Genomic DNA, 57671 nt, shown 5'->3' on the forward strand with positions numbered 1-57671 from the left:
CTTTTCCACATCAACGATCCGAACAACCGGGACGATGGCGAAAACATTGCCGCCTTGCTGAAGATCGCCGTACCGCAGGGCCTCGTCTCGATGGTCTACCAGCCGTTGCAGGACGTGGCGACGGGCAAGACCTGTGGCTATGAAGCCTTGATGCGTCTGAAAATGTCAGACGGAGCTTTCATCTCGCCGTCCCTGTTCATCCCCGCAGCGGAGCGTTCGGGTGCGATCGTCGGCCTGGGCCAGTGGGCCCTGCGGCGCGTGTGCGAGGAATTGCTCGTTACCAATCTTGCGCCTGTCGCGAGCGTCAATGTGTCACCGCTCCAGTTGAAGACACCTGGATTTGTCGCCTTCGTGGCGAAGACGCTGGACGAGTTCGGGATCACCGGGGATCGCCTGGCATTCGAGATCACCGAAGGGCAGGATATGGAGATCCATTCCAGCCTCCTGCGCTGCATCAGCGACCTGCGCGCGCTCGGCATCAAGATCTGGCTCGACGATTTCGGCACCGGGTTTGCAGGTCTGTCCTGGCTGCGTCTGATCGATTTCGACTGCATCAAGATCGACAAGTCTTTCCTGCACGATTGCGATACCCGGCGTGGCTGCGCCATGCTCGATGACATTCTGCGGCTTGCGCGCAATCGCGGGGCAACGATCCTTGTCGAGGGGGTCGAGACCGAAGAGCATTTCGATCTCATGCACCGGCTGAAGATCGACCTCATGCAGGGCTATTATGTCGGCCGCCCGGCACCGGCTACGAGCCTTCGTCCGATCAGGCCGGCGCGCAAGCTGGCCGTCGTTTCGGGCTAGGTCGCGCGGTCCGGCGCGACCGGTGTCTCTGTCTCCATCTCTGTCGCCAAGATGAGGTGCACCACGCCTCAGAGCGCGTTCGACAGCGCTCCAACGCGCTCTCGAGGCCGGGACATGCCGCCTCTCCGCGCATGTCATCCGCCGGCCATTTCCCCTCGGAACCAACCACCCTCCGGCTGATTGTTCTGTCTGAGAAATGTGCTTCCCGCGGATCGGAACACATCGTGTTGAGGCCCGGTCGTGGGCCAAGGAGTAGGTGTTGCGCGTCACGGATTACACAGAAACCGCCATTCCCGTTTCACCCGATATCTCGCGCCTCTTGCCAAAGCCCCCGGCATCCCTGATCGCGGTCAAGCTGATGGAGCAGATTGAGGCCCTGCAGGGGCCGCTTGCCTATATCGCCCGAAGCGAAACGGCGGCTTCCAGTATCGTCGAGGCCGTCCGGAGCCTTGATCCGGATTTCGATGTTGTCTTCCTGCCGCCATGGGACTGCCTCCCCTACGATCGCATCTCCCCATCGCGCCAGTGCATGGGGAGGCGGATGGACGCGATGCGGGTCTGGTGCCAGTTCTCCCGGCCCGCACTTTTCGTCACGTCGCTTGATGCCGCGCTCCAGAAGATCCCGCCGCTGAACGTCGTGACGTCCAGCTTCTTCGAACTGACGACCGGGGCGCGGTTCCCGCTGGACGCTTTCCGAAATTTTGTCGAGACGACCGGCTATGTCGAGGACAGCCTCGTCGATGAGCCCGGCGAGGTGGCCTTTCGGGCCGACGTCATCGACATCTTTCCAGCCGGGCAGTCGCTCCCGATGCGGATCCACCTCGATGGCGAGGACGGCATTGCCGAGCTGCGAACCTACGATCCGCTGACCCAGCGCACCGTCGTGACACGGGAAAGCATGGTCTTCGGCCCGGCGAGCGAGGCGATCCCGTCCGGCAAGACGACGGGGATCGAGGGCACCTCGTCCTTTTCCGTGACGGAGCGTGGGCTGTTCCAGCTCTATGGCGAGCTGCAGACTGTGTTTGATCTGCTGGACGGCGTGCCGGCGATCCTTGCACCCGATCTCGATGCCCGCCTTGAAACCTATCTCGAGATCATCCGCGATGCACGGCAGGCAGAGGAGGATCTGCGCGGCCAGCGGCGCGCGACCGAGGCTTCCCTCTATCTGGACGCGGTGGAATGGGTCGATCTTCTCCGGGCGCAGCCGTCAACTGATCTGTCCTTTGCGGCCGACGACGTCCTGCCCGCCTTTCTGTCGGAGCCCAATCCGCGGCGGTCCGTTCTCACCTTTCTCACCGACATGCGCTCTTCCCACACGATCGTCCTCGCGGGCACGGGAAAACGCTTCGACGGATTTTGTCGGCGCGTCGAGCGTGCGCTCGGTTCGGATCTCGGCGGGATCGCGTCTTGGCGCGACGTCGTCGTGACCAAGCCGGGTGCCGTCTTGAAGCTGGAAACGGTGCTCGACCAAGGGTTTCTCGACGCGTCGGCGAAACGTATCGTCATCGCTGCCGCTGACATCCTCGGTCAAACCGCAGACTCCATGATGACGCGCGGGCTGGAAGAGCCGGACCTCACGCTCGGCGATGTCGTCGTGCATGAAGATCACGGCATCGGCATCCTCGAAAGTCTGGAAACGGTGGAGATCGACGGCGAGCAGCGCGATGCGGCACGGCTCGCCTATCACAACGGCGCTTCGCTTCTCGTGCCGATGGAAGAGTTCGGCAAGCTCTGGCGTTACGGTTCGACGCCGGAAGTGGTCAAGCTCGACCGGCTGCACACGGACGCCTGGGCAAAGAAGCGGGCCGCGATCGCAAGGGATGTGCGCACGGCGGCGAAACAGTTGAAGACCCTTGCGCGCGACCATCAGGCAAAGGTTGGAGCCATACTCGTGCCCCCGCCCGGAGCCTATGGAAAGCTGTGCGCCGCCTTCCCTTATTCGCTCACTGGTGACCAGGCGGCCGCGGTCGATGCCGTTCTGGCCGACTTGGCGTCGGGATCGGTAATGAACCGGCTGATCTGCGGCGATGTCGGCTTTGGCAAGACTGAAATTGCCCTTCGTGCCGCCGCCGCAGCGGCTCTTTCGGGCCATCAGGTGGTCCTGGTTGCACCGACCACGGTGCTCGCCCGTCAGCACTTCGGTGCATTCCAGCGGCGTTTCGCCGGATCGGGCCTGAAGATCGCCATGCTCTCGCGCGTTGTCGACGCCAAGGAGGCAAAGGCGGCGAAGGCCGGGCTGGCGGCTGGGGAGATCGACATCGTCGTTGCGACCCATGCGGTGCTGGCCAGCGACGTCGCCTTCGCGCGCCTCGGTCTGCTGATCGTCGACGAGGAGCATCGCTTCGGAACGCGCGACAAGCAGGCGCTGAAGACGCTCGCGCCGCAGCTCCATACACTGACGATGTCGGCAACGCCGATCCCCCGAACCCTGCAGGCAGCGCTGGTCGGCCTTCAGGAGGTGAGCCTGCTGACGACACCACCCATGCGGCGGCGTCCGGTAAGAACCGTTCTTGCGCCCGCCGATCGCGCGACGATGCGCGTCGCCCTGATGCGTGAGCACCGACGTGGCGGACAGAGCTTCGTCGTGGCACCGCAGATCGAGGATCTCGAGGGTCTGCAGGAGATGCTGGCGGATATCGTGCCCGAACTCAGCCTTCGCGTTGCCCATGGCAAACGTCCGGCAGCCGAGATGGACGAGATCATGGTGGCGTTCGCCGAAGGCGACGGGGACGTGCTGTTGTCCACCAACATCATCGAAAGCGGGCTGGACGTGCCCAACGCCAACACGATCTTCGTCTGGCGGGCAGACCGGTTCGGGCTCGCCCAGTTGCACCAGCTGCGCGGCCGGGTCGGGCGCGGCAAGATCCAGGGCGCCGCCTATCTGCTGACCGTGCCGGAGCAGGAGGTGACCGAGGAAACCCGGCGACGTCTCGCCACCCTGGTTGAAAACGACCGGCTCGGCTCGGGTCTGGCGATCAGCTTCGGGGATCTCGATCAGCGCGGAGGCGGCGATATTGCCGGCGAGGACCAGGCGGGGCACATGCGCGCGATCGGTGTCAGCCTCTACCAGATGCTTCTGGCTTGGGCCGTCGGGGGCAGCAAGGCGAGGGGACATCGCGATCTCGCTCTCAATCTCGGACTATCCGGCTCGATCCCCGAGACCTCTGTTTCGGACGCGACTGTTCGTCTCAACCTGCACGCCAAACTCGCTCGTGCCGCGACGATCGCGGAAATCGACGATCTTGCGGACGAGTATGAGGATCGCTTTGGCGACGTGCCCGCAGAGGTCACGCTTCTCCTGCGTCTTGCTCGGCTGAAGCGCAGGGCGGGCCGTCTCGGTATCACCAGGATCGATGCCGGCCCCCGCGCGATCGCGCTTGCGTTCGGAAAGCCGCCGTCAAAGAAGCTCGTTGCCGCATTGTCCAAGCGCCAGACGCCATCTTTGCGCGAGGACAGACTAATTTTCGAATGCCCGACGGAAACCGCCCTAGAGCGGCTGAAGATCTGCGAGACCCTCCTTGCCAAGGTCGTCGCCGTGCGATCCTCCAAGCGTGCCGGCAAGGCGAAGACGGCCTGACGCACCGTCCGCCCGGTCCGTAACAGTCCGGGCGGCGGGTCCTACCGATAGGGTGTCGGTAGACATGGCAGCAGCCTCGCCATCTGATCGGGCCCGGCTCCAGCTTAGCTTGTATCACGCCAAACGCGTGCGACCGCCTCCCGGCAGGCGATCGCTGGATTGTCCGCAGTTTCCTCCACAGTTTCCGCGGTCAGATCGGCCAGAACAGGAGAAGCATGGGCACGCTGACGAGGACGACGATGATCGACAGGGGAAGGCCAAGCCGGGCATAGTCGCCGAACCGATATCCACCCGGCCCCATCACCAGCGTGTTGCACTGATGGCCGATCGGGGTGAGAAAATCGCAGCCCGCACCGATCGCCACGGCCATCAGGAAGGCGTCCGGCTGGAAGCCGAGCTTACTGGCGAAGGTCGCCGCGATGGGTGCCATCACGAGAACGGTCGCTGCATTGTTCAGAAACGGCGTGACGGCCATGGCTGCGACAAGGATCAGGGCGAGCGCGCCGTAAGGCGGTAGCAGTTCGGCGGTCCGGGACAGGACGTCGGCGATCACATCCGTTGTCCCCGTGGTCTTCAACGCGTCGCTGATCGGAATGAGCGCGGCCAGCATGATCAGGATCGGCGCATCCAGATGCGTATAAACATCGCGCAGGGGCAGGGACCGTGTCGCCACCATGAGGAAGGCCGCAGCGAAGAAGGCCGTGGCCACAGGAACACCGCCGAACGCCGTCGCCGCCATCGTCGCTGCCAGAATGAGAACGGGGATCAGGCCGTTGCGCACGCTGCCGAGGCGCATGTTGCGCTGCACGAGCGGCAGGCAGCCCCATTCCCGGAGGAGGTCCGGCAGTTTCTGCAGGTCGCCCTGGAGAACGATGACATCGCCGTTGCGGATCTTGATCTCACCGAGGCGTTCCGTGATCCTCTTGTCCCGGCGGCTGACGGCAAGCAGGTTCAGCCCCGTACTCTCGAACAGGGACAGATCCTTTGCGCTCAGGCCGATCAGCCGCGAGTGCTCACCGACGATGGCCTCGACGGCGCTGACCTCGGTCTGCGTGTCTTCGACGGTCTTGCGATCGGAGAGTTGCAGCTTCGCCTCGCTGACGATGCGATCGAGCGCGCTCTGCTCTCCCTCGATGATCAGGAGGTCGCCCTCGCGCACGACCGAGTCTGGCAGGGGGGTTCTCTTTTGCCCGGCGGTGTTGATGATTGCGGTGATCATCGCATCGCCGCCGGCGGGTTTCTGAAGCCGGCTGACCGACATGCCGATCGCGGAGGAGGGGGAAACGGCCCTGGCTTCCGTCGTGTAATTGCTGATCTTCAGCGCCTCGTCCATCGTGGCTTCCTCGCGGCGACGCTCCGGAAGCAGCTTGTAGGACACGGCCAGGAACACGGTTCCGGCGACCGCCAAGGACAAGCCGACGGGGGTGTAGTCGAACATCGTGAAAGGCTGCCCGGTAATCTCCTCGCGCACGCGGGACACGATGATGTTCGGCGACGTGCCGATCTGCGTCATCAACCCGCCGAGCAGCGAGGCGAAGGACATCGGCATGAGGAACATGGAGGGCGAAACGCTGGAGGCGCGCGCCATCTGAACGGCCACCGGTATCATGATGGCGAGGGCGCCGATGTTCTTGATGAAGGCCGAGAGAACCGCGACGATAACGACGAGCATGATGAGCTGCGCCCGTGGGCCGCGCCGTTCGGGGGAGAACCGGCGCAATGCCATGTCCATGACCCCGGACCGGGAAATGGCGGCGCTGACGATGAGCGCGCTGGCAACGATGATGACGATATCGTCGGCAAATCCCGTGAAGGCGGATTTCGGCGGAACGATGCCGACGACGATCGCGACCAGCAGGGCACCGACGGCGACCAGATCGTAGCGGTAACGACCCCATAGAAACGCGCCCATCATCAGGATGATGACGAGAAGAGAAAGCCATTGATTTGTCTGCATGTTGGTACCCCGGTGATGTCAGCTAACGTTCTGCGGGGCGATATGATGCATGCGGCCAAAGTTTATTCCAAAAGCGCCGGGGAGGACGTGAACCGGCAGGCTGGCTGACCGGCGAGCGCGCGCCCGCCGGTCGTTTTTAAGGGTCGATCATGGACGCCGAAGTTACTGCGATGCCATCACGCCGGCGACGTGGTCGCGGATCATCGGCAGGGCTGCGTCGGCCGTCAGCTTGCCGCGCTGCAATTGGTCGAGGATGGGCGCGACCCCCTTCCAGACGCCATCGGCCGTGTTGTTGGGATAGGCAAACCAGGGTCGTGCGGCAGGCGTCGAGGCGAACACCGTTTGGAAGTTCGGATGGTCTGCGTAGAAGCCCTGCAGCGCACTGGCGCTCTGCACGTTGACCGGCATGTAGCCGCTCGCTTTGGAAACTTCGGCCTGCACCGCGACGCTGGTCATGTATTTGATGAATTCCCAAGCCGCAGCGCGCTTGGCAGGATCGTTCGCCAGCACCATCAACGCGTTGCCGCCGGCCGGCAGCCCGCCTTTCTCAGCGTCGATCAGCGGGAAGCGGACGGTGCGCATGGTGAAACGGTCGCCGATCGCCGTCTCGTAGGCGACCAGATCCGAAGGGGATTCCACCACAATGCCGATCTTTCCGGCGAAGAACTGCTGCTGGGCCGGCTTCGGATCGGCATAGACCGACATGCCGGTCTTGACCGCGATGTCCTGCGTGACGCGGAGCGCTTCCAGTCCGGCCTTGTTGTCATAGCCGATACCGGTGCTCTCGTCGTTGAGCATCCTGTCGCCGGCGCTCATCACCATCATCTGCCAGTACCAGTCATCGCTCAGTCCGCCGACCGAAAAGCCGATGCCCTGGACGCCATCGCCAAACTTGCTGATCTTCGCCGCAAGATCGATGACGCCGTCCCAGGTGCTCGGGAAATGGTCGATCGTGCCGCCAGCCTTTTCCACCAGTTCCTTGTTCACGTAGAGCAGCGGCAGCGACGCCGTGAACGGCATGGCATATTGCTCGCCGCCGACCTTTGCGAGATCAAGAATGGCCGGAGGATAGTTGGCTGCGGTCCAGGCCTTGCCCTCTTTCGCAAACAGCGGATCGAGCGATTGCGCATTGCCGCGATCCTTCATCACGTCGGCGATCGATGCGAGCGACGCGTAGGACGCTAGATAGACGTCGGGCGCCGTGCCGGTCATCATGCCGCGGATGACGGTCTGGTCGCCTGCGCTGTAGCTGGCCGCCGGCGCGAGATCATGAATGACGATGTCGGGATGCGCTTTCCTGAACCCCTCGATGAGGGACGGCAGGAATGGGAGCTGGCTGTGATAGAAGTCCAGCGTGACGGAGTCCGCGGCAAGGGCCGGCGCGGTAACGCCCAGAGCCAGGGCCGCGGCTGTGAGGATGGCTTTCACTGTCATCGGTGGTTCCTTTGGATGAGTAGGGGTTGACGGTCGTCCCTGTCCGGCGCCTGCCGGGCAGAGCCGCATTACTTGACGCCGGTCATCGTCACGCCCTGTACGAACCGCCGCTGTGCGGCGAGAAAGATCAGGATCAGGGGAGCGGTGACCAGGGTTGCGCAGGCCATCAAGGGGCCGAAACTGTCACCCCCCTCCTGGCCGCGGAAAAACAGGAGGCCAAGGGTTGGCGGCGCCAGATCGACGGATCGGATCACGATCATCGGCCAATAGAGATCGTTCCAGTGGAAGGTGATCGAGAAGATGGCGAATGCGGCGAGGGCCGGCATCATGGCCGGGAGGATGATGCGGATGACGATTTCGACCTCGCTCATGCCATCGAGCCGCGCCGCCAGAATGATCTCGTCGGGAAAGGACCGGATGAACTGGTGAAACAGGAAAATCGCGAAGCCGGAGGTGAGGTAGGGCAGCATGACGCCCGCATAGGTGTCGAGCATGTCGAACCTGGCGAGCACGATGAAGATGGGCAGGGCCGTTGCTTGCGCCGGCACGGACAGGCTGAGGAGGACGATGGCAAAGATCAGGCGCCGGCCGCGGAACTCGAATTTGGCAAGGGCGTAGGCACAGGTCACCGTTGTCACGATCTGTACCAGCAGGATACCTCCGGTCATGATCGCGCCGTTCAGCATGAAGCGGGGAAGGGGGCTGTCCAGGAGCGCGCGGGCATAGTTGTCGGCAATCGAGGCGAAGAGCGGCGGCGTTTCGTTCAGTCTGCCGAAAATCTCGCCGGGCGCCTGGGTGGACGCCCGCCACATCCAGACGAAGGGATAGATCATCACGAAGGCGACGCTGGTCAGGACGGCATGCGCGAGGATCGGGCGAACGGAAAAACGCGCCATCAGAAATGCGCCTTTCGATTGCCGAGCCAGACCTGCAGCAGAGAGAAGGTGCCGATGAGCACCAGATAGACAACGGTGAGCGCGCTGCCATAACCGGCTTTGAGCGCAGTGAAGGTGTCGGTGTTAATCTTGTGCAGAAGCATCTCTGTCGCGCCGTAAGGGCCGCCATTCGTGAGCACGGCGACGGTATCGAACACCTGGAACGCCTGAATGCAGCTCAGCACGAAGATCACGATCGTCGTCGGCGCGAGGAGAGGCCAGGTGAGATAGCGAAGCCGATCCCAGAAACCGTCCATTCCGTCCAGGGCGGACGCCTCTTTCAACTCGCTGGATATGACGGTGAGGCCCGCGAGGAAGAGGATCAGGTTGAAGCCGATCAAATGCCAGACGCCGATGATCGAAAGCCCGATCAGCGCCAGCGTGCCGTCCGCAAAGAAATCGACCGGCGGCAGGCCAAGGCCCGCCAAGAGGTGGGCCAGGGGTCCGATATGACCATTGAGGAGATAGCTCCAGACAATCGACATGGCTGTTAACGTGGAGGTGACGGGCAGGAAGAAGACGATCTCGTAGAAACGCCGGGATCGCCGCCGGGCGTCGAGCAGCACGGCAAGGTAGAGGGCGCCGAAGACCGAGATGGGCACGACGATCGCGGTGTAGATGGCGCTGTTGCGAAGCGCGCCCCAGAAGAAGGGATCGGAAAGCAGCCGCGTATAGTTCCCCAGACCGACGACGTTCAGGGTCATGCGGCCGAGACGGTAATCCGTGAAGCTGATCAGCACGACGGCGAAAACCGGCGCAACCACGGTGGCGACAAGAAGAAGGAACGCCGGTGCCGAAAATATCCGGGCAAGCGTCGCATAGTTCACGGCGGCGCTGCGCAGCGCATCGTTGCCAGCCCGTGTATCAGACCGCGTGTTCACGACGGACCTCCTGCACCCGCCGCGACGGGAGAGGCAGTGCGCTGACTTGCCGTCCGGAAGCATCGAAGAAAAGGGCCGCACCCTCGGCGATCCCGAGCGGGATCCTCTCGCCCGCCGCTCGTCCCTGCCGCAACCGCGCAAAATTCTCCGGCCGAAGCTGGACGCGGATGGTTCCGGCGCCGATCTGCGCACCGTTACACCGGATGCCGACTTCGTTTCCGGTAAATTCGATCTGGTCTACAGGCAGCGAAAAGTCATGCCTTCCGTCATCGACCACGTGCAGGCGCTCCGGCCGAACGGCAAGCCGGTATTCCCCGTCCGGAAGACCCGCCAGGTTCAGCTGCAGCGGAACGCCATTGACCGACACGGCGCCCAGCCTGACCGTTGCCGGCATTTCGTTGATCGCAGTCGCGCCGACAAATCGGGCGACGGACAGATGATCCGGTCGGTCGTAGATCTCGTGCGGTGTCGCACACTGCCGGATTTCACCGTCCTCCATGACGGCAACCCGGTCCGACATTGCCAGCGCTTCGCTTTGGTCGTGTGTGACGTAGACGAAGGTGATCCCGCTGCGGCGATGCAGATCGATGATTTCAGCACGCAAGTCCTGACGCAATTTTGCATCGAGATTGGACAGGGGCTCGTCCATCAGAAACACGGATGGATGACGGGCCATGGCCCGGCCAACAGCGACGCGCTGCCTTTGGCCGCCGGACAGTTGCGCCGGCTTTCGGTCGAGAAGCGCCGTCAGGCCGAGCGGTTCGGCCATGTCCGCGACACGTCCGGCAATGTCCTTGCGGATGCAGCGCACCCTTGGCGATAACAGCGACGCGCCCGGCAGTCGTTGAAGGAAGGTGAGGCGCGACATCTCCAGCGGCACCGCCAGATTGCTGCGGACCGTCATGTGTGGATAGAGCGCGTAGGACTGAAAGACCATCGCGATGTCGCGGGCTTTCGGTGGCAGGGGCAGGATATCGCGACCGTCCATCAGGATGCGGCCGGCAGTGCAGGGTTCGAAACCGACCAGGAGCCGCAACAGCGTCGACTTTCCGCACCCGGAAGGCCCCAGCAGCGTCAGAAACTCTCCTTCCCGAATGTGAAGGTTGATACGCTTGAGGACCTGGGTGCGGTCGAACCGCTTTTCGAGATCTCGGATGTCGATGGAATGACCTGCCATATGCGTTTTGCTCTGTCTGGAAGCCTCCTTGCGGAGGACGTGGCCGTTCCGTCTGCATCGGGTGCAGCAGACACCTCGGGATCAGCAAAGCGCGACCGCACGATGATCTGCAGGCATTGCCGGCATGGCATTCTCTAGGGTCGTTTGTTGACGCCCGGATGACAGCGGGATTTCTGGCGCCGAAAAATTCGCAGTTCCTGCAGGGTGATAGCATGCACAAATAACGAAGCGTTTACTTACGTTCTGCAGCAAGCCGTTGACTCAAGGGTGGAAAACCGCTCTATCTCACCCATGTGCGACGGGCTCGACACGGGGACGTCCTCATGTCCTGTGCGGGATCTCGGGGACGCACAATCATCGACGAGATAACGCCTTGACGGAAGAAAAGCCTGAGGAAGCGGCTGAGCAGCCTCGACGACGACACCCGCGAAGGCCCGATCTTTCCCAGACGCGCATCCTCGAGGCCGCCACGGCGGAATTTGCCGCGAACGGGTTGGCGGGCGCACGTATCGACGCCATCGCCGACCGGGCCGAGATCAACAAGCGGATGATCTATCAGTATTTCGGCAGCAAGGAGATGCTCTATCAGGCCGTTCTGGAGAAGGTCTACCGGGACGTCTGGGATGCCGAAGCCGCCCTGCACCTCGATGCGCTTCCTCCACGAGAGGCGTTGGTCGCACTGATCACCTTCGTGTGGACCTATTATCTGGAGCATCCGGAATTCATCACGATCCTCAACTCCGAAAATCAGCTGAAAGCAGCCTATTTCCGAAAGTCCCGGATCCTGCGGGACGGGGCTGCGACGTCCCAGCCGCTCGTCGATGATATTCTGCGTCGCGGTGAGCTCGAGGGCATCTTCCGGGCGGGTATCGATCCGGTGCAGTTGAGCCTGACCATCACCTCGATCTGCTACTATTACTTCACGAACCAGGCGACGAGTTCGCTGGTCTACGGCCAACGCATGATGACACGCGCGGCGCTGGAAAAGCGCCTGTCGTTCAATGTCGAAACGATCCTCGCCCTCGTCGCGCCCCCTGCGCCGTCTGCGGCCTGACAAGGCGCGAATGCACGCATGACGGCTGCGTGCGAGCGTCTGCTGCAGTTTTGGAGCCACGCAATCCCGATGGCGACCAAAAGCTTAACCTGTCGACGCTACAACCTCCGGTCATTGAGCCGAATTCAGAAGGGGCGTGGGGACACGATGGGGGCAAGCAATCTCGTGGTCTACGTGCCGCCGCTGTTGTTCAACATCGTTGCCGTGACATTCTTCTGTCTGTGGCGCGCCGGGTTGACGCCATCCTGGCACTGGGCAGCGGGATTTGCCCAGACCGCGCTTGGCTTCGTGCTGTCGACGTTCTCCCTGCACGCCCTGTTCGACGCGTTCAGTTCGGGCATGGTTTTCATCGGTGCTGCCTATTGCTACGGCAGCGGGCTGATGATCCATTTCGGCGCACGGCGGCACCGTGTTGCACGGCGGGGCCTCGTCGTCGTCTACACACCGATCCTGGCCTATCTCGTCTTCATCGAGCAAAGCCTTGTCTGGCAGCTGTTCCTGACAGACGCAGCTTTCGCCGTCCTCCTCGGGATCGCCGTCGTGACTGTCGTACCACGTGCGTCCCGCCGCATCGACATCGGGCTTGTGGCGGCGAGCACGGTCGTCGTGTTCGACTCGGTGCTTCGGACCACCTTCTTTACGTTCTTTACCGAGTCGAGCGACCAACTCGGCGATTTTGCCAATTCTGCCTACAATCTGGCGGTTCATATCTCCACCATCACCGTTTGCATGATCTTTCCGTTCACGGCCCTCGGCGCGATCGTCTCGAAGGCCATCGAACGACATCGCGACGACGCGGAGAAGGACCATCTGACCGGTCTTGCCAACCATCGCGGCTTTGAGAAGGCGATCGAGCGAACCTTTGGAAACAGCACGCCAAGCGGAACGGCACTGGTCTTCGACATCGATCATTTCAAGCAGGTCAACGACACGTTCGGACACGCCACCGGCGACCGCACCATTGTCCTGCTGGCCGAAGTCCTGCGCCAGACCGTCGGAGCGTCGGGACATATCGCAAGGACAGGAGGAGAGGAGTTCGTCGCTTATCTGCCGGGCGCCTCGCCGAGCGATGGCCTGGCGGTCGGCAATCTCGTCCGGGTGTCGTTCGAGCATGCGGACTGGGCGCGTCTTGGCATGGATCGCGCCGTTACCGTCAGCGCCGGAGCCGCACCCGTGACCGAGGGACCGCAAGCCCTCGACACCGCCTTCGGCCTTGCCGATCGAGCCCTCTATGCGGCAAAATCAACCGGGCGCAACAAGGTCGTCTCCAGCGAGCACAGCGCCCTTGCAGACGCGGCCACACGGAACATCATCAGCGCCATCCCGGCGCCCCGTCTGGCGGCGTCGTCCTAGTCATATCCCAGCGACGGGCCCTCGGGCCTGGCTCATCAAGCGGATGGTTTGCTTCCTCGATCGGCATCGGCCGCCAGGGCGTCCTGCAGGGCCTGGACGAATACCCGCACCTTGGGCAAAACCAGCCGCGTGGTCGGGTAGACGGCCCAGATCGGCATGTTCTCGGGCGCGCCGTCGGCGAGCGTGACAGCGACAAGCCGGCCCGCCTGCAGGTCATCGCGGACGGCCCAGTGCGACAACAGCGCGATGCCTGCGCCCGCCAGGCAGGCGGCATGGCAGATGGCGATACTGCTCGACGAAAACCGCGAATGCACGCGGAGATGTTTTTCCCGCGCACCGTCCGGCGCCGTCTCGTCACGCATCGTCCAATGACTGGTGCCGTTGAGCGGAAGGCAATCGTGCAGGGCCAGATCGCCCACAAAGGCCGGCTGGCCACGCCGTTGAAGATAATCGGGTGCCGCGACCAGAAGCCGCGGATTGTCCGCCAGCTTTTGCGCGATCAAGCTGTTGTCGCGCAGATGGGCAATGCGGATGGCGAGATCGATACCCGTCGCGACGAGATCGGGAAGCGTGTCGGTCACGTCGAGCGAGATGCGCAGCTCGGGATGATCAGTCAGCAGACGGGGCACAAGCGGCGCCACGAATGCAAGGCCGAAGGCAGCGGATACCGAAACGCGCAGCAATCCGGCCGCGCCCCGGCCATCGGAGCGCAACCGCGATGTGGCCTCCTGCTCATTGTCGATGATCGACCGGGCATAGGGCAGAAACGTTTCGCCTTCCGGTGTCAGCGACAACGCGCGGGTGGTGCGGTGCATCAGCCGTATGCCGAGCGACGTTTCGAGCGCAGCCAGCCGACGGCTTGCAGCCATGGCCGGGATGCCAAGCCAGCGGGCTGCTTCGGCAAGGCTTCCAGCGTCGACGGCAATGGTGAAAACGCGCACGTCATCCGTGTTCATTATAACGATTCTCGATATTCAGGCCGATCATTTAGGCAGACTAAAACGGAATGAGATTAAATTGTAGAAGGGGGTCAACGAAAATATACGGAGAGACTTCGAGATGGAAACTTTGCAACATGCGAAGGCATCACCCTTACCCGGTGACGGAACCGCCAAGGGAACCGATAGGCTCGGCCTGCTGGCCATGGCGGCCGCCAGCGGCATCGCCGTCGCCAATATCTATTACAACCAGCCGATGCTGGGTATCATCGAGGCGGAGTTTCCCGGACAGTCCGCTGCGACGTTGATCCCGACCGCGACCCAACTCGGGTATGCGCTTGGCCTGTTTCTGCTGCTGCCGCTTGGCGATATCCTTCATCGCAAGCCGCTGATTGTCGGTCAGTTTGTCGTGCTGGCCGTCGCCTTGGCCCTGGCGGCTATGGCGCCGACGGCCTGGACGCTGGTCATGGCGTCGCTTGTGGTTGGCGCCAGCGCGACGGTGGCGCAGCAGATCGTTCCATTTGCGGCGTCACTGGCAACCCCCGAAAAGCGCGGTGCGACGATCGGCACGGTCATGGCGGGCGTGCTGTCAGGGGTCCTTTTCAGCCGCACCTTGTCCGGCTTTGTCGGAGAGCATGGCGGCTGGCGTGAAATGTTCTGGATTGGCGTACCGCTGGCTCTGGTCGCCGCAATCTTGATGTTCGTGACATTGCCCCATCACCGGGCAACCTCCAGCATGGCCTATGGCAAGGCGCTCCGCTCGCTGGCGCATCTCTGGGCACGCTTGCCGACGCTGCGCACGGCGACATTCGTTCAGGCTGCTCTATTTGCCTCGTTCACGGCGTTCTGGACGATCCTCGCCCTCTACCTGCAGGGACCGCGTTTCAACCTTGGCGCCGATGTGGCAGGTCTGTTCGGCGTGGTTGGCGCGGTGGGCATCTTTGCTGCGCCGCTCGCGGGTCGCGTCGCCGACAAGCATGGCCCGTCCTTCGTGGTATGGGGTGGTGCTATCCTGACGCTGGTCGCATGGGTTGTGTTTGGTCTTTGGGGCGCGATTGCCGGTCTCATCGTCGGCGTCATCGTGCTGGATTTCGGTATCCAAAGCGCGCTCGTATCGAACCAGCACCTCATCTATGCGCTCGACCAGCAAGCCCGTAGCCGTCTGAACACCATCTTCATGACCGGCATGTTCCTCGGCGGCGCATTGGGTTCGGCAGTCGCTACCCTCGCATGGAGCGAGGGAGAATGGACCGGCGTCAGCATCCTGGGTGGCACGCTCGCCATCATTGCGCTTGTGGTTCTGGTCCTCGGCCGCAATCGCTCGATCGCTTCCTCCGGCAAATAACAAAGGCGCCCATCATGAAAGCATTGCGTATTCGCGTGGTCGGCGGCTCGCTCGCGGGCCTGTTCACCGCAATCTTGTTGCAGAATGACGGCCATGACGTGGTTGTTTACGAGCGCTCCCACGCCGGCCTTGCCGGGCGCGGCGCGGGACTGGTGCCCCAGGAAGACGTCTTTCACATGCTGCGCAGGGTCGGCGCCGATCATGCAGCCAATGTCGGCGTGATGGCCCGCGAACGGATCTACTTCAATGCTGACGGCTCGGTCGCCCAGGCGCTGTCGATGCCCCAGATGCAGATTTCGTGGGATTTTCTTTACGCGGAGGTCTTGGCGCGCCTGGAACAAGGCCGGTACCAGACAGGACGGGCCGTTCAAGCCGTCATCGATGCCGACGATGGTGCTACCATCGTGTTCGCCGACGGCTCATCCGAGAAGGCCGACCTGGTCATCGGTGCGGACGGGCTTGGCTCGGTCGTGCGGGCGACCCTCAACGACGACCGGTATAACCGGTATGCGGGTTACGTTGCATGGCGCGGACTGCTGCCTGAAACGAACCTTCCTTCGAGTTCATCCATCCTGCTCGATCGTTTCGCCTTTTATATCCAGTCCGGCGTGCATATCCTCGGCTATCTGGTGCCTGGCCCTGACGGCGAAACAACGCCGGGACAACGGCGCTACAACTGGGTCTGGTATCGCCCCGTCAGTGAAGGCGGGCTCGCAAGCACCCTGACCGATCGTGATGGAACAGCCTACCCTTACTCCCTCCCGCGCGGCACGGTGGCCACAAGCCGGGTGGGAGCCTTGCATGCCGATGCGGTGGCGATGCTGCCGACCCCGTTCGCCCTCGCCGTCCAGGCAGAGGACACGCCGTCGATCCAGGCGATTTTTGACTACGCAGCTGAGCGCATGGTTGGACAATCCGTGGCGCTGGTCGGAGACGCAGCGTTCGTTGCCCGTCCCCATACGGCAATGGGTGTTTCCAAGGCTGCCGGGGATGCGATGTCCCTGCAACGACACCTGGCGCGCTCAAGCTCACTTCGAGACGGCTTGAAACGTTATCAGACTGAGCGGAAACCCATAGGAGAGCAAAGCGTTGCTTATGGGCGACGGTTGGGCGACTCGGCACTCTAGTTGCAGGAGCATGCTGCCTCGGGAGGATAAGTCCGTCCTTTCGGCCTTCCCCGGCAAAGGGATTATTTCAGTAATGGCAATAAACTCGAAAGTATTCCTGCAATTGTGATGGGGCACATCTGGCGGCAATATCAGGCGGTCAGACAAACACAGCATCGGCTGATGTTTCCAACACGAAATCGCAGGACGCGAGATGACCCAGCATATTTCTTCCATCACACGCAGAGGCGCGCTGGTTTCCGCCGGTGCTGCCGCAGCGGCTGCCGCACTTTTTCCTGCTTCCAGCTTCGCAGCCGAGACTGCATCCGCCCCCCATCCAATCGAAGGAAACAAGACCATGGCTTATGTAACCACCAAGGACGGTGTTGAGATTTTCTACAAGGACTGGGGTCCGAAGGATGCACAGCCGGTCGTGTTCCACCACGGCTGGCCGCTGTCCTCCGACGACTGGGACGCACAGATGCTGTTCTTCCTGTCGAAGGGCCATCGCGTCGTCGCGCATGACCGTCGCGGACACGGTCGTTCTGCGCAGGTGTCCGAGGGGCACGACATGGATCATTACGCAGCCGACGCATTTGCAGTGGCGGAAGCGCTCGACCTGAACAATGCCATCCATATCGGCCACTCCACCGGCGGCGGCGAAGTCGCTCGCTATGTCGCGAAGTTCGGCCAGCCCTCCGGCCGCGTCGCCAAGGCTGTTCTCGTCTCGGCCGTCCCGCCTCTGATGATGAAGACCGAAAGCAATCCGGAAGGGCTGCCAATCGAGGTGTTCGACGGCTTCCGCTCTGCTCTCGCCGCCAACCGGGCACAGTTCTTCCGCGACGTTCCTGCGGGCCCCTTCTACGGCTTCAACCGTGCGGGCGCCACGGTGCAGGAAGGTGTGATCCAGAATTGGTGGCGCCAGGGCATGATGGGCAGCGCCAAGGCCCATTATGATGGCATCAAGGCCTTCTCCGAAACCGACCAGAGGGAAGACCTGCGGGCCATCTCGGTTCCGACGCTGGTGCTGCATGGCGAAGACGACCAGATCGTGCCGATCGCTGACGCAGCCCACAAGGCAACCAAGCTTCTGAAAAACGGAACGCTGAAGACCTATCCCGGCTTTTCGCACGGCATGCTGACGGTCAATGCCGACGTGCTGAACGCCGATCTGCTGGCCTTCGTCCAGGCTTGATCGGCACTGGCGACGGGTGCGGCCTCCCACGCATCCGTCGCCGATCGAAACACACGATCATCTCATCTTATTCCCGTCGAAGCAGGTAACGCGATGCTCAAAAAACCGAAAGGCCAGACGCGTGTACCAGTTGCCATGCAGCTCACGACAGACCTTGTTGCGAGAAGCATCCGGGTGGTCGACGACGAAGGCCCAGAACCCAACTGGACCCCCATCTCAACGCGACAACTCGATCACCTCGTCCGCACGGTTGAGCAGGAGGCTGGGGACGAGGGAATATGGGTTTTCGCCTACGGATCCCTGATGTGGAACCCCGGTTTCGACGTGTCCGCCCGTATGGAAGCCGTGGCCCATGGATGGCACCGTGCGTTCTCGCTCAGGATCGAGCGCCTGCGGGCCACTTCGGATGCGCCGGGCCTTATGTTGGCGCTTCGGCCGGGAGGAAGTTGTACGGGCCTCATCCTCAAACTTCCGCGTGCGAGCAGGAGGCAGGATCTGCGCACTCTTCTGGCGCGGGAGATCCGGTATTCGGAGGTGTGCGATATGGTTCGGTGGGTCACGGTCAGGACTGCTACGGGCACACGTCGCGCCCTGACGTTCTGGGCAAGCACGAAACAGTCTCAGCTCACGGAGAAAATCTCACTCGACGATGCTGCGGTGCTGATCGCACAGGCGTGCGGACCTGCCGGTTCATGCGCGGAATATCTGCATCGGACTGTGTCGGATCTGGTGGACCGCAACATCCACGATCGAAACCTGTGGCAGCTTCAGGAAAAGGTTGCGAGAAAGCTTCGCGCGATGCCGGAAGACTGAGCCCAGTTGTCAGACGCGCGTCAGTCCAGCATCACCATGTGGGCCGCAACCTGTTCCTCAAAGAACTTCGAGAACGAGGCAATACGGGGCGGAAGCGCTTGGTAGGGCGGATAAAAAAGCGTCAACCACAGGTCGGTCGGCGCCCAGCCCTTAAAGACGTGGATGAGGCGGCGACTTCTCAGGTGATCGGCAATATTGAAGCCCGGCAACAAGGCAACGCCTGCACCATCCGCGGCCATGTCCGCCAAGACTTCGCCGCTGTTGGCGCTGAAGGCCCGGCCCGCTGAAATGGAAAGACTCGATCCCCCGTCCGACAGCACCCAATTCTCACGACGGCTTTCCCCGCTATAGGCAAGGCAGTCATCCGGCTTCAGCTCGCTGGGATGCTCCATCGCGGCGAACCGGCTGCCCGGTGCGGCGACGAGGATGCGTGGTACCACCCGAACCTTCCGCCAGATCGTGAACTTGTCCGAAGGCTGCGACGAAATGCGGATGGCGAGGTCATAATCGTCGTCAACGATGTTTACCAATCCATCAGACAGCGAGATCTCGAAACTCATCTTCGGATATCGCTCCTTGAAGCCTGAGAGGATCGGCGGCAGAACAGTCTTGCCGAACCACGTCGGCGCGCTGATCCGCAAGCGCCCTTCGTCAGCCTTGTGCGCGTTCATCACCTCCCGGCGTGCATCCTCCAGAGCTTTGACCGCAGGCTGTATCTGTGCGGCGAAGATTGCCCCGTCTGTCGTCAGCGATACCTGTCGCGTGGTGCGCACAAAGAGCTGCACGCCGAGTTCGGCCTCGAGTGCGGCGATGGCCCGCGTGACCGCCGCAGGCGTCATGTCCAGTTCGCGCGCCACTTGGGCAAAGTTTCGCTTCTCGGCGGCGAGCAGGAAGGTGCGGAGAGCTTTAAAATCGTTCATAGCATTATTTCACACAGTGCAACTCATTCGCAATGAATATTGCAATTCCGGTGAGTGATCAACAGGCGTAGTTTGCTCCCATCAGATCACATAGCGCCAAGGAAGGCATCGTCATGATCAAGGATATCAAGGGACTGCATCACGTAACCTCGATGGCATCGGATGCCCGTCAGAACAACCGCTTCTTCACGGAGACGCTTGGCCTGCGCCGCGTCAAACAGACGGTGAACTTCGACGACCCGAGCGTCTACCATCTGTACTATGGGGACGAAAACGGCTCTGCCGGAACGGTCATGACCTATTTCCCGTTCCAGGACATGATGCTGGGTCGCCCGGGTGTGGGTGAGGTCGGCGAGACACAGTTCTCCGTGTCGAAGGGGTCGCTGAAGTTCTGGCAGGATCGGTTCGCCGCGCACGGCGTCGACGGTCTGGAAACCGACACTGTCTTCGGTGACAACCGCCTTCGTTTCATGGGTCCGGATGGAGACAGTCTCGCGCTGATCGAATCCGCGAACGACACCCGCGCTCCATGGCTGGCCGATGGAATTCCCGGCGAAGCGGCCATACGCGGATTTGCGGGCGCCCGCTTCAGCCTGCACGACATCGCGGCGACCGAAGAACTGCTCGGCTTCATGGGCTATCAGCGTGTCGAAAAGCAGGGCAATGTCACCCGTTTCATTATTCCGGGCGGCAACGGCGCGGATACGATTGATCTCGCTGAGTTGCCAAAGACTGCCTCTGCACGCCAGGGCGCAGGATCGGTGCACCATATCGCCTTTGCCGTGGATAACCGTGAGACGCAGCTGGATGTGCGCAAGGCTTTGATGGACACCGGGTATCAGGTAACCCCGGTCATCGACCGCGATTATTTCTGGGCGATCTACTTTCGCACACCAGGCGGTATCCTGTTCGAAGTTGCCACCAACGAGCCCGGCTTCAATCGCGACGAAGACACCGCGCATCTCGGAGAAGCACTGAAGCTGCCGAGCCGATACGAGGAATTTCGAGACCAGATCCAGGCCAACCTCGTGCCGCTGGCTGCGTGACACGTCCCGTCAAACGAGTTGCCTTCGCAAGGGTTCGATTGACTTCGAGGCAATGGCTTGAGTGAGTTTCGATGGAGAAACGCCAATGGATCAGTTGGGAGCGATCAGAGCCTTTGTTCGCGTCGTCGAGGCGGGATCTTTTGCGAAGGCAGCGGACACGATGGGGGCGCCGCGATCGACCGTCAGTAAGCTTGTTCAGGATCTCGAGACCAGCCTGGGCCTCAAACTGCTTGAGCGCACGACACGGTCGATCAGCGTAACCTCCGAAGGCAACGCCTACTACGAGCGGGCCATTCGTCTGATTGCCGATTTCGAAGATATGAACAATGAGGCCACGCGCGGGCGCCTTGCCACGCGTGGCAGACTTCGGATTGACGTCGGAGGTACCTTTGCCAATGCAATTCTGATCCCTCGGCTGCCGGAATTTTACGCGCTTTACCCAGATATCGAGTTGCATCTCGGTGTCACGGAACGTCAGGCCGACATCGTCGAAGAGGGGATAGACTGCGTAATACGGGCCGGCGATCTACCCGGTACATCAATTGCTGCGCGGAAGTTATGCAGTGTCGAGATCGTGACCTGCGCCACGCCGGGATATCTCGAACAACATGGCGTGCCGGCTGCTCCCTCGGATCTGGAGCAAGGTCACTTTTTTGTGCAGTATTTCTTCGCACGCAGTCTGAAGCCGGCACCTGTTCGCGTGATGAAAGGCAAGGAGAAGATCGAGATTTACAGCCCGATCAAGCTATCCACCAGTGACGCGACGGCGCATCTGCAGGGGATATTGGCGGGGTTGGGCATCGGACAGACATTTGAATTTCTGGCTCGACCCGCCATCGCCCGGGGCGACCTGGTTCCCGTCATGCGCGACTGGGCTCCGCCACGGTACCCGGTGCACATCGTGAGACCCGCAGGGCGATTTCCGAGCGTAAAATACCAGGTCTTCGCAGACTGCGGGCGTGTTTGCCCACTACGACGCTGGTTCAATCACTGCCTAGGGCTTTGTCCACATTCATGGATAGCTACTCCACAGTCACGAGCTTCTCCGATCCCGCGTTTGAAGCTATCCCGCTGATGTGAGCGAGTCTTGAGCGGGCGCGCTTGGGCCGGGGTCTCTGTCTCGGATGCAGGAACGTCGCCCAAGGTGTCTCAGGTGTCGACCTTTGGTGTGGAATTGCGTTTGTGAATGGTGATCAGGGAGCAGCGTGGAAAAGTACCCGCGAAAAAGCGGAGCGGCCCGCACGGACGAAATCTCCGAGGTCGAACCACCAACGGACAACCCTTCTGCAGAGCGCCAGCGGAGCCCGTATCGCGTCCACTCCGGAGCTATTGTTGCGATTTGGTCAATTCATTCGGGAATAATATTGCAATTCTAAGAGCGCTTTTTACGGGCTAGTTTTGGTTTCAGCAGCCGAAGCGAGAACAAGCGAACCCTCCCATCTGCTCTCTAAACCGGCTTCTCACCACCCGCATTCGCGGTTCAAACAACCGAAAAGGAACGTACCATGTCCAAGCTCGAAGTCCTGACCCCGGCCAACAGCCAGCTCATCTTCATCGACCAGCAGCCGCAGATGGCTTTCGGTGTTCAGTCGATCGATCGCCAGACGCTGAAGAACAACGTTGTCGGTCTCGCCAAGGCTGCCAGGATTTTCGAGATCCCAACGACGATCACCACCGTCGAAACGGATTCCTTTTCCGGCAACACGTATCCGGAACTGCTCGCGGTCTATCCGGAGAACGATATCCTCGAGCGCACGTCAATGAACTCCTGGGACGATCAGAACGTTCGTGACGCACTGGCCAAGAACGCCGCGGGCGGCCGCAAGAAGATCGTCGTCTCGGGTCTCTGGACCGAAGTCTGCAATACGACCTTCGCGCTTTCGGCCCTCCGTGATGTTCCCGACTACGAGATCTACATGGTCGCCGATGCATCCGGTGGCACCTCGGTCGACGCCCACAAGTATGCGATGGACCGCATGGTACAGGCTGGCGTGATCCCCGTGACCTGGCAGCAGGTCCTGCTTGAGTGGCAGCGCGACTGGGCCCGCAAGGAAACCTACGCTGCCGTCACGACCTTGGTGAAGGAGCATTCCGGAGCCTATGGCATGGGCATCGACTATGCCGTCACCCATGTTCACAAGGGCGCAGAGCGCGTCACCCATGGCAAGCGGATCGGTCCGAACCCCGCCAAGTAAGATGCCGGCCGAACCACTCCGACCAACCTCGTCGGAGTGGTTCTTCTCTTTTCCCAGAGGAGCACTCCCATGAAAATCTACCTCCTGTCCCTCGGCACGGGCCTTCTCGTCGGTATCATCTACGGCCTCCTGAACGTCCGCTCGCCGGCTCCGCCGGTGATCGCTCTTGGCGGCCTGCTCGGGATTCTCGTCGGTGAACAGGTCATACCGCTTGCCAAATCGCTCTGGAGCCAGGAGCCAGCGGCGGTTTCCTGGTTCGGTCAGGTCAAGCCCCATATGTTCGGTCACCTACCGAAGGGTGGCGATCGCAGCGATGTTGCGGGTGGTGTCCGAAGCCAGGCGGAGGAACAGGTCTGATGACGACGCGCCGATCCTTTCTTGGGGGTGCGTCGAGCCTGGCGTTTTCGAACCTCTTCGCAACGGCCCATGCCGCCGAACCCAAACAGCCCGGAGTAGATACGATGCATCCCGACCTTATCCTTCACAACGGCCGCTTTACCACGCTGGATCGGAGCAATCCGAACGCGACCGCCGTCGCCATCAAGGACGGCCTGTTTGACGCGGTTGGCACGAACAGCGACATCCTGGCGCTCGCCGGGCCTGAGACAAGGATCGTCGACCTCAAGGGCAAGCGGGTCCTGCCGGGCCTGATCGACAACCACACCCATGTCGTCCGCGGCGGCCTTAACTACAATATGGAACTGCGCTGGGATGGCGTCCGCTCGCTGGCCGACGCCATGGACATGCTAAAGCGCCAGGTCGCGATCACGCCCGCACCGCAATGGGTGCGTGTCGTCGGCGGCTTCACCGAACACCAGTTTACGGAGAAACGCCTGCCGACAATCGAGGAGATCAATGCGGTCGCCCCCGATACCCCGGTCTTCCTTCTGCACCTTTACGACCGCGCATTGCTGAACGGTGCCGCGCTTCGTGCCGTCGGGTATACCCGTGACACGCCGGAGCCGCATGGCGGTGAAATCACCCGCGATGCCAATGGCAATCCGACCGGCATGCTGATCGCAAAGCCCAATGCCGCGATCCTCTATTCGACGCTCGCCAAAGGTCCGAAGCTTCCCCTGGATTATCAGGTCAATTCGACCCGTCATTTCATGCGCGAGCTGAACCGGCTGGGCGTGACAGGTGTTATCGATGCAGGCGGCGGCTTCCAGAATTATCCGGACGACTACGAAGTCATCCAGAAACTGTCGGACGAAAGCCAGCTCACCGTGCGGCTTGCCTACAATCTCTTCACGCAGAAGCCGAAGGAAGAGAAGCAGGATTTCCTCAACTGGACATCGTCGGTCAAATACAAACAGGGCAACGACTATTTCCGTCACAACGGTGCCGGCGAAATGCTCGTCTTCTCTGCTGCCGATTTCGAGGATTTTCGCCAGCCGCGCCCGGAAATGGCTCCGGAAATGGAAGGCGAGCTGGAAGAGGTCGTCCGGGTTCTCGCCGAGAACCGCTGGCCCTGGCGTCTGCACGCCACCTATGACGAGACGATCTCGCGTTCGCTCGATGTGTTCGAGAAGGTCAACAAGGACATTCCGCTTGAAGGTTTGAACTGGTTCTTCGACCATGCCGAGACCATCTCGGATCGTTCGATCGATCGCATCGCGGCGCTTGGTGGGGGCATCGCAACCCAGCACCGCATGGCGTACCAGGGCGAATACTTCGTCGAGCGCTACGGCCATGGCGTGGCGGAGGCGACGCCCCCCATCAGAAAGATGCTCGACAAGGGTGTCAACGTCTCGGCAGGCACCGATGCGACGCGTGTCGCTTCCTATAATCCCTGGGTATCGTTGTCCTGGATGGTGACGGGCAAGACGGTGGGCGGCATGCAGCTCTACCCGCGTGCCAACTGCCTCGACCGCGAGACCGCTCTGCGCATGTGGACCGAAAAGGTTATCTGGTTTTCCAACGAGGAGGGCAAGAAGGGTCGTATCGAGAAAGGCCAATTCGCGGATCTCGTCGTGCCTGACAAGGACTTCTTTGCCTGCGCCGAAGACGAGATCTCTTTCCTCACCTCCGAACTCACCATGGTCGGCGGCAAGATCGTTTATGGTGCCGGTGACTTCAAGGCGCTGGACGAAAACGACGTTCCGCCGGCCATGCCCGACTGGTCTCCGGTCCGCAAATTCGGTGGTTATGCCGCTTGGGGTGAGCCCGATGGCGCCGGCGCCCGCTCGCTGCGCCGCACGGCCATCTCCACATGCGGCTGCGCGAGTGATTGCGGCGTGCATGGCCACGACCATGCCGGCGCATGGACCTCCAAACTGCCGATTGCCGATCTGAAGGGTTTCTTTGGTGCCCTCGGATGCTCTTGCTGGGCGGTGTAAGGTCCACCCGGTGCTGAATGGGTCGGATATGCCGGATCCATTCAGCGTTTCCTTCTCTACCGTCTGCTCGCCGGAACGGCCGACCGCGTGTCGAGCCCGTTCCGGTCACATCGAATCGAAACACCTGACCGCCGGTCGAAGAATGAAGACACGGATGTCCGACGTTCCACGCCGTGATCCGTCCTGATGATCGATCAGCAGTCAAGGATGCAAGATCGGCCTCGCATATGCCCATGGCGTGATCCATCCCGGGTCAGCCTGCGGCGCATCCCCGCCATATGCTGCTATCAACAGCCATCATTGCGGAAAGAGCAATGAGATCGAAACGATTGCTGCAATTGTTGGCGAGGCCGTTATCCGCCAAACTTGCTCCATCGAACGCAGACGGCCGATCAGGCCGGCAAACCCAGCAGGAGCAGATATGACGTATCAGGTACACACATCGAATGCGGTCCAAAAAACTTTGGCCCGCCTGGTCGCGTCTCCGATCACGCGCACCGTGTCGCTGCTGGCGCTCTGCGCCGCTTACATTCAGGGCCCGCTGACCAAGATATCCGATTTTAACGGCGCGCTTGCTGAGATGGAGCATTTCGGCCTCCATCCGACCGCGTTTTTTGCTGTCGCTGTTATCACTTTCGAACTGGCAGCGTCTGCCATGGTCGTTTCCGGCTTCATGCGTTGGGCTGCAGCCTTGGCCCTTGCGGGTTTTACCCTGATGGCAACATTCATCGCGCTTCGCTTCTGGGACATGGCTCCCGGTATGGATCGCATGATGGCGACCAACGCTTTCTTCGAGCATGTCGGTCTTGCCGGCGCGTTCGTGTTTGTTGCAGCGTCCGATCTGACGAAGGGAGCGGGTAAGTGAGTGCGGCAAAAACATCCGGGGGCACCTTTGCGCCTCTCGCCCAGCCTGTCTTCGCCGTCCTGTGGATTGCAACGGTTTTGGGCAACACCGGAAGCTTCATGCGCGATGTCGCAAGCTCATGGCTGATGACCGATCTATCGGCATCGCCTGCTGCGGTCGCAATGGTTCAGGCGGCCGGAACGCTCCCGATCTTCCTGCTTGCCATTCCTGCCGGTGTTCTGACCGACATTCTCGACCGCCGCAAATTCCTGATCGCCGTTCAGCTGCTTCTGGCGTCGGTCAGCATTTCTCTGATGGTTTTGTCCCAGATGGGGATGCTGTCGGTCAGCGCACTGATCGGCCTGACGTTTATTGGTGGCATCGGTGCGGCCTTGATGGGACCGACTTGGCAGGCGATCGTGCCTGAACTGGTCAAACGCGAGGACGTCAAAAGCGCTGTCGCTCTGAACTCGCTCGGCATCAATATCGCGCGTTCGATTGGGCCGGCTGCCGGCGGCTTGCTGCTTGCCGCTTTTGGGGCAGGGATCACCTATGGTGCCGACGTTGCCAGCTACATCTTCGTCATCGCGGCTCTCGTCTGGTGGCCACGCGCGAAACATGCCAACGATGCGCTGCAAGAAAACTTCTTCGGCGCATTCCGGGCAGGCCTTCGCTACACCCGCTCAAGCCGTCCGCTCCATATCGTGCTGCTGCGGGCCGCGATCTTCTTCGCCTTTGCCAGCGCCGTCTGGGCTCTTCTGCCGCTTGTCGCCCGTCAACTGCTCGGTGGGGATGCCAGCTTCTACGGCATTCTGCTGGGAGCGGTCGGCGCCGGCGCGATCGGCGGGGCGCTGGTCATGCCGAAATTGCGTGAACGCCTGAGTTCAGATGGCCTGTTGCTTGGCGCAGCGGTCATCACCGCCATCGTCATGGCCGTCCTGTCGCTTGCTCCGCCGAAGATCGTCGCCATCGTTGCGCTTCTCTTCCTTGGTGGCGCCTGGATCACCGCGCTGACGACACTGAACGGCGCGGCGCAGGCTGTGCTTCCGAACTGGGTGCGGGGCCGTGGTCTTGCGGTCTATCTGACCGTCTTCAACGGCGCGATGACGGCGGGCAGCCTGGGCTGGGGTGCCGTCGGTGCGGCTGTCGGCATCCAGACGACGCTGCTTATCGGCGCTGCCGGTCTTCTCGTTGCAGGCTTCATCATGCACCGCATCAAGCTTCCCGCCGGCGATGCCGACATGGTGCCGTCCAACCATTGGCCCGAGCCGCTTGTCGCCGAACCCGTTGCCCATGACCGTGGTCCGGTCCTGATCCTGATCGAATACAAGGTGGAGAAACAGCATCGCGCCGCATTCCTGCATGCCATCGATCATCTCTCCAGGGAACGCCGCCGGGATGGTGCCTATGGTTGGGGTGTCACCGAAGACAGTGCCGATCCGGAAAAGATCGTCGAATGGTTCATGGTGGAATCCTGGGCCGAACATCTTCGCCAGCACAAGCGGGTCTCCCATGCCGACGCCGACCTGCAGGGCAAGGTCCTGACCTATCATGTCGGCCCCGAAAAGCCTGTCGTTCGCCACTTCCTGACGATCAATCGGCCGGGTGCTGTATAGCGACGACCGCACCGGAACAAAAGCAGGGCGGCTTGGGTCCGCCCTCTGCATTTCCAAACCACGTCAGGGCGCCGGTTTCGTCGGCGCCGTCCCGGCAGGTGGGAAAGAGCCACAATCAAAATCAGGGCCTTCCCTACGGACAGCATCAGCCTGGACCAAGCCGAGAAACGCCGGACGAAGCCCCCATGCTCGTTGGGCAGACAATCTTTCGCTGCGCGGATTTGGTCGGGAATGGAGTCCGATCGTCTCGGCTGTTAGACGATGCGGAGCAGGGGACGCCGCTGTCTCGGCACGATCGTAACCGCCGTCAGGTCTGCCGCGCAATCGTTGGCAAGGATCGTGTAACCGAACTTTTCGGCGATCGGCCTCAGCTGTTCCGTTGCTTCGCGCGATAGTTCGCGGTGAATGGCGACCACGCCCTGCGCCAGCAGCACGCTGACCGCACCGACCTCAACGCCGATATCGAATTCGGCATTCCGTCCGGGGAATCGCAGCCTGACGTCTTCGATGATTTCGATCTTGCGCATCTTTTGTTCCTCTCTGAGCAACAATGATTGCGTCTTATGTTTAAAGAAGCGCTAACCGCCCGTGGTGATCATTCCGGAGGCGAGATGGGCGAAAGGCCGGAGCGGGAACATGCCGCGGTGTCGAAAAGGTGTGAAATACAGAGTGGCCGCACGCTTGCGTACGGCCACCTTTCGATCTCGGGGAAGTTTGGGGAGCAAGGGCGAACACCAGACGGCATCCGCCCTTTCCTTCATCAGACCCGACGGAACGTCGAACCTTCGTCCTTGCGGATGGTGCCGGTACGGTCGTCGTCCACTTCGACTTCCGTCTTCCGAACGGAGTCGGAGATCGTCTCTTCCCGCTGTTCTGCAGTCTTGCGCAGGGTAATCTCTTCGACCACGCGGGCATCCTTCGAGATGATCGCTTCCTCGCGATGTTCTTCGGCCTCGATCGTGCGATCTACGAAGGCGTTGTCGGTTCCGTCCAACGGTCGATTGACCGCGCGGCGCGTGACTTCGACGTTTTCATCGCGAAGCGAGACGCTCTCGTGAACAGGTGTTTCCGTCACGTATGAACGAACACGGACCCGACCATTGTTCACGTCACGCTTGCCGACCCGCAGTTCTTCCTCGACGACGGGAATGACATCTTCCCCGTTGGCGTCCAGCGTTTCCGAGCGGGCAGAGCCCGAGGACCGATCGTATGTCGACGACGCGAAGACGTCGTTGCTTTCGGAACGCGACCAGCCCTCGGACTCCCAGGCCTTCGCGCGCTCGTCAAGGTCGACGCTTCCTTCATCATCAAGGATATCCAGCGCCGTATCGTGCAAGTCGAAAGGATAGCCAGACACAGTGACGAGATAGCCGCCGCGGCGAATGCCTTCGGCATAGACGTTCCGATCGTCGTCCGGCATGAACATGTCGGCAAGGCTTGCCCAGAAGCCCTTATGCTCATGGCCGGCGGAGCCTGTGCCTTCCGTGCTGTCGGCGATGACGCGGATAGCGTCCCGGGAAATGCCCGCCTCGACCAGTCGTGACACCGCACGATCCGCTTCGGAGCGGTCGTCGAAAAACGCGGTGATGGTGTTCGATGTCGACGCTGCTGTTGTAGTGTTATGGTCTGTATAGGTCATGTTTCATCCTCCTGTGATGGTTCTTGCAGTCTCTCTATTGTGGCAGTCTGTTTGCGAAGGCTGACGGGAACACGGACGTCGTCCTGCGTTGCGAAACTCCGAACATGGATTTCCTCGACGAGCATGAGCCGTTTTTCGACGACGACGACCTCCTCAAGGACCGGAATGATCGTCACGTCGCCTTCGACTCGCGCTTGAGGAACATCGGTCACCTGGCGATCGATCCGCTGTCTCGTGATTTCCACGCGACTTCCGGAGAGTGTCGTACGAGCAACCTCTTCGACGACGGAACTTTGCGTTGTCACCCGAACACGGCCCGTCACGACAGTGTCCTTGTCGATACTTATCTGTTCTTCAACGAGTTGAATTCTACTATCGTCTTCAACGCTCATCAGTCACCGCCTCCATGCTTTACCAACCAGTGCCGGCAACGATCGTTCCTTGGAATTCCGCCGAAGTTTTTGATCTTGGGCAGTCCAGGTCGCGTGTTCTGCAGGACATGGACCGAAGGCCGGGGATGCCGAGCCCGTGTCATCATCCGCGGGCTGCTCGAGCAAAGGCCAACCTGTGGCGATCGGCGGATCGCCATGGTTCTCAACGGCGAAAGGCGAGCAGCCGACAGGCTTGTCATCTCTGCCCACGGGGTCATCGCATCATGGACACTCAGGCCGTGCTGCGCGCGAAGCACATGGCCCTTCGCGAGGGCGGCTCTCGGTTCATCTGAATAGACGAAGCACGCAAGGAGGCTATGCGTCAGCCCGGGCTGGCTGCGCTCAGAGTCCGCAGCCTTGACGGTGTCTGGCCGAAGACTTGGAGGAAGGCGCGCGAGAAATTGGCGGCATTCTCGAATCCGACGTCCAGGGCGATCTCGATTATGGATGCGTCGGTCTCGAGGAGCAACTGCCTGGCCCGCTCGAGCCGCAAGCGGCGATAGACCGAGGCAGGGCTTAACTCGAGTTCGGCGAGGAACAACCGTTCCATATGGCGACGGGACAGGCCGACGGACGCAGCGAGGTCTTCGATCGGCACCTTGCCCTCGATGTGGCGATCCATTGCGATGAGCACCGCCTGAATGCGAGGATCCTTGCTTTCAAGCGAAAGCGGCCGGCGCGGCTGGATCGCGAGCGCGGTACGTGCTTTGTCGATCTGAAGAACTTCCATCGCATTGCGCTCGGCGTCCCGACCGATGTGCTTGCGGACGATCATCGCGGCCATGTCGGCTGCGCTGCTGCCGCCGGCGCAGGAGCCCCGCCTGCGATCAAGATTGAAGATTCGGTCGGAACGGACTTCGTGGTCGGGGAAGCGCTCGCGGAATGCATTGTAGTGTAGCCAACTGACGCAGGTGCGATGCGATTTCATCAGGCCTGCTTCGGCCAGGATGAACGAGCCGGTGCAGACGCCGATCAGAGACACGTTCGCAGCGGCGGCCTTCTTCAGGAATTCCGTCGTTACTCGGTCGATCGTGACGTCGCTGTTGAGAAGGCCGCCGACAACGACAATATAGGTGAACTGTCTTGGGTCGGTGAAGTCAGAGGTCGGAGCGACCTTCACGCCACAGCTCGACGTGATGAGATTGCGGCTGCTCGCAAGGACCTCCCAGTCCGCACGTATGCGTCCCGAGCGGTCGAATTCGTCGCTGGCGAGCCGCAACGTGTCGATGAACAGGGCGAATGCTGACAGCGTAAAGGACTTGGCCAGCACGAAACCGATCTTCAACCGCGGCACTTCAGGTTCCAACGATGTCATGGCGGCTCCCATTTTAGCGGCCGCGAGTCATCGACAGCGCTTTTTGATAGGCGGCCCAGAGGCCTCGGTCCACGATGTCATTTAAACCGTTTTGACGCATCGCGCGTATGCCGGCCGCTGTCGTGCCCTCATAGTCGATGAAGGACTGCAGGGTCTGGGAAACCGGGGCCCCCGCCGCCTCCTGGACCCGTCCCGCTCCAACCAGTACCTGCTCCGCCGCCCGATGCGCAATCGCCTCGGGGATTCCATGCTTGATTGCCGCTGTTGCCAAGGCATCGGCGAGGAGGGCAGGGAAGGCGGCGCCCGAGCCGGACATGGCCGTGAAGTAATCGATATGATCCTCTTCAAGAACGCGATCTACCATGCCTCCACACGCAAATATGGCTTCAATTCTTGCTGCGTCCGACGCGTCCTTGCTCGAAAGACAGTAGGGCGTATAGCCATAGCCGATCCCGACGGCGGCATTCGGCAGGGCACGCGCGACGCGTCGGGCGTTCGTTCTTGTTGCTATCTCCTCGAGCGTCACCCCGGCCATGACGGAAATGACGAGCTTGCCGGCAGCCTCGATCCGAATGGTTAACCAGTCCTCCGGGCGAACACAGAGAAGGATGATGTCGGCAGCGTTCGCCAGTGCGACGTTGTCCGTTGTCCATGCGCAGCCGAGATGGTTATCCGGCCGGGTCCTGCGATATGAGCAGATCAATTGGTTGGGGGGGAGCCGCCCGGTACCAATCAGCCTCTTGGCGATGGCGCCGCCCAGCCATCCGGCGGCGCCGATGAGGCCGACATTTCCGATGTCCATCATGTCAATTTACGCATCTGATCTGGAAGCCGTGTCTCAGAAAGTCACGGTCGTTGACGAAGAAACTATTGTGGCCGAAAATCACCCAACGGATATGCCGGGACATACGCCGCGGAACGGCCCGACCTCGCCCAGTGCGTCCGCTTTGAGGGCTGGAGGCGGTAACCCCTGTCCTACCTCTCATCGCCCGAACCTCTGCTTCGTCGTCCTTCCAAGGCTGTTGATCAGGACGTTTGCATGGGCACTTCACTCTGTCAATGAAACCGTATTTCACCATTACAAAGGGATTGCACGGGAAAAATAGACGTCTGTTTGAGCTTGCGTGGCAGCATTTGCCATGCGGACCCGCGCGCGTTACATCCAGCGCGCGACCGATAAGAAAGCCCGAGATGAAGAGTGCGAAACGCGGGCTCTGTGACGATCTCGAGCGCCAGGTCCTAACAATGGAGCTCGACCCGGACGAAGCGCTGAATGAAGTGACCATCAGTGAGATGGTACGGGATGTCACGCATGCAGGGGCGGACATTTTTCGTCAGCTGGCTGGGGAGGGCTATATCGCCAAGCGCGAAAATCGCGGGGCATAGGCGTCTCGCTCAACCATGGTACGCTCGGTGATCCATGCTGCCATCGGACGGCGTGCTGTTCAGAACGCTGCTCGTCGCGCCCGGTTGCAGCAAAACCGACATTCCCTGGACGTTGCCTCTCCTGCGGATCGGCCGGGCCAATAAGACCTAGACGGGCGTCTGCAAGGCCTGCGTCAGCCATGCCGCGGTCAGGTCCGCAGCCGTCGTCCGGCGGGTATTGCCGGGCACGAGGATATTGTGGCGTCCTTCAGCCTCGAGCTCGATGTTTCCGACTTTGACCAGACTGCCGTCCGCGATGAAGCTGCCGACCAGCGTGTCCCATCCGAGGGCGACCCCCTGACCCGCCTTCGTAGCCGAAATCGTCTCTGTGTAGTGGCTGAACCGCAGCGTGGCACGAAGCCGGTCGGGCTTGCGTCCAACACGCGCAAACCAGTCCGCCCAGCGATACCAGCTTCGGCTCGGCACGTCGCTCTCGATCAGTTCGCAATCGCCGTTCGGAAAATCCGTCACCCGTCCGGATTTGGCATAGCTGGGCGAGCAGACAGGATAAATGCGATCGCCGCAGGACGCGAGCACCATGCCGTCATTGAAAGGCGGAACACCGTATCGCAACGCGATATCGACACCGCCCTGTGCAAGATCGAACTTTGCGTCCTGCGAGACGACGCGGATCTGGATCGAGGGGTGAAGCAGCCGAAACTCGGCGATCCTGGGGAGCAGCCAGAAGGACGAGAAGGCGATCGTTGCGCCGATCGTCACCACGTCGGTCGAACTGGCTCGGACGGCATCGACACTGTTCGCGATGTTGGAAAGGCTATCGGCCAGCGACGCGCCGAGGATCAGGCAGGCAGGCGTCGGCTCGATCGACCGATGACCGCGCGTAAACAGCGGCCGTCCGAAGTCGTCCTCCAGAAGCGCGATCATCCGGCTGACCGCAGCCTGCGTGACGCCGAGCTCGTTGGCGGCAAGCGTAAAGCTTCGATGCCGAATGGCAGCTTCCAGCGCCACAAGCGCGGTCAGAGAGGGGAGCTTCTTCCGGTACTGCAAACGTCGCCGCCTCCCTTTAGGGTGATTTTTTGTAATGCAACCTACAAGTATTTATGCCGTTGAAACCAGCAGCGCTTGGCGCATTCTCTGAACAGCACGCATCAGAGGATATCATGCTAAACACGTTTCCGTCACCTATCTCCGCCATTCTCGACCAACGTGCGGATGGCCACTCGCTTCCAGCGGCGCTGTACACGCAGGACGAGGTGTTCCGAGCTGATCTCGAAGTGTTCTTCCGCAGGCACTGGATCTATGTCGGACTGGAATGCGATGTGCCCGAAGCGGGCGATGCCAGTGTTATCGACATTGGAACGACGAGCCTCATCCTTCTCCGGGACGACGATGAGCAGATCCGTGTCGTGCACAATGTCTGTCGGCACAGAGGCACGCGCCTCCTCGAGGCGGGACGAACGGTCGTGTCGAAGCTCGTGTGTCCTTACCATCAGTGGACCTATGAACTGTCCGGCGAACTTGTCCACGCGCCGCACATGGGCAAGGATTTCGACAAGTCCTGCCACAACCTGAAGCCTGTCCATTTCAAGTCAATCGGCGGGCTCATCTACGTCTGTCTGTCGGACAAGCCTCCGGACGACATTGCCATGCTGGAACACGTGATGGAGGAGCGGCTGGCGCCCTACGACATCCGCAATTCGAAGATCGCTTTCCAGAAAGACGTGATCGAAGACGGCAACTGGAAGCTCACGATGGAGAACAACCGCGAGTGCTATCATTGCGCGGCCAACCATCCGGAGCTCTGTGTTTCGTTCATCGATCTCGATTTTGGCTTCGACCCGGAGACGCTGAGCGAAGAGGATCGTGCCGAGGCGGAGGATCACATGCGACAATATGCAGAGCGGACATCCGCCTGGGAGGCGGATGGCTTTCCGTCACGTGCGGTCGAACAATTGGCAGGCAACGAGACAAATTTCCGGACCCAGCGCCTGATCATCGCAGGGGCTGGCGAGTCCCAGACGCCTGACGCGACGGCGGCTTCATCCAAGCTTATGGGCTCCATGACGCGGAAAGATCTCGGCGATACGCATCTCTGGGGGCATAACTGCTGGAACCACTTCATGGGCGACCATGCGGTGACCGCGATCGTCATACCCTTGTCGGCCAACAAGACGCTCGTCCGCACAAAATGGCTTGTCCACAAGGATGCGGTCGAAGGTGTCGACTACGACCTCGATAAGCTGACAGATGTCTGGATCGCCACGACAGACCAGGATGCAGACCTGGTTGCCAGGTCGCAGCGCGGCGTCGAGGATCCCGCCTATGTGCCCGGGCCCTATTCCCCCTTTACCGAGTCCCAGCTCGACAATTTTGCGACCTGGTATGTCGAGAGGATGCGAGCCCATGGATATTGAGATGGTCGCGGCACCGTCGATCCGACCTGTGGATTGGGATCCGGAGAGCGACTCGGAACTGCTCTGTATCGATGTCCATGCCGAAACACACGACGTGAAAACCTTTACGTTCGTCTCTGCCAGCGAAAAGGAGATCGCCTTCACGGCCGGCCAGTATTTCGCGTTTGACGTCGAAACGCAGAGCGGCACGGAAACCCGCTGCTACAGCATCTCTTCCTCGCCCTCCCGCAGACGCGCCGTATCGATCACCGTCAAGCGCGTGGCCGGCGGCATCGTTTCCAACTGGCTGCACGACACCCTCACTGCGGGACAGATCCTGCATGCTGCCGGTCCTCTCGGTCATTTCGCACGGCCGGCGGGGCGGACGTATCTCTTCCTCAGCGGGGGATCAGGCATAACGCCGGTCATGTCCATGGTCCGAGATCTGGCGGACCAGGCAATGCCCGTCGATGCCGTCTTCCTGCATGCCGGACGCACGCCACTGGATCTCGTCTTTCGCGCCGAACTGGCGACCATCGCCACGAGGCTCAAGGGACTGCGTCTCTTTTTCTTGCCGGAAACGCTTGCAGGCGATGCTTCGTGGTACGGCCTACACGGACGGATCTCGCAAGAGATGCTCGCGCTCATGGTCCCCGATGCTGCCGGGCGCACCGTCCTCTGCTGTGGTCCGGCGCCCTTCATGGCCGCCGCCCGTACGATCTGCACGAGGCTTGGTGTCCCGGCCGAAAACTACATCGAGGAGAGTTTCGACGCTGCGGTTATCGAAGACGTTCCAACGCCCCTTGCTGTGGAGAAAGCTGTAACCGCCTTCAAGGTGACGTTTACCAAACAGGGGCGCTCGATCGAGGTGGCCGGCGGACAAACCGTCCTCGGATGCGCAAAGAAGGCCGGCATCAAGGTCCCCTCGTCGTGCGCGACAGGCCTCTGCGGCACCTGCAAATCAAAACTTTTGAGCGGTGAGGTGGCCATGAACCACAATGGCGGCATTCGCCAGCGGGAAATTGACGCTGGCTTCTTCTTGCCCTGTTGCTCCAAGCCGCTGAGCGATCTCGTGATCGAGCGATAGAGCAAGACAACGTCGCCTCGACACGATGGATCGAGGCGCCAAGGTGGTCGCAGGCCGACACTGGACCCTGGAACCGCCTTGAGAGTGCGTCCGGCAACGTAAACACCGTGCCGGTAGCAGGCAGGCCCAACATGAGAGAGCCTGCCTGGATCGTCAGACGATGGTTCTGAGCCGGAATTCCTCTTCAGTCGCCTCGGGCAGCGCCGATCTGCCGTCCTGCGTCGGCTGCCCGATATCATGCGCATTGACCATGGCTCCGGCAAGCTGGCGGAAGCTCACGGTTCCCACGGGTTGTCCCGTGGCGTCGACCACTGTGGCATCATCTTCGGGTACGCCGACGAGAAGGCGAAGGGCCTCTTCGATCGTCGTGTTGGAGGTGATCACGCGACCAGCGGTTTCATGGCTTCGGTGTGACATGTGCAGCGGTGTCATCACGGCTTCGACATGCACCACCCGACCGCGGTTCACCTCGCGAACGAAACTGGCCACATAATCGTCGGCCGGCCGGAGCACGATATCCTGGCTTGTTCCCTGCTGGATCACCTCGCCATCGCGCAGGATCGCGATCTGGTCACCGAGCCGCAGAGCCTCGTCGAGGTCGTGCGTGATGAACACGATCGTCTTGCGGATCTCCGCCTGGATGTCGAGAAGGACCGACTGCATGTCCATCCGGATCAGCGGATCGAGCGCGGAATAGGCTTCGTCCATCAGCAGAACGGGGGCATCGTTGGACAGCGCGCGCGCGAGGCCGACACGCTGCTGCATGCCCCCGGAGAGCTGGTTGGGATATTTGCTTTCGAACCCTTTCAACCCCACCCGTTCCAGCCAGCGCATGGCGGTGTCGCGCGATGTCGTGCGGTTGATCCCCTGGATCTCCAGGCCGAACATCGTGTTGTCGAGGACGGTTCGGTGCGGCAGGAGGGCGAACTTCTGAAACACCATGGCCGTCTGGTGACGCCGGAAATTGCGCAGTTCGTCCGGCCCCATCGTCACCACGTCGACGCCATCGACAAGAACTTCACCGGCCGTCGGGTCGATCAGACGATTGATGTGCCGGATCAGCGTGGACTTGCCGGAGCCGGACAGACCCATGATCACCTGAATGGAGCCTGAGGCGATCTCGATATTGATGTCGCGCAGCCCCAGCACATGGCCGTGCCTGGCGTTGAGGTCGGTCTTGGTCATGCCGTTGCGCACCGCATCCACATGCGCAGACGCGTTCGGGCCGAAGATCTTGTAGAGATTGCGCACGGCAATGCCGCCGAAGGCTCTTTGAGCGAGGGCATCAGCCATGGACGATCTCCCGGTGCTTCTGGAGGCGTTTGCCGTAAGCCTGGCTGACGCGGTCGAAAATGATCGCGATGCCGACGATGGCGAGCCCGTTGAACATGCCGAGCGTGAAGTACTGGTTGGCGATGGCTTTCAGCACCGGCTGACCGAGGCCCTGGACGCCGATCATCGAGGCCACCACGACCATGGCGAGCGCCATCATGATCGTCTGGTTGATGCCGGCCATGATGGTTGGCAGGGCGAGGGGAAGCTGCACCTTGAGAAGCTTCTGACGCTCAGAAGTGCCAAAGGCATCGGCGGCCTCCAGCACGTCCTTGTCGACAAGGCGGATGCCGAGATCCGTCAGCCGGATCATCGGGGGAATGGCGTAGATGACGACGGCGATCAGGCCGGGAACGCGCCCGATGCCGAGAAGCATGACCACGGGGATGAGATAGACAAAGCTCGGCATGGTCTGCATGACATCGAGGATCGGATTGACGATCCGCTGAAATGTGTTGGACCGTGCCATGAAGATGCCGATGGGCAGACCGACGGCAATCGAGAGCACGGTGCACACGAAGATCATCGCGACGGTGCGCATCGTGTCGGTCCACATGTCGAAATAGCCGATGAGGAGCAGGGTGACGAGACAGCCGAGAACGATTTTAACGCTGCGGCTGGCAAACCAGGCGATGGCCAGGATGATCGCCGTGATGATCGGCCACGGGGTCTGCGTCATGAACCGATCTGTCGCAAGGAGGAAGCTTTGCAGCGGCGAGAAGAGGCTTTCGATCGCGTCGCCATAGGTGCGGGTGAAGGCCCGAAATCCCTCGTCGATGGCCTTTTTCAGATTGCGAAGCGCGTCGTCATCCATGTGTGGAAATGTGTAAAACCATTCCATGCGGGTTCCTTTCTCTGGAAGGAGCCGTTCGACGTCTTTTTCTTGTTCTGACGGCAAGCGGGAGGCGGCGCTGCCTGCATCAGCCCCAAGGGACTGGATGCAGGCAGCGCCGCCCCATAGGACGGAGCTTAAAGGGCCGCTTCAATCTTCGCGGCCGCGTCGGCCGAAACCCACTTGGTCCAGATGTCCTTGTTTTCCTTCAGGAAGTGCTTGGCGCCGTCTTCGCCGCTCGCCTGGTTGTCCGTCATCCAGGCCATCAGCTTGCCGATGGTGTCGTTGCTCCAGGAGCGCTTTTCAAGATAGGACATGACCTCGGGGCCGGCCTTCTCGGAGAAGGGCTTGGCGACCAGGGTGACGATGGTATCGACCGGCCAGGCGTTCGGCTTCGGGTCCGGGCAGTCCGCAACGGTGTTGCAGCGCTTCCATTCGGCGGCGTCCGCGTTCACGCCGGCTTCCAGCTTGACCATCGGGTATTTTCCGAGCAGCGCGGTCGGGGCCCAGTAGTAGGCCGCAAAACCCTTTTCGCGCTCGTAGGCTTTGGCGATCGCACCGTCGAGGCCGGCGGCGGAGCCTGTGTCGACCAGAGTGAAGTTCGCCTTTTCGCCCTCGAACGCCTTGAAGAGCTGCGTCGTCACAACCGTGCCGCCCCAGCCTTGCGGACCGTTGAGGATCGCACCCTTGCTTGCGTCTTCCTCACTCGGGAACAGCTCCGGGTGCTTCAGGAGGTCGGGAATGGTTTTGATGTCCGGGTGCTTGTCGGCCAGGTATTTCGGTATCCACCAGCCCTGATTGCCGCCATCGGGAAGCGGCGAGCCGACCTTGACGATGCGGCCCTCTTGCGTGCCCTTGGCAACGACATCGGGAAGCAGGTCGATCCAGGCCTCGGGCGCAATGTCCGGCTGACCCTTCTCTGCCATGGAGGTGATCGTGGGAACGGTGTCGCCGACCGTAATCTCCGCCTGACAACCATAGCCTTCGTTGAGGATCAGTTTGTCGAGATTGGAGATAACTTCAGCGCTTTGCCAGTTCATGCTGGCAATGGTGATGCTGCCGCAGTCGGCGGCGCTGGCGCTCGCCATGCCGAAGCCCATGCCCATCATCAGGCAGCTCGAAGCCAATAGTTTTTTCATTGTCGTTCCCCTTTGTTTTTAGCGGCAGACGCGAAAAGCGGGGCGCCGCGGACACCCGCTTCATGACGTGAAGGATCGTCTCTTCTTCCTCATCTCTTGCCCGGAGACCGTGTTCGCGGTTTCCAGCCATTCCTGCGTACCGTATCCTCCGCGAGGGCCAGCACCCTCAACCGGAGTAGGCAATGTGACGAACGGGCAGGGCAAACGACAGTCTTGCCGCGCCAACCGAAGACGCGTTTGGATCAACGAAAGCTGTAGCGCTGCCGGATCCCCGTCTCCTCGACGCTCGCTGCTTCCTTTGATGGAGCCGAAAGAGGCGGTCGGAAGAGCCATTATTCACCCGATGCCGGTCTGTAGCCGTGTCTCGCGTAAAAGCGATCAAGCTCCCGCTGCTGCACGTCCTGTCCCGTAAAAATCGAGATGTAATGGGGGATTCGCTTCATCCGCAGCGCGACCTCCTCGCGGGACTGCATGGAGATGTAGCCGATCTGCACGAGATAGGTCGTGCGCGCCCTGACATCGGCAGCGACCTCGTCATAGCCGAAACGGTTGAACATGCGGGCAAGCGCGTTCATCCGTGCCGCATCGGCGCGCTGCACCTCGGCCTCGATATCGGGCGACTGCAGCGCCCAGCTGCGCACCGCAAATTCAAACCGCGCATCGAAGAGGCTGGCGTCGAGCCAGCAGTCGAACACGTTCAACATCGCCTCGACCAGTGTTTCGGCATAGGCTTCAGACTGTTTGATGACGTTGCCGGTATTGGTGTCGCGCCAGCGTGCAATCAGCGCATCGAGCAGCGCTTCCCGATCCTTGAAGAACCAGTAGAAGCTGGTGCGCGACAAGCCGAGCTGCTTTGCCAGCGGCAGGATCCTGACCGAGTCGACGCCGGATTCCAGCAGGGATGCGTAAGCAGCATCGAACCACCCCTCGTAGGACCCACGCCAGCCGCTGTCGTTCACCACCTGCTCCATACGCTATGTTAGTAACAAAAGGTACGGCCTCAGACAAGAGGAATGTACATAGATGTTTTTAAAGTTGACACAGCTGTACATTTTCCTTACCCGTGATCTCGCAAGCACCACCGGAGCCGATGCATGTCCAGCGATCCCCTCCTGCAGCCCTATCAGCTGAAGCACCTGACCCTTCGCAATCGTATCATCGTGACATCCCACGAGCCCGCATACCCCGAAGACGGAATGCCGAAAGAGCGGTATCGGGCCTATACGGTGGAACGCGCGAAGGGGGGCGTGGCGCTGACGATGACGGCGGGATCTGCGGCCGTCTCGAAGGACAGCCCGCCCGTGTTCAACAACCTGCTCGCCTACAAGGACGAGATCGTACCCTTTATCCGAGAGATGACGGATGCCGTGCACGAGCAGGGTGCGGCGATCATGATCCAGCTCACGCATCTCGGCCGGCGGACGCGCTGGGACAAGGGCGACTGGTTGCCGGTCATCGCGCCCTCACATCAGCGGGAGGCCGCGCATCGCGCCTTTCCAAAAAAGCTTGAGGACTGGGACATCGCCCGTGTCATCAAGGATTTCGCCGACGCGGCAGAGCGCATGAAGGCGGGTGGCATGGACGGCGTCGAATTGGAGGCCTACGGCCACCTGATCGACCAGTTCACCTCGCCGGTGACCAACGAGCTCGACGGTCCCTACGGCGGCGCCTCGCTCGACACGCGCCTTCGCTTTTGCCTTGACGTGTTCAGGGCGATGCGTGCCCGGGTGGGCGATGATTTCATTCTCGGCGTGCGTTACACCGCGGACGAAGGTCTGCCCGGCGGTACGGGACGCGCTGAGGGCCTGGAAATCTCACGCCGTCTGCGCGACAGCGGTCTCATCGACTACCTCAACGTGATCCGGGGGCATATCGACACCGATCCGGGCCTGACGGACGTCATTCCCATCCAGGGCATGGCCAATTCCCCGCATCTCGACTTTGCCGGCGAGATCCGTGCAGCAACCCATTTCCCGACCTTTCACGCGGCCAAGATTCCCGACGTCGCCACCGCCCGCCACGCGATCGCAAGCGGCAAGGTCGATATGGTGGGCATGACGCGCGCCCACATGACGGATCCCCATATCGTGCGCAAGATCATCGAGAAGCGCGAGGACGACATCCGTCCCTGTGTCGGCGCAAACTACTGTCTTGACCGGATTTACCAGGGCGGCATGGCGTTCTGCATCCACAATGCGGCGACCGGTCGTGAGGAAACGATGCCGCACGCCATTCCGAAGGCGGAGATCCGGCGCAAGATCGTCATTGCTGGCGCCGGGCCCGCAGGCTTGGAGGCCGCCCGCGTCTCGGCGGAGCGCGGCCACGATGTCGTCGTGTTCGAGGCGGCGAACCATCCCGGCGGCCAGATCCGGCTCACCGCGCAGAGCGAGCGCCGGCGCGAGATGATGAGCATCATCGATTGGCGCATGGGCCAGTGTGAAAAACATGGCGTCGTCTTCCATTTCAACAGTTGGGCGGACGCTGACATGATCGCGGCCGAGTCCCCCGACGTGGTCATCATTGCCACCGGGGGGCTGCCGCATACGGACATCCTCTCGTCCGGCAACGATCTCGTGGTGTCCTCCTGGGACATTATCTCTGGCGACGTGAAGCCGGGTGCAAATGTGCTCGTCTTCGACGATGCCGGCGATCATGCGGGCCTTCAGGCCGCCGAGATCATCGCGAAAGCCGGCGCCAGGGTCGAGATCATGACGCCGGATCGTAGCTTCGCGCCGGAGGTCATGGCGATGAATCTCGTGCCGTACATGCGCTCGCTTCAGGCGCTCGACGTGACCTTTACCGTGACCTACCGCCTCGAGGCCACCGAGCGACGCGGCAACGCCATCGTTGCTCGCGTCGGGAGCGATTACGGAGGCGTCGCTCGGGAGCGCGTCGTCGACCAGATCGTCGTCAACCACGGTACCATCCCGCTCGACGACCTCTATTTCGAACTCCGCCCTGCCTCCCGGAATCTCGGCGAGGTCTCCTATGACCACCTGATCACGGGTCACGCGCAAACCATCACACGAAACGCGGCGGGCACCTACCAGCTCTTCCGCATCGGCGACGCGGTATCGGCACGAAATACCCATGCGGCAATCTACGATGCATTGCGACTGGCGAAGGACCTGTGAGGCGGCGGGCCTCGCGATGGGGCCGACCCTCGGTCAACAACGACCTTTCTCGTCGCGGCCCCTGATACGGCATGCCGACCAAGCACGGCTTGGCCGAATCGCGCGGGCTTACGGCGGCTGTAGTCTTGCTGATTCCACGATCGCGAGCGTTTCAGCGGTAGCTCATGCCTTCGACGATCAGCGGCAGGTCATCCGGCGTCTGCCTACGCGGCTATAGCCGGCTTCATTCGCAGAGCATGCGTCTTGCAATCCCGAACCACATGTGAATACTATCTTCACATAAGAAGATTTTGTTTTGGGTGGCGTCTAGAGGGATCAGCGCTCGGGGGTCGGCATCTTTTGCCGGCACTGTTGGCCGGACACCGGAAACCGGCCGAACCTTCCGCCCCGGAAAGCCAGCCTCATGCGTGTTACCCAGTCCCAACATAACGCCAAACCCCTGGCTGACATTCCGCCAACCCCGTTGCCGTCGGCGACTGCGGCGGGAGGAGAAGACGCGCAAAGCCCCTTGAGCGGGCTTCTGGTCGTGGACATGAGCCAGTTCCTCTCCGGTCCCTATTGTTCCCTTCGGCTGATGGATCTCGGCGCCCGCGTCATCAAGATCGAACGGCCGGATGGTGGCGATCTTTCGCGGCGGCTTTACCTCAGCGATACGGAGATTGGCGGCGATTCCACGATCTTTCATGCCATCAACCGCGCCAAGGAGAGCTTGGCGATCGATCTGAAGAACCCGGATGACCTTGCTGCGCTGCGCAAGCTCCTGCGGCGCGCGGATGTCGTCATCCAGAATTTCCGTCCCGGCGTCATCGAGCGGCTCGGGCTTGATTATCCCTGCGTGCAGGCGCTCAATCCCCGCATCGTGTTCTGCTCGATCAGCGGCTACGGCAATGAAGGGCCGTGGGTCTCCCGACCCGGGCAGGATCTGCTGGCGCAATCGCGCTCCGGCGTGATGTGGCTGAATGGCGATGAAGGGCAGGGCCCTGTTCCCTTCGGGCTGGCAATCGGCGACATGCTGGCGGGCGCGGCCGCGGCACAGGGGATTCTTGCAGCCCTCGTGCGACGCGGGGTCGCCGGCAAAGGCAGCCATGTCGAAACGAGCCTGCTTGAAGCTTTGGTCGACCTCCAATTCGAGGTGCTCACCACGCATCTGAACGACGGCCAACGCCTGCCGAAACGGTCGAGTTTCCGGAGCGCGCACGCCTATCTCTCGGCACCCTACGGCGTCTACCCTGCGGCGGACGGCTACCTCGCCATCGCGATGACGCCAATCCCCAAACTCGCGGACCTGCTCGAGATGGAGGAGCTCGGCATTTTCCGGGACGACCCGTCCAGCTGGTTTACAGCGCGGGACGCCATCAAGGCGCTGATCGCCAAGCGCATATCGCAAAAGACCATCGAAGAATGGCTCGCAATCCTCGAGCCGGCCGATATCTGGTGCGCCAAGGTGATGGACTGGAAGGAACTCCTGGAGAGCGATGGTTTCCAGCATCTCGACATGTTGCAGACAGTCTCGCGCGACGACGGCGTCGCCATCCGCACCACGCGCTCGCCGCTCCGCATCGACGGCGTGCGCCCGACCTTTGATCGCGCTGCTCCGCGGATTGGCGAGCAGAGTGCGGCGATCCGCGAGGAGTTCGGCCTGTGAGTGGACGGCAGACGCCCCTCCGGGGGATGACCTGGAACCATCCCCGCGGTTACGATCCGATGGTCGCGTGCGCGCGGCTCTGGCAGGAAAAAACCGGCGTCGCCGTCCACTGGGAAAAGCGCTCCCTGCAGGACTTCGAAACCTATCCGGTAGAGGAACTGGCTCGGACGTATGATCTGATCGTCATCGATCACCCGCATGTCGGTCAGATCACCCGGGAAAACTGCCTCGTGCCGCTCGATGTCCCGGAGAAGGCAGCAGAGGCGAGGGCGCTCCGTGTCGGCAGTGTCGGCTCTTCCTTTTCAAGCTATGCCTGGAAGGGACGGCAATGGGCGCTTCCGATCGATGCGGCGACGCAGGTTCAGGCCTACCGCCCGGATCTGCTGGAAGCCGCACCTCCAAGCCGATGGGAAGAGGTGCTGGCGCTCGCGCGTCGCGGACAGGTTCTGCTGCCACTTCGGCCGCCGCACAGTCTCATGAGCTTTTACACGCTGGCGGGCAATCATGGGACACCCTGCGCTGTGGATGGCGATCAGCTCATTCCGCCCCACCAGGGCTTGGTCGCCTTCGAAGCGCTGCGCACGCTCGTTGGCCTTGTTCCCGAACGCTGCTTCGAGATGGACCCGATCGCGGTCCTCGAGGCCATGGCCGTGGCCGGATCGAGCCATGTCTGCGCGCCCTTGATCTACGGATATGTCAGCTATGCCATGGCCGGGTTTCGCGAGAGTCCGATCCATTTCTGCAACATCCCTTCCGCGAGCGACAAAGGCCCCGTCGGCTCTGCGCTGGGCGGGACCGGCATTGCCGTTTCCGCCTTCTCGGCCTCCGTCCGCGACGCGGTCGACTTTGCCTACTGGATCGCAAGCGGCGACGTGCAGAGGAGCGCCTATGCAGGTGCAGGAGGACAGCCGGGACACGCCGCCGCCTGGGAAGACGAAAGGGTGAACGCGGCGACGGCCCATTTTTATCGTGCCACACGGGCGACACTGGACGCGGCGTGGGTTCGCCCACGCCATGATGGCTATATGGCCTTCCAGCAGGCCGCATCGGAGACGATCAACCGCGGTCTCCTCACGGGGCTGCCGGCAGCGACGGTGATAGCCGATCTCAACCGCCTGTTCCGCGAGAGCTTCCGGACGCGCTAGATCCGGCGTTTCACGTCCGTTTGGGAAGGTCGAGGCTCCAGAGCTTCAGCGCGTTGCCGGCGAGCAGGGCGTGACGCTCGGTGTCGCTGCTCGTTGCGAGCAGCGCGTGCGTGGCGGCAACCCAGGTCGAGAGACTGCCCGCAAGCGTACAGACCGGCCAGTCGCTTCCCCAAACCACACGGTCCCACCCGAACTGCAGAATGGCGGTCTCCGCGTAGGGACGGATGGTCTCAACGGACCAGCTGTCGGGATCGGTATAGGCAATCAGCCCGGAAATCTTGCAGACGACGTTCGGCCGGCGCGCGACATTCTTCAGCTCATCCCGCCAGAGCGAGATGTCGCCCGAGCGGATATCGGGAACTCCACAATGGTCGAGGATGAAGGTGACATCCGGTGCGAGATCGGCGAGCGCGGCGGCGTGGCCCAACTGGCGTGGCAAGGTGCAGAGATCGAAGGTGAGGCCGCTACCGCCGAGCCGCTTGATGTTGTCACGAAAGACAGCGCTTTCCGACAGCTCGTCCGGCATGACGTGGAGGACGCGGCGAAACCCTTTGACCAGCGGATTGTCGCGCTGACGCTCCAGCATGGCGGGAAAGTCCGCGTCTTCCGGCCGGCAGGCGGCGATGGCGCCGACGATCAGGCTCGTGGGCTGGCCCGCAAGCTGCCCGACATGCTGCGTTTCCGCCTCGATCTGGTCAGGCGCGACATCGACCTCCATGTGCAGGCTCGCGGCAATGCCGCAGCGGAGAGCCTCCAGCCGATAGGTCTCGTAGAGATAATCCCGATCGAGGGCCGGAACCGCGGACAGCCAGGGATAGGCAAGCGCCGTCTTGTCGATCAGATGAAGATGCGTGTCGATGATCATGAATGCTCCTCCCGAGCCTTGCATGCGAAACACTCTCACGGGCCGTCAGAGGTTTCAAATAGGAATGGATCTGCGCGAAGACATCCGGCTTACGCTTCGGGCGAGGGGTCGTGCTGGACGTCCGAACCGGCGAGCCGCGACAGTTCTTCGGCGGTCTTCTGCAGCAGCGAGATCGTCGTCGAGATATCCGGCGCCGTCGGCGCGTTGACAAGGCTGATATAGGGCACCGTGAGGGCCGCGATGCCGCGGCGGTCCGGGCCGAGGATCGGCGCCGACAGATTGAAGACCCCGGCCGTCTGCGCGCTTGCCATCATCTCGTAGCCGCGGGCGCGGATCTCATCCAGGCGCGCGAAAAACTCCGGCGTCAATGCGATGTCGTTCCGGCTCTTCACATGCTCGGAGATCATCATTTCGCGCTCTTCCTGCGGGCGGAAGGCAAGGAGGACGTGGCCGGAACCCGTGTCGAACAGGCTGATATGCGAGCCGACGCGAATGGAAATGCCCCAGTAATCCGGTGCTTCCTGCTGGGCAATCACGACGGCCGCGCCACGGTCGAACACGGCAAGCTGGTTGGCCTGCCGCGTCCGCTGGGCGAGATCGCGCATCAGCGGCGTGGCATAGGCCGCAAGACGGCGCGTCGGAACATGCAACTGCGCCAGCCCGAAGAGCTTGAGCGTCAGCGAATATCGGTCGCCATCGATGCGGGTGATATAGCCGCGCCGGACGAGACGATCGAGCATCCGGTAGAACTCGTTCGGGCTGCGGTTGAGTTTCTTGGAGATCTCTGCCTGGGTCAGTCCGCCATCGACACCGGCCAGGAGTTCGAGAATGTCGAGCCCCTTGTCCAGGGCAGGTGCGCGGTAGCGATCATCGTCTGCATCCGACATTCCGGATCCCCTATGAATACCGATTTCCATATACGAAGAACTTAGACGCGACAAAGCAAACTTGCAGCTTGACCGCCGCTGAAAACGCTGTTTGTATATGAATGAATTTCTCGCTGATGGGAAATGGCGCTGCTGGAGGGGTTTCCTGTGATGACCGAGCTCGGAGAGGGCAGCGTGCCCCTTGATCCCGCGAGCTTGCAGCAAGGGTGGCCGCAGCCAAGCCGCCCGCGTCCGATCGTGATCTTCGGCGCCGGCAGCATCGTCAACGATGCGCATCTTCCGGCCTACCGGAAGGCCGGTTTCCCCGTGGCGGGTCTCTACGATCCGGACGTTGAGAAGGCCCGCGCGATCGCGGCACGCTGGGATGTCGAGGTCTTCGCCTCCGCAGAGGAGGCTGCCGCCGTCGAGGGCGCGATCTTTGATCTGGCGACGCCGCCCGCAGCCCATGCGCGCATCCTCGCTGTGCTCCCCGAGGGGGCTTACGCCCTGATCCAGAAGCCGATGGGTGCGGATCTCGATGCCGCGACCGGGATCCTTGCTCTCTGCCGGCAGCGCAAGCTGCACGCTGCCGTGAACTTCCAGCTCCGGTTCGCGCCGATGATGCTGGCCTTGCAGGACGCCATCCGGCGTGGCTTGCTCGGCGATGTCGTCGATATCGACGCCCATCTGGCGCTGTCGACACCCTGGAGCCTCTGGCCTTTTCTCAAAGGCCTGCCGCGTATCGAGATCGCCATGCACTCGATCCATTATCTCGATCTGGTGCGCGGACTGATCGGCGATCCCGCAGGCATTCACGCGAAGACCATGGGGCATCCCAACCATCATGTCGCGCAGACGCGAACGAGCGCGATCCTCGACTATGGCGATACGATCCGATGCACCCTGTCGATCCATCACGATCAGGACTTCGGACGGATGTTTCAGGTCAGCGAATTCCGCATCTGCGGCACGAAGGGTGCGGCCTATGTGAAGCTCGGGGTCAATCTCGACTATCCCAAGGGGGAACCGGACGAGCTCTGGATCTTTCCCGCCGGTGGTGATCGCTGGATCGAGATCCCGCTTCAGGGCACCTGGTTCCCGGACGCTTTCATCGGCCGGATGGCGAACCTGCAGCGCTTTGCAAGCGGCGAGGACGAGACGCTGGTCGGCGCGGTGGACGACGCCTGGCGGACCATGGCGCTGGTCGAGGCGGCCTATCAATCCAGTGCGCAGCCGGCAACGCCCGTGCGTCCGCTGCCGGAGGCCTGGAGATGATCGAGCAGACGCTTTATTTCGAGGACTATGGTCTCGGCCACGCACGGCTGACCACGGGGCGAACCATCACGGAGACGGATTTCGTGGTCCATGCCGGCCACACCGGCGACTTTTTCCCGCATCATATGGACAGCGAGTTTGCAAAGACGCTGCCGGGCGGACAACGGATCGCCCATGGCACGATGATCTTCTCGATCGGCATCGGAATGACGGCATCGCTCATCAATCCGGTCGCCTTTTCGTACGGTTACGATAGGTTGAGGTTCGTGCGCCCGGTGCATATCGGCGATACGATCAGGACCCGCGTGACGATCTCCGCCAAAGAGGACGATCCCAAGCGGGCGGACAGGGGCCGGGTCATCGAACGCTGCGAGGTGTTGAACCAGCGTGACGAGGTGGTGCTGGCTGCGGACCACATCCTGCTCGTCGAGCGAAAACAGAAGTAAGGAGAGACCCATGACGACGACAATGACGGGCAAGACGGTGTTGATCACGGCCGCCGCCCAGGGGATCGGCCGGGCGACGGCTCTCGCCTTCGCCAAGGCGGGCGCGACCGTTCACGCGACCGACATCAACCTCGATATCCTCTCCGAGATCGCCAGTGAGCCCGGCATTCTCACGCACAAGCTCGACGTTCTCGACGAGGCCGCGGTCAAGGCGATCGTCGCCGACATCGGTGCCGTGGACGTGCTCTTCAACTGCGCCGGCGTCGTTCATTCCGGTTCGATCCTCGATATGCCGGACAAGGACCTCGATTTCGCCTTCGACCTCAACGTCAAGGCAATGATCCGCACCATCCGCGCCGTGCTGCCCGGCATGATCGCGCGCAAGGACGGCGCCATCATCAACATGGCCTCCGTCGCTTCCAGCATGAAGGGCGTGCCGAACCGCTTTGCCTATGGCACGACGAAGGCCGCCGTCATCGGCCTGACCAAGGCTGTCGCTGCGGATTACGTCGCCGCCGGCATCCGCTGCAACGCCATCTGCCCGGGCACGGTCGAAAGCCCCTCGCTCGAAGGACGCATGCGTGCCCAGGGCGACTACGAGACCGCGCGCGCCGCCTTCATCGCCCGCCAGCCGATGGGCCGGCTCGGGACGGCGGAAGAGATCGCCGATCTCGCCGTCTATCTCGCTGGCGCCACCTATACGACCGGCCAGGCCTACGCCATCGACGGCGGCTGGTCGATCTGACGGCCGCTCGACCCTTTCGTCAAACTGCAAGGATAACGCTATGAAATTCGTCCGTTACGGCGCCGAGGGCGCCGAAAAGCCCGGTCTGATCGATGCTGCCGGCGCCATTCGTGACCTCTCCGGTCATATCCCCGATCTTTCCGGCGCCGCCATCGATCCCGATGCGCTCGCAAAACTTGCCACCATTGATCCGGCATCGCTGCCGCTGGTGTTTGCCGACGCGCGGCTTGGTGCCTGCGTGGCCGGCACGGGCAAGTTCATCTGCATCGGCCTCAATTATTCCGACCACGCTGCTGAAACGGGGGCGACCGTCCCGCCGGAGCCGATCATCTTCATGAAGGCGACATCGGCGATCACAGGGCCGAACGATGATCTCATTATTCCCCGCGGGTCCGAGAAGACCGACTGGGAGGTCGAACTCGGCATCGTCATCGGCCGCAAGGCCAAATATGTGAGCGAGGCGGAAGCGCTCGACTATGTCGCCGGCTACTGCACGATCCACGACGTCAGCGAACGCGCGTTCCAGACGGAACGCTCGGGCCAGTGGACCAAGGGCAAGTCCTGCGACACGTTCGGGCCGACCGGACCCTGGCTGGTGACGAAGGACGAGGTCCCCGATCCGCAGGATCTGCGCCTTTGGCTGAAGGTCAACGGCGAGACGATGCAGGACGGCACGACCAAGACCATGGTCTACGGCGCGGCCTATCTCGTGTCCTACCTGTCGCAGTTCATGTCGCTGCAGCCGGGGGATGTCATCTCGACGGGCACGCCGCCCGGCGTCGGCATGGGCATGAAGCCGCCGCGCTACCTCAAGCCCGGCGACGTGATCGAACTCGGGATCGACGGCCTGGGTTCGCAGCGCCAGACTGCCCGCGCCGACGCCTGAACCTTCCTCCAATCTCTCCGGAGCCACCATGACCCGCATCACAGACCTGCGCGTGTTCGACCTGCGCTTTCCGACGTCCCAGAGCCTCGACGGCTCGGATGCCATGAATCCAGACCCGGATTACTCGGCAGCCTATGTCATTCTCGACACGGACACGCCCGGTCTGGACGGTCATGGCCTGACCTTCACCATCGGTCGCGGCAACGAGATCTGCTGCATGGCCATCCAGGCGATGCGGCACCTCGTTGTCGGAACCGAGCTTTCCAAGGTTCTGGAGAATCCCGGCCGCTACTGGCGGCATCTGACGAGCGACAGCCAGTTGCGCTGGATCGGGCCCGAAAAGGGCGCGATGCATCTGGCGACCGGCGCTGTCGTCAACGCGGTTTGGGACCTTCTCGCCAAAGAGGCGGGCAAGCCGGTCTGGCAGATGGTCAGCGAGATGTCGCCCGAAGAGATCGCCGACATCGTCGATTACCGCTATCTGACCGACGTCCTGACCCGCGACGAGGCAATCGACATCCTCAAGCGCGCCGAGCCCGGCAAGGCCGAGCGCATGGCCGTGCTGCGGAAGGAAGGCTACACCTGCTACACCACGTCGGCCGGCTGGCTCGGCTATGACGACGACAAGCTGCGTCGCCTCTGCCAGGAAGCGATCGACGAGGGGTTCAACCACGTCAAGATGAAGGTCGGGCGCGATCTCGAGGACGATATCCGTCGCCTGACGATCGCCCGCGAGGTCATCGGGCCGGATCGCTACCTGATGATCGACGCAAATCAGGTCTGGGAGGTCGGCGAAGCGATCGACTGGGTCAAGCAGCTCGCGTTCTGCAAGCCGTTCTTCATCGAGGAGCCGACGAGCCCCGATGATGTTGCCGGCCACCGCAAGATCCGGCAGGCGATCTCGCCGGTGAAGGTTGCGACCGGCGAAATGTGCCAGAATCGCATCATGTTCAAGCAGTTCATCGCCGAGGGCGCGATCGACATCGTCCAGATCGACAGCTGCCGAATGGGCGGGCTGAACGAGGTGCTGGCGGTCCTGCTCGTCGCCGCGAAGTACCAGCTGCCGGTCTGGCCCCATGCGGGCGGCGTTGGCCTCTGCGAATATGTCCAGCATCTCTCGATGATCGACTATGTCGCGGTGTCCGGCACGAAAACGGACCGCGTCATCGAATATGTCGATCACCTGCACGAGCATTTCCTCGAACCCTGCGTGATCGAGAACGCCGCCTACATGCCGCCGACCCGTCCCGGTTTCTCGATCGAGATGAAGGCGCAGTCGATCGCGGACTACACGTTCAAGGGCTGAAGCGAAGATCGCGGTCAGCGACGATCAGACCCGGGCTGCGCAAAGCCCGGGTCTGACCGTCGCGCGCTGGCGGCAACGCGATGGCGCTACAAGAGCCAGTCGAGCGAAGTGGCGAGCCGGGCAGCTGCGTTGTCTTCAAAACAGGCGCCATGCGCGAAAACGACGCGCTGGGGCGAGAGCGCGACCAGACGGCGTGCGGCGTTGCGCGGACCTTCGCCTTTTTTCTTGATGACGGACCGGAGATAGACGGGCGCGCGCCCGTCCGGCGCCGTGACGCCCGCGATACGCCCGATGATGCGGCCGGGCAGGGACAGTTTTTCGGGCTCCATGTTCTGGACAAGGTCCGTGAGGATCAGCGTCTCGCTGGGGCGATGGAAAAAGCACACTTCGCAAAAGCCGCCGCCGCCGTCCACGAAGATCTGTTCGATCTCGTCATCCCAAGGGGTCTTGCCATCGCGCGCAAGCTCGTGGTCGAGACGCACGGAGGAGCGCTTGACCTGGGCGCGATCCTTCAGCCCGGGGGCGGCCCAGGCGACGGCGCCGGGAATGCGCGCCTGCCACTCCTCCAGAAATGTCCAGTGCGCACTGTTTGGCGCAACGAAATGGCGGATCGGCCCCAGGTCTTCCAGCTGCCGTTGAAGCATGGCAAAGAACTGCGTCGGCGAGTGGACCCAGAGGGAGCCGTCCCGGAGCCGCACGATCGTCATTCTGACGGGGAGCGGGATGATGCCCATAGCCATCATCGGGCCGCTATCCACGATCCAGACATTTTCGGCGATCGGCTTCGGCCGGTCGAGCGGGGGATAGGTGTTCTGTTCAGGTGGCATGGCACAAACCTTTCTTTGTGCCACAACCGCCCATCTGCCAGCCGGTTCCCGGGAAACGGACAGGGCCGTCAGGCGACCCGGCGCATTCGGGGCTCGCTGTAGGTGAAGGCTGCAAGAAGCTGGCGAAGCGCCGTGGCCTGCGCCGCCAGTTCTACGCTGGCCGCGGTGCTTTCTTCGGCCATGGCCGCGTTTTGCTGCGTCGCCTGGTCCATGGCGTTGATCGCGATATTGATCTCCCGCAGACCCACGGCCTGCTCTTTGTTCGCCTGGACAATGGCGGCGATGTTGTTATCGATCAAGCCGACCTTGTTGACGATATCCCCCAAGGCGCGGCCGGTTTGTCCAACCAGCTCGACGCCGTTGCGAACGATCCCGTTTGACGCGGCGATGAGGGCGCCGATCTCCTTTGCTGCCTGCGCCGATCGCTGCGCCAGTTCCCGGACCTCCTGTGCGACCACGGCAAATCCCCGACCGGCCTCGCCGGCGCGGGCGGCTTCGATGCCGGCGTTGAGCGCGAGCAGGTTGGTCTGGAACGCGATCTCGTCGATGACGCCGATGATGCTCGTGATCGACTGCGAGGATGAGGAGATTTCGGCCATGGCCGAGATGGCCCGCTCGACGACCGCGCCGGAATGCTCGGCGCTGCTCCGCGTCTGGATGACGAGGCTCCCGGCTTCCTGGGCGCGGCTGCTCGTATCGTTGACGGTGGTGGTGATCTCTTCGAGAGCGGCCGCGCTTTCCTCAAGGCTGGCGGCATTCTGCTCGGTGCGGCGCGAGAGGCTTCCAGCGTTCTGGCTGATCTCGTTCGAACCATCGGCGATGGCAGCGACGCTGATCCCGATGTTTTCCATCGCGCCGCGGAGTTGTGCGACGGAAGCGTTGAAGTGGTGCCGCAGATCCTCCATCGAGGGCACGAACGACCTGTCGAGCGTGTGGGTGAGGTCACCGTTGGACATCGCCTTCAGCGCCAGGCCGATCTCGGCAATGGCGCACATGCGTTCGGTGACGTCGGTTGCGAACTTGACGACTTTGCAGACCTTGCCGCGGGAATCGAGGATCGGATTGTAGGCCGCCTGAATCCAGACCTCTTTCCCACCCTTGCCAACGCGCACAAATTCGTTGGCGATGAATTCTCCGTCCGCCAGCCGGCTCCAAAAACCCTTGTACTCCGGTGTGGAAATGTAGTCCTTGCGGCAGAACATGCTGTGATGTCGCCCGACGATCTCGGTGAGCTCATAGCCGAGCGTCTTGCAGAAATTTTCGTTCGCCGTGATGATTTCGCCGGTCGGATAGAATTCGATGACGGCCTGCGAGCGCGAGATGGCGTCGAGTTTGCCGGCGTCCTCGATCGCCTTTTCCTTGGCAGCCGTGATATCCGCGGCTAATTTCACCACCTTGTAGGGCTTGCCGCCCTTCATCACGGGATTATAGGTCGCCTGGATCCAAACCTCGCGGCCGCCCTTGCCGATGCGCTTGTAGGCACCGGCGTCAAAGGTTCCGCTCGCCAGACGCCTCCAGAAGGCGGCATATTCGGGAGACGCCACGGTCTCAGGATCACAAAACAGGCTGTGATGCTTGCCGGCGATTTCCGCCATCGTGTAGCCCAGCGCACGACAGAAGTTCTCGTTCGCCCGCAGGATCTTTCCTTCCAGGTCGAATTCGATGATGCCCTGAGAGTTCGAGAGCGCGTCCGAGATATCGGATCCCCGTCCCGCGATGTGATTCAATCCAAACATGTGCCCCCACTCGTTTCTTGAATGTTCATGTCCTGGTCGGTGCGATGCTGCCCGGCACCGCGAACCGTTCCAGCTTTCGGTCTCTAGCGTCTGAAAAATGACGTCTTCCTGCCTGCCTGCATTCGGCTTGATCCCTGCCATCGTGATCCTTCGGCGGCGCGTGACAGACTTGCGGCCAAGGGCTTGAAAGACGTGGACGTCACGGGGATGCGTATCGGCCGTGACCTGGAAACGGAGCCTGTCGTTCCTATCGATCCGCGGAAAAAAACGCGGCTCATGTGCCTGCAGATGGTAAGCGCTGAAATGAGATGGTGGACAACGCCGATTACGACCGCGGCACCTGCAGCGGCGTCACGCAGGAAACGTGACATGATCGACATCCAAAACCTCAGAGTTACAATTGAACCAAGCCCCCTTGGCTCTCCGTAAGGTTGAACTTAATTGCCTAAGGGACCGTTAATTGCCACCTCCCGTTTTTGCGTCCACCGTTAATTCGCGCGAGATCGGCTGTTTCCTGCGACGATCCAGACCCGATTAGCGAGCCGTTCGCGTTCGGCGGCTCGGTTACGGACGGTCGAGGCGCAAGGCGCAGGCCTTGATGGCGCCACGTTCCTCCGCCATTCGCTCTTACCCTGCAAAACGCTATCATCATAATTCGAAGCGCTCTTGTATGATGATTGATTTTCTGCTGATGTCGCTGACATGCAGGTGATTTGACGGACAGCCTCATCGGGGAACGCGGGCCGTGCCCTTTGGCGGATCGAACCGAACGGATCGGGGGAAGCAACATGAGACGACCGCGCGATCGCATCGTGGTCCAGACGGAGACGTTGGCCGAGGATGGCTCGGTCAAGCGTCCGCGCGTGCAAGACAACGTGACGCGGTCCCTGGCCTCCGATATCTGCCGCGACGTGTTTCCCCCCAGTGGCATGCTGCCAACCGAAGGGGAGTTGTGTATCCGCTACGGTGTCAGCCGCACGGTGATCCGCGAGACGCTGAAGATATTGGCGTCCAAAGGCATGGTGCGCGGACGCTCGCGCATCGGCACGCAGATCTGCCCGCTCGAAGAGTGGAATTTGCTGGATCGGCAGGTGCTCGAATGGATCGGCCCCCGAATCTTCAATCTCGACCTTCTGCAAAGCATTCTCGACGCGCGGCGGGCGACGGAGCCGTTTGCCGCCGAGCTTGCTGCAGAGCGCGCCACCGTTCAGGAAATCGCGGACATCGAACATGCCTGGCAGCGCATGCAGGATGCCGAAGGCGACGTGGAAGCCTTCACGGCGGCCGACGTTGCCTTCCACACCAACCTCATGAAGGCCAGTCACAATCAGGTCTTCATGCAGCTCTCGAGCATTATCCAGGCTGCGCTGGAGTTTTCGCTTCACGCCTCCAACGACGCGGTCGACGCTCGGGGCGAGGCCGTGGACATTCATCGCGCCTTGATCGAGGCGCTGAGGGTGCGGGACAAGGCTGCGGCCCGGGCCTGTTCGTTGCAGATGCTGGATCTTGCGGCCCGCGATCTGGCAACAGCGCTGCGGAAGCATCCGCGCCGTCCCTTGCCCTGAAACTCTCTTTCCACCCACCAGCAACCCAGAGACAGATGTCATGAAAATCACGAAACTGACCACGTATATTGTGCCGCCACGCTGGATGTTCCTGAAGATCGAGACCGACGAGGGCATCACAGGCTGGGGCGAGCCGGTGGTCGAAGGCCGGGCCCTGACCGTGCAGGCTGCCGTCCACGAGCTTGAGGACTACCTGATCGGCAAGGATCCGTTTCTGATCGAGGACCACTGGAATGTCATGTATCGCGGCGGGTTCTACCGCGGCGGCGCGATCCATATGAGCGCGATCGCCGGCATCGACCAGGCGCTCTGGGATATCAAGGGCAAGGCGCTCGGTCAGCCGATCCATTCGCTGCTCGGCGGCCAGGTCCGCGACAAGATCAAGGTCTATTCCTGGATCGGTGGCGATCGCCCGAGCGACGTTGCCAACAATGCGCGCGATGTCGTCGCCCGTGGCTTCAAGGCCATCAAGCTGAACGGCTGCGAGGAGATGCAGATCGTCGATAGCTGGGACAAGGTCGAGCGTGCGGTCGAGACCATTGCGATCATTCGCGAGGCGATCGGCCCGCATGTCGGCATTGGCGTCGATTTCCACGGCCGCGTGCACCGGCCGATGGCCAAGGTGCTGGCCAAGGAACTGCAGCCCTACAATCTCATGTTCATCGAAGAGCCCGTTCTGTCGGAAAACCGGGAGGCGCTCAAGGAGATCGCCAATCATTGCTCGACGCCGATTGCGCTCGGCGAGCGACTCTATTCGCGCTGGGACTTCAAGCAGGTCCTCTCCGATGGCTACGTCGATATCCTCCAGCCGGACTTGTCGCATGCCGGCGGCATCACGGAATGCCGCAAGATCGCGGCAATGGCCGAGGCCTATGATGTGGCGCTGGCGCCCCATTGCCCGCTCGGACCGATCGCGCTTGCCGCCTGCCTGCAGGTCGATGCCGTCAGCTACAACGCCTTCATTCAGGAACAGAGCCTCGGTATCCACTACAACACGGGCAACGATATCCTCGATTACATCTCCAACAAGGAGGTCTTCCACTACGAGGACGGCTTCGTCTCCATTCCGCAGGGCCCCGGCCTCGGGATCGAGGTGGACGAAGACTATGTGATTGCGCGCGCCGCCGAGGGCCACCGCTGGCGCAACCCGCTGTGGCGTCATTCCGACGGAAGCGTCGCTGAGTGGTAGGGGCCTGACAGGAGGTCGTCGGAACCGTTGACGCAAGCGACCGCCAGTGCCCGTGGGTGTCGGCGGTCGTCAGACCTCGTGGTAGGCGCGGTCGAAATAGAGGAGCGCCTTGCCCTCCGCACGCGACGCCGTGGAAACCACGCGGCAGAACAGAACGTCGTGCGTGCCCTGGGCAACCGTGCTCTCGATCCGGCAATCGAAAGAAACGAGCGCGTCGTCCAGCACGGGGGCTCCCGTCGACAAGACTGACCAGTCGGCTGTCGCAAATCGGTCGGCTGCCGGTGTCTTTCCGCCGAAAAGCTGTGAAAGTCCCTGGTGGCCGGCATTCAGCGTGTTGACGCAGAGCACCTTGTTCACTGTGACGGCGTCATAGACCGAGGCAGAGCGGTTGAGACAGACGAGAAGCGTCGGCGGGTCGTCGGTCACGCTGCAGACGGCCGTTGCGGCGAAGCCGGTGCGGCCACCCGGGCCATCCGTCGTGATGATGTTGACGGCGGCACCGAGCTTCGACATCGCACTGCGAAACGCGGCACGTCGGGCGTCGTGGTCGGAGATCTCCGCAAGGTCCGTGCGTGCGGAAGCGGCCGTGCTCATGAAACGCTCACTTTCTCTCGGTTCGGGCCTGCAAGAAACTGCACCAGCCGCTGATTGAAGGGACCGGGATCCACAATGTTCACGGCATGACCGCCGTGATCGACGAGGTCCAGGATGGCGTTCGGAAGACCATCGGCCAGCCGTTGCGAGCGCGTCCAGGGAACGAGGAGGTCATCCCGGCTCGCCATCACCAAGGTCTCGTGCCCGATGTCCGCCAGCCGGTCGTCGATATCGAAGGTGCGCAGCGCCGCGATGCGGCGCAGCAGATTGGTTTTGCCCTGAAAATGCGCAATTCCGTGCGCTTCGTCCGCGGCCATGCGATCCGCATTCTCCGACATCCATACGGCGGGGTAGAGAAACA

The 57671-nt window shown here is 61.8% G+C and carries 50 protein-coding genes and 1 pseudogene (2 of these 51 running past the window's edge); 28 read left to right on the forward strand and 23 right to left on the reverse strand.

The features are described from left to right. On the forward strand, positions 1-807 hold the 3' end of the coding sequence (locus ASG03_RS11975) for a putative bifunctional diguanylate cyclase/phosphodiesterase (RefSeq protein WP_062693720.1). Its footprint begins 1182 nt before the window's first position; the window shows 807 of its 1989 coding nt (coding positions 1183-1989); its start codon lies off the left edge, out of view; the stop codon is at positions 805-807. 259 nt (positions 808-1066) lie between these two features. Then, positions 1067-4384, forward strand: a complete 3318-nt coding sequence (locus tag ASG03_RS11980) for a DEAD/DEAH box helicase (RefSeq protein WP_156381818.1) — start codon at positions 1067-1069, stop codon at positions 4382-4384. A gap of 190 nt (positions 4385-4574) precedes the next feature. Here the strand turns inward: ASG03_RS11980 and ASG03_RS11985 are convergent, their stop codons facing one another. The 5 genes from ASG03_RS11985 to ASG03_RS12005 all read right to left on the reverse strand — a co-directional run bounded on the left by ASG03_RS11985 (position 4575) and on the right by ASG03_RS12005 (position 10768). Then, a complete protein-coding gene (locus tag ASG03_RS11985) occupies positions 4575-6341 on the reverse strand; it encodes an SLC13 family permease (RefSeq protein WP_062478533.1) in 1767 nt (588 codons plus the stop codon). A gap of 162 nt (positions 6342-6503) precedes the next feature. Then, positions 6504-7775, reverse strand: a complete 1272-nt coding sequence (locus tag ASG03_RS11990) for an ABC transporter substrate-binding protein (RefSeq protein WP_244475235.1) — start codon at positions 7773-7775, stop codon at positions 6504-6506. A 68-nt stretch (positions 7776-7843) separates the two neighbouring features. Beyond that, positions 7844-8671 carry a carbohydrate ABC transporter permease gene (locus ASG03_RS11995; RefSeq protein ID WP_062693723.1) on the reverse strand — a complete coding sequence of 276 codons (828 nt, stop codon included), beginning with the start codon at positions 8669-8671 and terminating at the stop codon, positions 7844-7846. Next, entirely contained in the window at positions 8671-9591 is a 921-nt protein-coding gene (locus ASG03_RS12000; RefSeq protein ID WP_062693724.1) for a carbohydrate ABC transporter permease, read from the reverse strand. The genes ASG03_RS11995 and ASG03_RS12000 overlap by 1 nt, the downstream gene beginning before the upstream one ends. Further along, positions 9575-10768 carry an ABC transporter ATP-binding protein gene (locus ASG03_RS12005; protein ID WP_062693725.1) on the reverse strand — a complete coding sequence of 398 codons (1194 nt, stop codon included), beginning with the start codon at positions 10766-10768 and terminating at the stop codon, positions 9575-9577. Before ASG03_RS12005 ends, ASG03_RS12000 begins: the two co-directional genes overlap by 17 nt. A 373-nt stretch (positions 10769-11141) precedes the next feature. Here ASG03_RS12005 and ASG03_RS12010 point away from each other — a divergent pair, with 373 nt between their 5' ends. Beyond that, positions 11142-11822 (forward strand): TetR/AcrR family transcriptional regulator, encoded by a 681-nt coding sequence (locus ASG03_RS12010; protein ID WP_062693726.1) that lies wholly within the window; start codon positions 11142-11144, stop codon positions 11820-11822. Between the two features lie 147 nt (positions 11823-11969). Next, positions 11970-13175, forward strand: a complete 1206-nt coding sequence (locus ASG03_RS12015; protein WP_062693727.1) for a GGDEF domain-containing protein — start codon at positions 11970-11972, stop codon at positions 13173-13175. 35 nt (positions 13176-13210) lie between these two features. Here ASG03_RS12015 and ASG03_RS12020 read toward each other — a convergent pair whose 3' ends face one another. Beyond that, entirely contained in the window at positions 13211-14131 is a 921-nt protein-coding gene (locus ASG03_RS12020; RefSeq protein ID WP_062693728.1) for a LysR family transcriptional regulator, read from the reverse strand. A gap of 103 nt (positions 14132-14234) precedes the next feature. On the opposite strand from ASG03_RS12020, the gene ASG03_RS12025 reads away from it, so the two are divergent. The 4 genes from ASG03_RS12025 (at position 14235) to ASG03_RS12040 (ending at position 18572) form a co-directional block, all read left to right on the forward strand. Continuing rightward, entirely contained in the window at positions 14235-15458 is a 1224-nt protein-coding gene (locus tag ASG03_RS12025) for an MFS transporter (RefSeq protein ID WP_062693729.1), read from the forward strand. 14 nt (positions 15459-15472) lie between these two features. Then, entirely contained in the window at positions 15473-16585 is a 1113-nt protein-coding gene (locus tag ASG03_RS12030; RefSeq protein ID WP_062693730.1) for an FAD binding domain-containing protein, read from the forward strand. A gap of 337 nt (positions 16586-16922) precedes the next feature. After that, positions 16923-17759 carry an alpha/beta fold hydrolase gene (locus ASG03_RS12035; RefSeq protein ID WP_338012396.1) on the forward strand — a complete coding sequence of 279 codons (837 nt, stop codon included), beginning with the start codon at positions 16923-16925 and terminating at the stop codon, positions 17757-17759. A 93-nt stretch (positions 17760-17852) separates the two neighbouring features. Next, the gene (locus ASG03_RS12040; RefSeq protein ID WP_062693732.1) at positions 17853-18572 is read left to right on the forward strand and encodes a gamma-glutamylcyclotransferase; all 720 of its coding nucleotides are present in this window, start codon (positions 17853-17855) and stop codon (positions 18570-18572) included. A gap of 20 nt (positions 18573-18592) precedes the next feature. Here ASG03_RS12040 and ASG03_RS12045 read toward each other — a convergent pair whose 3' ends face one another. Continuing rightward, positions 18593-19492 carry a LysR family transcriptional regulator gene (locus ASG03_RS12045; protein ID WP_062693733.1) on the reverse strand — a complete coding sequence of 300 codons (900 nt, stop codon included), beginning with the start codon at positions 19490-19492 and terminating at the stop codon, positions 18593-18595. A 113-nt stretch (positions 19493-19605) separates the two neighbouring features. Between ASG03_RS12045 and ASG03_RS12050 the strand changes: the two genes are divergently transcribed. The 7 genes and pseudogenes from ASG03_RS12050 (at position 19606) to ASG03_RS12080 (ending at position 27532) form a co-directional block, all read left to right on the forward strand. Further along, positions 19606-20538 carry a VOC family protein gene (locus ASG03_RS12050; RefSeq protein ID WP_062693734.1) on the forward strand — a complete coding sequence of 311 codons (933 nt, stop codon included), beginning with the start codon at positions 19606-19608 and terminating at the stop codon, positions 20536-20538. 85 nt (positions 20539-20623) lie between these two features. After that, positions 20624-21536: pseudogene (locus ASG03_RS12055) on the forward strand (LysR family transcriptional regulator). A 507-nt stretch (positions 21537-22043) separates the two neighbouring features. Then, positions 22044-22733, forward strand: a complete 690-nt coding sequence (locus ASG03_RS12060; protein WP_062693735.1) for a hydrolase — start codon at positions 22044-22046, stop codon at positions 22731-22733. A gap of 69 nt (positions 22734-22802) precedes the next feature. After that, the gene (locus ASG03_RS12065) at positions 22803-23090 is read left to right on the forward strand and encodes a XapX domain-containing protein (protein ID WP_062693736.1); all 288 of its coding nucleotides are present in this window, start codon (positions 22803-22805) and stop codon (positions 23088-23090) included. Beyond that, positions 23090-25072 (forward strand): amidohydrolase, encoded by a 1983-nt coding sequence (locus ASG03_RS12070; RefSeq protein ID WP_062693737.1) that lies wholly within the window; start codon positions 23090-23092, stop codon positions 25070-25072. Before ASG03_RS12065 ends, ASG03_RS12070 begins: the two co-directional genes overlap by 1 nt. 421 nt (positions 25073-25493) lie before the next feature. After that, positions 25494-25937: a DoxX family protein gene (locus ASG03_RS12075; RefSeq protein WP_062693738.1), complete on the forward strand. Its 444-nt coding sequence runs from the start codon at positions 25494-25496 to the stop codon at positions 25935-25937. Beyond that, positions 25934-27532 carry an MFS transporter gene (locus ASG03_RS12080; RefSeq protein WP_062693739.1) on the forward strand — a complete coding sequence of 533 codons (1599 nt, stop codon included), beginning with the start codon at positions 25934-25936 and terminating at the stop codon, positions 27530-27532. Before ASG03_RS12075 ends, ASG03_RS12080 begins: the two co-directional genes overlap by 4 nt. Before the next feature lie 254 nt (positions 27533-27786). On the opposite strand, the gene ASG03_RS12085 is transcribed toward ASG03_RS12080, so the two are convergent. From ASG03_RS12085 to ASG03_RS12105, 5 genes are all read right to left on the reverse strand, one after another. Beyond that, positions 27787-28059, reverse strand: coding sequence for a hypothetical protein (locus ASG03_RS12085; RefSeq protein WP_062693740.1), 273 nt, complete (start codon positions 28057-28059; stop codon positions 27787-27789). Between the two features lie 233 nt (positions 28060-28292). Further along, positions 28293-29171: a YsnF/AvaK domain-containing protein gene (locus tag ASG03_RS12090; RefSeq protein WP_062693741.1), complete on the reverse strand. Its 879-nt coding sequence runs from the start codon at positions 29169-29171 to the stop codon at positions 28293-28295. Beyond that, positions 29168-29563 (reverse strand): DUF2382 domain-containing protein, encoded by a 396-nt coding sequence (locus ASG03_RS12095; protein WP_062693742.1) that lies wholly within the window; start codon positions 29561-29563, stop codon positions 29168-29170. The genes ASG03_RS12090 and ASG03_RS12095 overlap by 4 nt, the downstream gene beginning before the upstream one ends. A gap of 361 nt (positions 29564-29924) precedes the next feature. Then, on the reverse strand, positions 29925-30917 hold the full coding sequence (locus tag ASG03_RS12100; protein ID WP_082475732.1) for a GlxA family transcriptional regulator: 993 nt from the start codon (positions 30915-30917) through the stop codon (positions 29925-29927). Between the two features lie 13 nt (positions 30918-30930). Further along, on the reverse strand, positions 30931-31722 hold the full coding sequence (locus ASG03_RS12105) for a pyrroline-5-carboxylate reductase family protein (protein ID WP_062693744.1): 792 nt from the start codon (positions 31720-31722) through the stop codon (positions 30931-30933). A gap of 386 nt (positions 31723-32108) precedes the next feature. Here ASG03_RS12105 and ASG03_RS12110 point away from each other — a divergent pair, with 386 nt between their 5' ends. Then, positions 32109-32303, forward strand: coding sequence for a hypothetical protein (locus ASG03_RS12110; protein WP_062693745.1), 195 nt, complete (start codon positions 32109-32111; stop codon positions 32301-32303). A 147-nt stretch (positions 32304-32450) separates the two neighbouring features. On the opposite strand, the gene ASG03_RS12115 is transcribed toward ASG03_RS12110, so the two are convergent. After that, complete coding sequence (locus ASG03_RS12115; protein ID WP_062693746.1) at positions 32451-33350, reverse strand: LysR substrate-binding domain-containing protein; 900 nt, start codon at positions 33348-33350, stop codon at positions 32451-32453. Between the two features lie 113 nt (positions 33351-33463). On the opposite strand from ASG03_RS12115, the gene ASG03_RS12120 reads away from it, so the two are divergent. Both ASG03_RS12120 and ASG03_RS12125 read left to right on the forward strand, forming a co-directional pair. Next, a complete protein-coding gene (locus ASG03_RS12120) occupies positions 33464-34717 on the forward strand; it encodes an aromatic ring-hydroxylating oxygenase subunit alpha (RefSeq protein WP_062693747.1) in 1254 nt (417 codons plus the stop codon). Beyond that, on the forward strand, positions 34707-35783 hold the full coding sequence (locus tag ASG03_RS12125) for a hybrid-cluster NAD(P)-dependent oxidoreductase (protein WP_062693748.1): 1077 nt from the start codon (positions 34707-34709) through the stop codon (positions 35781-35783). Before ASG03_RS12120 ends, ASG03_RS12125 begins: the two co-directional genes overlap by 11 nt. Positions 35784-35936: 153 nt before the next feature. Here ASG03_RS12125 and ASG03_RS12130 read toward each other — a convergent pair whose 3' ends face one another. The 4 genes from ASG03_RS12130 to ASG03_RS12145 form a co-directional block, all read right to left on the reverse strand. Beyond that, entirely contained in the window at positions 35937-37076 is a 1140-nt protein-coding gene (locus tag ASG03_RS12130; RefSeq protein WP_062478572.1) for a quaternary amine ABC transporter ATP-binding protein, read from the reverse strand. Next, positions 37069-37956 carry an ABC transporter permease gene (locus tag ASG03_RS12135; RefSeq protein WP_062478575.1) on the reverse strand — a complete coding sequence of 296 codons (888 nt, stop codon included), beginning with the start codon at positions 37954-37956 and terminating at the stop codon, positions 37069-37071. The genes ASG03_RS12130 and ASG03_RS12135 overlap by 8 nt, the downstream gene beginning before the upstream one ends. A gap of 128 nt (positions 37957-38084) precedes the next feature. Continuing rightward, positions 38085-39086: an ABC transporter substrate-binding protein gene (locus tag ASG03_RS12140; RefSeq protein WP_062478578.1), complete on the reverse strand. Its 1002-nt coding sequence runs from the start codon at positions 39084-39086 to the stop codon at positions 38085-38087. 332 nt (positions 39087-39418) lie between these two features. Then, positions 39419-40057 (reverse strand): TetR/AcrR family transcriptional regulator, encoded by a 639-nt coding sequence (locus ASG03_RS12145; protein WP_062693749.1) that lies wholly within the window; start codon positions 40055-40057, stop codon positions 39419-39421. Between the two features lie 123 nt (positions 40058-40180). On the opposite strand from ASG03_RS12145, the gene ASG03_RS12150 reads away from it, so the two are divergent. From ASG03_RS12150 to ASG03_RS12160, 3 genes are all read left to right on the forward strand, one after another. Continuing rightward, positions 40181-42220, forward strand: a complete 2040-nt coding sequence (locus ASG03_RS12150; protein WP_062693750.1) for an NADH:flavin oxidoreductase — start codon at positions 40181-40183, stop codon at positions 42218-42220. A gap of 532 nt (positions 42221-42752) precedes the next feature. After that, positions 42753-43865, forward strand: a complete 1113-nt coding sequence (locus ASG03_RS12155; RefSeq protein ID WP_062693861.1) for a CaiB/BaiF CoA transferase family protein — start codon at positions 42753-42755, stop codon at positions 43863-43865. Between the two features lie 26 nt (positions 43866-43891). Continuing rightward, the gene (locus ASG03_RS12160) at positions 43892-45010 is read left to right on the forward strand and encodes an ABC transporter substrate-binding protein (RefSeq protein ID WP_062693751.1); all 1119 of its coding nucleotides are present in this window, start codon (positions 43892-43894) and stop codon (positions 45008-45010) included. A gap of 10 nt (positions 45011-45020) precedes the next feature. Here ASG03_RS12160 and ASG03_RS12165 read toward each other — a convergent pair whose 3' ends face one another. Next, a complete protein-coding gene (locus ASG03_RS12165; protein WP_062478590.1) occupies positions 45021-45875 on the reverse strand; it encodes an amidohydrolase family protein in 855 nt (284 codons plus the stop codon). 89 nt (positions 45876-45964) lie between these two features. Then, positions 45965-46762 (reverse strand): IclR family transcriptional regulator, encoded by a 798-nt coding sequence (locus ASG03_RS12170; protein ID WP_062478593.1) that lies wholly within the window; start codon positions 46760-46762, stop codon positions 45965-45967. Between the two features lie 150 nt (positions 46763-46912). Here ASG03_RS12170 and ASG03_RS12175 point away from each other — a divergent pair, with 150 nt between their 5' ends. Genes ASG03_RS12175 through ASG03_RS12195 form a run of 5 tightly spaced genes read left to right on the forward strand, consistent with a single transcriptional unit; the run spans position 46913 to position 51399 of the window. Beyond that, the gene (locus ASG03_RS12175; RefSeq protein ID WP_062693862.1) at positions 46913-48016 is read left to right on the forward strand and encodes a Gfo/Idh/MocA family protein; all 1104 of its coding nucleotides are present in this window, start codon (positions 46913-46915) and stop codon (positions 48014-48016) included. After that, positions 48013-48462 carry a MaoC/PaaZ C-terminal domain-containing protein gene (locus ASG03_RS12180; protein WP_062693752.1) on the forward strand — a complete coding sequence of 150 codons (450 nt, stop codon included), beginning with the start codon at positions 48013-48015 and terminating at the stop codon, positions 48460-48462. Before ASG03_RS12175 ends, ASG03_RS12180 begins: the two co-directional genes overlap by 4 nt. Positions 48463-48472: 10 nt before the next feature. Further along, positions 48473-49207, forward strand: a complete 735-nt coding sequence (locus ASG03_RS12185) for an SDR family oxidoreductase (protein ID WP_062693753.1) — start codon at positions 48473-48475, stop codon at positions 49205-49207. Between the two features lie 40 nt (positions 49208-49247). Next, entirely contained in the window at positions 49248-50093 is an 846-nt protein-coding gene (locus ASG03_RS12190; protein WP_062693754.1) for a fumarylacetoacetate hydrolase family protein, read from the forward strand. 28 nt (positions 50094-50121) lie between these two features. Beyond that, complete coding sequence (locus ASG03_RS12195) at positions 50122-51399, forward strand: L-fuconate dehydratase (protein ID WP_062693755.1); 1278 nt, start codon at positions 50122-50124, stop codon at positions 51397-51399. An 86-nt stretch (positions 51400-51485) separates the two neighbouring features. Here ASG03_RS12195 and ASG03_RS12200 read toward each other — a convergent pair whose 3' ends face one another. Both ASG03_RS12200 and ASG03_RS12205 read right to left on the reverse strand, forming a co-directional pair. Beyond that, on the reverse strand, positions 51486-52226 hold the full coding sequence (locus ASG03_RS12200; RefSeq protein ID WP_062478606.1) for a DUF4336 domain-containing protein: 741 nt from the start codon (positions 52224-52226) through the stop codon (positions 51486-51488). A gap of 68 nt (positions 52227-52294) precedes the next feature. Further along, on the reverse strand, positions 52295-53962 hold the full coding sequence (locus tag ASG03_RS12205; RefSeq protein ID WP_062478609.1) for a methyl-accepting chemotaxis protein: 1668 nt from the start codon (positions 53960-53962) through the stop codon (positions 52295-52297). Positions 53963-54750: 788 nt separating this feature from the next. On the opposite strand from ASG03_RS12205, the gene ASG03_RS12210 reads away from it, so the two are divergent. Both ASG03_RS12210 and dgoD read left to right on the forward strand, forming a co-directional pair. Next, complete coding sequence (locus ASG03_RS12210; RefSeq protein ID WP_082475722.1) at positions 54751-55527, forward strand: FadR/GntR family transcriptional regulator; 777 nt, start codon at positions 54751-54753, stop codon at positions 55525-55527. Positions 55528-55567: 40 nt separating this feature from the next. Continuing rightward, on the forward strand, positions 55568-56716 hold the full coding sequence (gene dgoD / locus ASG03_RS12215) for a galactonate dehydratase (RefSeq protein ID WP_062478612.1): 1149 nt from the start codon (positions 55568-55570) through the stop codon (positions 56714-56716). Between the two features lie 69 nt (positions 56717-56785). On the opposite strand, the gene rutF is transcribed toward dgoD, so the two are convergent. Further along, the gene (gene rutF, locus ASG03_RS12220) at positions 56786-57310 is read right to left on the reverse strand and encodes an NADH-dependent FMN reductase RutF (RefSeq protein WP_062693756.1); all 525 of its coding nucleotides are present in this window, start codon (positions 57308-57310) and stop codon (positions 56786-56788) included. Continuing rightward, positions 57307-57671, reverse strand: the 3' end of a protein-coding gene (rutD, locus tag ASG03_RS12225) for a pyrimidine utilization protein D (RefSeq protein ID WP_062693757.1). It continues 436 nt past the right edge of the window; 365 of the gene's 801 nt are visible here — the last part of the coding sequence; the start codon falls outside the window, past its right edge; it ends in the stop codon at positions 57307-57309. The genes rutF and rutD overlap by 4 nt, the downstream gene beginning before the upstream one ends.

The sequence above is a fragment of the Rhizobium sp. Leaf341 genome (genome assembly GCF_001424325.1).
Taxonomy (GTDB): domain Bacteria; phylum Pseudomonadota; class Alphaproteobacteria; order Rhizobiales; family Rhizobiaceae; genus Ferranicluibacter.

Coding starts and splice junctions, on each gene's coding strand:
- ASG03_RS11985 (WP_062478533.1), bottom strand. CDS start 6,341: ATGCAGACAAATCAATGGCTTTCTCTTCTCGTCATCATCCTGATGATG.
- ASG03_RS11990 (WP_244475235.1), bottom strand. CDS start 7,775: ATGACAGTGAAAGCCATCCTCACAGCCGCGGCCCTGGCTCTGGGCGTT.
- ASG03_RS11995 (WP_062693723.1), bottom strand. CDS start 8,671: ATGGCGCGTTTTTCCGTTCGCCCGATCCTCGCGCATGCCGTCCTGACC.
- ASG03_RS12005 (WP_062693725.1), bottom strand. CDS start 10,768: ATGGCAGGTCATTCCATCGACATCCGAGATCTCGAAAAGCGGTTCGAC.
- ASG03_RS12015 (WP_062693727.1), top strand. CDS start 11,970: ATGGGGGCAAGCAATCTCGTGGTCTACGTGCCGCCGCTGTTGTTCAAC.
- ASG03_RS12020 (WP_062693728.1), bottom strand. CDS start 14,131: ATGAACACGGATGACGTGCGCGTTTTCACCATTGCCGTCGACGCTGGA.
- ASG03_RS12025 (WP_062693729.1), top strand. CDS start 14,235: ATGGAAACTTTGCAACATGCGAAGGCATCACCCTTACCCGGTGACGGA.
- ASG03_RS12030 (WP_062693730.1), top strand. CDS start 15,473: ATGAAAGCATTGCGTATTCGCGTGGTCGGCGGCTCGCTCGCGGGCCTG.
- ASG03_RS12035 (WP_338012396.1), top strand. CDS start 16,923: ATGGCTTATGTAACCACCAAGGACGGTGTTGAGATTTTCTACAAGGAC.
- ASG03_RS12040 (WP_062693732.1), top strand. CDS start 17,853: ATGCTCAAAAAACCGAAAGGCCAGACGCGTGTACCAGTTGCCATGCAG.
- ASG03_RS12045 (WP_062693733.1), bottom strand. CDS start 19,492: ATGAACGATTTTAAAGCTCTCCGCACCTTCCTGCTCGCCGCCGAGAAG.
- ASG03_RS12050 (WP_062693734.1), top strand. CDS start 19,606: ATGATCAAGGATATCAAGGGACTGCATCACGTAACCTCGATGGCATCG.
- ASG03_RS12060 (WP_062693735.1), top strand. CDS start 22,044: ATGTCCAAGCTCGAAGTCCTGACCCCGGCCAACAGCCAGCTCATCTTC.
- ASG03_RS12065 (WP_062693736.1), top strand. CDS start 22,803: ATGAAAATCTACCTCCTGTCCCTCGGCACGGGCCTTCTCGTCGGTATC.
- ASG03_RS12070 (WP_062693737.1), top strand. CDS start 23,090: ATGACGACGCGCCGATCCTTTCTTGGGGGTGCGTCGAGCCTGGCGTTT.
- ASG03_RS12075 (WP_062693738.1), top strand. CDS start 25,494: ATGACGTATCAGGTACACACATCGAATGCGGTCCAAAAAACTTTGGCC.
- ASG03_RS12085 (WP_062693740.1), bottom strand. CDS start 28,059: ATGCGCAAGATCGAAATCATCGAAGACGTCAGGCTGCGATTCCCCGGA.
- ASG03_RS12090 (WP_062693741.1), bottom strand. CDS start 29,171: ATGACCTATACAGACCATAACACTACAACAGCAGCGTCGACATCGAAC.
- ASG03_RS12095 (WP_062693742.1), bottom strand. CDS start 29,563: ATGAGCGTTGAAGACGATAGTAGAATTCAACTCGTTGAAGAACAGATA.
- ASG03_RS12100 (WP_082475732.1), bottom strand. CDS start 30,917: ATGACATCGTTGGAACCTGAAGTGCCGCGGTTGAAGATCGGTTTCGTG.
- ASG03_RS12105 (WP_062693744.1), bottom strand. CDS start 31,722: ATGATGGACATCGGAAATGTCGGCCTCATCGGCGCCGCCGGATGGCTG.
- ASG03_RS12110 (WP_062693745.1), top strand. CDS start 32,109: ATGAAGAGTGCGAAACGCGGGCTCTGTGACGATCTCGAGCGCCAGGTC.
- ASG03_RS12120 (WP_062693747.1), top strand. CDS start 33,464: ATGCTAAACACGTTTCCGTCACCTATCTCCGCCATTCTCGACCAACGT.
- ASG03_RS12125 (WP_062693748.1), top strand. CDS start 34,707: ATGGATATTGAGATGGTCGCGGCACCGTCGATCCGACCTGTGGATTGG.
- ASG03_RS12130 (WP_062478572.1), bottom strand. CDS start 37,076: ATGGCTGATGCCCTCGCTCAAAGAGCCTTCGGCGGCATTGCCGTGCGC.
- ASG03_RS12135 (WP_062478575.1), bottom strand. CDS start 37,956: ATGGAATGGTTTTACACATTTCCACACATGGATGACGACGCGCTTCGC.
- ASG03_RS12140 (WP_062478578.1), bottom strand. CDS start 39,086: ATGAAAAAACTATTGGCTTCGAGCTGCCTGATGATGGGCATGGGCTTC.
- ASG03_RS12145 (WP_062693749.1), bottom strand. CDS start 40,057: ATGGAGCAGGTGGTGAACGACAGCGGCTGGCGTGGGTCCTACGAGGGG.
- ASG03_RS12150 (WP_062693750.1), top strand. CDS start 40,181: ATGTCCAGCGATCCCCTCCTGCAGCCCTATCAGCTGAAGCACCTGACC.
- ASG03_RS12155 (WP_062693861.1), top strand. CDS start 42,753: ATGAGCCAGTTCCTCTCCGGTCCCTATTGTTCCCTTCGGCTGATGGAT.
- ASG03_RS12160 (WP_062693751.1), top strand. CDS start 43,892: ATGACCTGGAACCATCCCCGCGGTTACGATCCGATGGTCGCGTGCGCG.
- ASG03_RS12165 (WP_062478590.1), bottom strand. CDS start 45,875: ATGATCATCGACACGCATCTTCATCTGATCGACAAGACGGCGCTTGCC.
- ASG03_RS12170 (WP_062478593.1), bottom strand. CDS start 46,762: ATGTCGGATGCAGACGATGATCGCTACCGCGCACCTGCCCTGGACAAG.
- ASG03_RS12175 (WP_062693862.1), top strand. CDS start 46,913: ATGACCGAGCTCGGAGAGGGCAGCGTGCCCCTTGATCCCGCGAGCTTG.
- ASG03_RS12180 (WP_062693752.1), top strand. CDS start 48,013: ATGATCGAGCAGACGCTTTATTTCGAGGACTATGGTCTCGGCCACGCA.
- ASG03_RS12185 (WP_062693753.1), top strand. CDS start 48,473: ATGACGACGACAATGACGGGCAAGACGGTGTTGATCACGGCCGCCGCC.
- ASG03_RS12190 (WP_062693754.1), top strand. CDS start 49,248: ATGAAATTCGTCCGTTACGGCGCCGAGGGCGCCGAAAAGCCCGGTCTG.
- ASG03_RS12195 (WP_062693755.1), top strand. CDS start 50,122: ATGACCCGCATCACAGACCTGCGCGTGTTCGACCTGCGCTTTCCGACG.
- ASG03_RS12200 (WP_062478606.1), bottom strand. CDS start 52,226: ATGCCACCTGAACAGAACACCTATCCCCCGCTCGACCGGCCGAAGCCG.
- ASG03_RS12205 (WP_062478609.1), bottom strand. CDS start 53,962: ATGTTTGGATTGAATCACATCGCGGGACGGGGATCCGATATCTCGGAC.
- ASG03_RS12210 (WP_082475722.1), top strand. CDS start 54,751: ATGAGACGACCGCGCGATCGCATCGTGGTCCAGACGGAGACGTTGGCC.
- dgoD (WP_062478612.1), top strand. CDS start 55,568: ATGAAAATCACGAAACTGACCACGTATATTGTGCCGCCACGCTGGATG.
- rutF (WP_062693756.1), bottom strand. CDS start 57,310: ATGAGCACGGCCGCTTCCGCACGCACGGACCTTGCGGAGATCTCCGAC.